The 55757-nt window shown below is 69.3% G+C and carries 56 protein-coding genes (2 of these 56 cut by a window edge); 38 read left to right on the top strand and 18 right to left on the bottom strand.

What is annotated here, in order from left to right:
* The 6 genes in view from fdh to WG922_RS01070 are tightly spaced (at most 20 nt apart) and all read left to right on the top strand, a layout consistent with a single transcriptional unit that may run on beyond the window.
* A protein-coding gene (gene fdh / locus WG922_RS01095) for a formate dehydrogenase (protein ID WP_340280479.1) crosses the window boundary here: on the top strand, positions 1-266 show its final stretch. It extends 2854 nt beyond the left edge of the window; only the last 266 of its 3120 coding nucleotides appear in the window; the start codon falls outside the window, past its left edge; the stop codon is at positions 264-266.
* Positions 263-1153 carry a 4Fe-4S dicluster domain-containing protein gene (locus WG922_RS01090; RefSeq protein ID WP_340280012.1) on the top strand — a complete coding sequence of 297 codons (891 nt, stop codon included), beginning with the start codon at positions 263-265 and terminating at the stop codon, positions 1151-1153. Before fdh ends, WG922_RS01090 begins: the two co-directional genes overlap by 4 nt.
* Complete coding sequence (nrfD, locus tag WG922_RS01085; protein WP_340280011.1) at positions 1150-2145, top strand: NrfD/PsrC family molybdoenzyme membrane anchor subunit; 996 nt, start codon at positions 1150-1152, stop codon at positions 2143-2145. Before WG922_RS01090 ends, nrfD begins: the two co-directional genes overlap by 4 nt.
* Positions 2126-2476, top strand: a complete 351-nt coding sequence (locus WG922_RS01080; protein ID WP_340280009.1) for a hypothetical protein — start codon at positions 2126-2128, stop codon at positions 2474-2476. The genes nrfD and WG922_RS01080 overlap by 20 nt, the downstream gene beginning before the upstream one ends.
* Before the next feature lie 20 nt (positions 2477-2496).
* Complete coding sequence (locus tag WG922_RS01075) at positions 2497-3408, top strand: aldo/keto reductase (RefSeq protein WP_340280008.1); 912 nt, start codon at positions 2497-2499, stop codon at positions 3406-3408.
* Entirely contained in the window at positions 3405-4007 is a 603-nt protein-coding gene (locus WG922_RS01070) for a DUF6064 family protein (protein ID WP_340280006.1), read from the top strand. The genes WG922_RS01075 and WG922_RS01070 overlap by 4 nt, the downstream gene beginning before the upstream one ends.
* Before the next feature lie 28 nt (positions 4008-4035).
* Here WG922_RS01070 and infA read toward each other — a convergent pair whose 3' ends face one another.
* Positions 4036-4299, bottom strand: coding sequence for a translation initiation factor IF-1 (infA, locus tag WG922_RS01065; protein ID WP_340280004.1), 264 nt, complete (start codon positions 4297-4299; stop codon positions 4036-4038).
* Positions 4300-4571: 272 nt separating this feature from the next.
* On the opposite strand from infA, the gene WG922_RS01060 reads away from it, so the two are divergent.
* Positions 4572-5324 carry a GDSL-type esterase/lipase family protein gene (locus WG922_RS01060; protein WP_340280003.1) on the top strand — a complete coding sequence of 251 codons (753 nt, stop codon included), beginning with the start codon at positions 4572-4574 and terminating at the stop codon, positions 5322-5324.
* A gap of 96 nt (positions 5325-5420) precedes the next feature.
* Here WG922_RS01060 and WG922_RS01055 read toward each other — a convergent pair whose 3' ends face one another.
* Positions 5421-5864: a DUF1653 domain-containing protein gene (locus tag WG922_RS01055; protein WP_340280002.1), complete on the bottom strand. Its 444-nt coding sequence runs from the start codon at positions 5862-5864 to the stop codon at positions 5421-5423.
* 332 nt (positions 5865-6196) lie between these two features.
* On the opposite strand from WG922_RS01055, the gene WG922_RS01050 reads away from it, so the two are divergent.
* The gene (locus tag WG922_RS01050; RefSeq protein WP_340280001.1) at positions 6197-6760 is read left to right on the top strand and encodes a DUF4334 domain-containing protein; all 564 of its coding nucleotides are present in this window, start codon (positions 6197-6199) and stop codon (positions 6758-6760) included.
* Between the two features lie 268 nt (positions 6761-7028).
* On the opposite strand, the gene WG922_RS01045 is transcribed toward WG922_RS01050, so the two are convergent.
* Positions 7029-7934 carry a LysR family transcriptional regulator gene (locus WG922_RS01045; RefSeq protein ID WP_340280000.1) on the bottom strand — a complete coding sequence of 302 codons (906 nt, stop codon included), beginning with the start codon at positions 7932-7934 and terminating at the stop codon, positions 7029-7031.
* A 120-nt stretch (positions 7935-8054) separates the two neighbouring features.
* Between WG922_RS01045 and WG922_RS01040 the strand changes: the two genes are divergently transcribed.
* Positions 8055-9035 carry a Tim44 domain-containing protein gene (locus tag WG922_RS01040; RefSeq protein ID WP_340279999.1) on the top strand — a complete coding sequence of 327 codons (981 nt, stop codon included), beginning with the start codon at positions 8055-8057 and terminating at the stop codon, positions 9033-9035.
* A 98-nt stretch (positions 9036-9133) separates the two neighbouring features.
* On the opposite strand, the gene WG922_RS01035 is transcribed toward WG922_RS01040, so the two are convergent.
* The 3 genes from WG922_RS01035 to WG922_RS01025 are packed head-to-tail and all read right to left on the bottom strand — an operon-like array spanning position 9134 to position 12754.
* A complete protein-coding gene (locus WG922_RS01035; RefSeq protein ID WP_340279998.1) occupies positions 9134-10195 on the bottom strand; it encodes an Ldh family oxidoreductase in 1062 nt (353 codons plus the stop codon).
* A gap of 7 nt (positions 10196-10202) precedes the next feature.
* Complete coding sequence (locus tag WG922_RS01030) at positions 10203-11768, bottom strand: UxaA family hydrolase (RefSeq protein ID WP_340279996.1); 1566 nt, start codon at positions 11766-11768, stop codon at positions 10203-10205.
* Positions 11765-12754, bottom strand: coding sequence for a Bug family tripartite tricarboxylate transporter substrate binding protein (locus WG922_RS01025; protein ID WP_340279994.1), 990 nt, complete (start codon positions 12752-12754; stop codon positions 11765-11767). The genes WG922_RS01030 and WG922_RS01025 overlap by 4 nt, the downstream gene beginning before the upstream one ends.
* A gap of 104 nt (positions 12755-12858) precedes the next feature.
* Here WG922_RS01025 and WG922_RS01020 point away from each other — a divergent pair, with 104 nt between their 5' ends.
* Positions 12859-14001 carry a mandelate racemase/muconate lactonizing enzyme family protein gene (locus WG922_RS01020; protein WP_340279992.1) on the top strand — a complete coding sequence of 381 codons (1143 nt, stop codon included), beginning with the start codon at positions 12859-12861 and terminating at the stop codon, positions 13999-14001.
* Positions 14002-14025: 24 nt separating this feature from the next.
* Here WG922_RS01020 and WG922_RS01015 read toward each other — a convergent pair whose 3' ends face one another.
* Entirely contained in the window at positions 14026-14949 is a 924-nt protein-coding gene (locus WG922_RS01015) for a 3-hydroxyacyl-CoA dehydrogenase NAD-binding domain-containing protein (RefSeq protein ID WP_340279990.1), read from the bottom strand.
* Between the two features lie 203 nt (positions 14950-15152).
* Here WG922_RS01015 and WG922_RS01010 point away from each other — a divergent pair, with 203 nt between their 5' ends.
* The 3 genes from WG922_RS01010 to WG922_RS01000 are packed head-to-tail and all read left to right on the top strand — an operon-like array spanning position 15153 to position 17875.
* On the top strand, positions 15153-16079 hold the full coding sequence (locus WG922_RS01010) for an SMP-30/gluconolactonase/LRE family protein (protein ID WP_340279989.1): 927 nt from the start codon (positions 15153-15155) through the stop codon (positions 16077-16079).
* Positions 16080-16087: 8 nt separating this feature from the next.
* Positions 16088-16837 carry a GntR family transcriptional regulator gene (locus WG922_RS01005; protein WP_340279987.1) on the top strand — a complete coding sequence of 250 codons (750 nt, stop codon included), beginning with the start codon at positions 16088-16090 and terminating at the stop codon, positions 16835-16837.
* A gap of 60 nt (positions 16838-16897) precedes the next feature.
* A complete protein-coding gene (locus WG922_RS01000; protein WP_340279986.1) occupies positions 16898-17875 on the top strand; it encodes a Bug family tripartite tricarboxylate transporter substrate binding protein in 978 nt (325 codons plus the stop codon).
* Between the two features lie 45 nt (positions 17876-17920).
* Here WG922_RS01000 and WG922_RS00995 read toward each other — a convergent pair whose 3' ends face one another.
* A complete protein-coding gene (locus WG922_RS00995) occupies positions 17921-18136 on the bottom strand; it encodes a hypothetical protein (RefSeq protein ID WP_340279985.1) in 216 nt (71 codons plus the stop codon).
* Between the two features lie 286 nt (positions 18137-18422).
* Between WG922_RS00995 and WG922_RS00990 the strand changes: the two genes are divergently transcribed.
* A complete protein-coding gene (locus tag WG922_RS00990; protein WP_340279984.1) occupies positions 18423-18704 on the top strand; it encodes a hypothetical protein in 282 nt (93 codons plus the stop codon).
* A 106-nt stretch (positions 18705-18810) separates the two neighbouring features.
* Here WG922_RS00990 and WG922_RS00985 read toward each other — a convergent pair whose 3' ends face one another.
* From WG922_RS00985 to WG922_RS00975, 3 genes are all read right to left on the bottom strand, one after another.
* A complete protein-coding gene (locus tag WG922_RS00985) occupies positions 18811-19275 on the bottom strand; it encodes a phasin family protein (RefSeq protein WP_340279983.1) in 465 nt (154 codons plus the stop codon).
* 158 nt (positions 19276-19433) lie between these two features.
* Entirely contained in the window at positions 19434-22307 is a 2874-nt protein-coding gene (gene ligD, locus WG922_RS00980) for a DNA ligase D (RefSeq protein ID WP_340279982.1), read from the bottom strand.
* Positions 22294-23853: a ferritin-like domain-containing protein gene (locus tag WG922_RS00975; RefSeq protein WP_340279981.1), complete on the bottom strand. Its 1560-nt coding sequence runs from the start codon at positions 23851-23853 to the stop codon at positions 22294-22296. Before WG922_RS00975 ends, ligD begins: the two co-directional genes overlap by 14 nt.
* Positions 23854-24106: 253 nt before the next feature.
* On the opposite strand from WG922_RS00975, the gene WG922_RS00970 reads away from it, so the two are divergent.
* Positions 24107-24544 (top strand): hypothetical protein, encoded by a 438-nt coding sequence (locus WG922_RS00970; protein WP_340279979.1) that lies wholly within the window; start codon positions 24107-24109, stop codon positions 24542-24544.
* Positions 24544-25449 (top strand): hypothetical protein, encoded by a 906-nt coding sequence (locus WG922_RS00965; RefSeq protein WP_340279978.1) that lies wholly within the window; start codon positions 24544-24546, stop codon positions 25447-25449. Before WG922_RS00970 ends, WG922_RS00965 begins: the two co-directional genes overlap by 1 nt.
* Before the next feature lie 90 nt (positions 25450-25539).
* Here WG922_RS00965 and metK read toward each other — a convergent pair whose 3' ends face one another.
* Complete coding sequence (gene metK, locus WG922_RS00960; protein ID WP_340279977.1) at positions 25540-26721, bottom strand: methionine adenosyltransferase; 1182 nt, start codon at positions 26719-26721, stop codon at positions 25540-25542.
* A 162-nt stretch (positions 26722-26883) separates the two neighbouring features.
* Between metK and WG922_RS00955 the strand changes: the two genes are divergently transcribed.
* Positions 26884-27729, top strand: a complete 846-nt coding sequence (locus tag WG922_RS00955) for a lysophospholipid acyltransferase family protein (RefSeq protein WP_340279976.1) — start codon at positions 26884-26886, stop codon at positions 27727-27729.
* Positions 27726-28622 (top strand): LpxL/LpxP family acyltransferase, encoded by an 897-nt coding sequence (locus WG922_RS00950; protein WP_340279975.1) that lies wholly within the window; start codon positions 27726-27728, stop codon positions 28620-28622. Before WG922_RS00955 ends, WG922_RS00950 begins: the two co-directional genes overlap by 4 nt.
* Positions 28623-28736: 114 nt before the next feature.
* Here WG922_RS00950 and WG922_RS00945 read toward each other — a convergent pair whose 3' ends face one another.
* Positions 28737-29630, bottom strand: coding sequence for an alpha/beta fold hydrolase (locus tag WG922_RS00945; RefSeq protein WP_340279974.1), 894 nt, complete (start codon positions 29628-29630; stop codon positions 28737-28739).
* A 4-nt stretch (positions 29631-29634) separates the two neighbouring features.
* Positions 29635-30384: a ribosome biogenesis GTP-binding protein YihA/YsxC gene (gene yihA, locus WG922_RS00940; RefSeq protein WP_445322776.1), complete on the bottom strand. Its 750-nt coding sequence runs from the start codon at positions 30382-30384 to the stop codon at positions 29635-29637.
* Positions 30385-30467: 83 nt separating this feature from the next.
* On the opposite strand from yihA, the gene WG922_RS00935 reads away from it, so the two are divergent.
* From WG922_RS00935 to WG922_RS00915, 5 genes are all read left to right on the top strand, one after another.
* Positions 30468-31175: a c-type cytochrome gene (locus WG922_RS00935; RefSeq protein ID WP_340279973.1), complete on the top strand. Its 708-nt coding sequence runs from the start codon at positions 30468-30470 to the stop codon at positions 31173-31175.
* Positions 31176-31262: 87 nt separating this feature from the next.
* Positions 31263-33401, top strand: a complete 2139-nt coding sequence (locus WG922_RS00930) for a cytochrome c biogenesis protein ResB (RefSeq protein ID WP_340279971.1) — start codon at positions 31263-31265, stop codon at positions 33399-33401.
* Positions 33398-34720, top strand: a complete 1323-nt coding sequence (gene ccsB, locus WG922_RS00925; RefSeq protein ID WP_340279970.1) for a c-type cytochrome biogenesis protein CcsB — start codon at positions 33398-33400, stop codon at positions 34718-34720. Before WG922_RS00930 ends, ccsB begins: the two co-directional genes overlap by 4 nt.
* A 71-nt stretch (positions 34721-34791) precedes the next feature.
* Complete coding sequence (msrP, locus tag WG922_RS00920) at positions 34792-35790, top strand: protein-methionine-sulfoxide reductase catalytic subunit MsrP (protein WP_340279969.1); 999 nt, start codon at positions 34792-34794, stop codon at positions 35788-35790.
* A 10-nt stretch (positions 35791-35800) separates the two neighbouring features.
* Entirely contained in the window at positions 35801-36487 is a 687-nt protein-coding gene (locus WG922_RS00915) for a protein-methionine-sulfoxide reductase heme-binding subunit MsrQ (protein WP_340279968.1), read from the top strand.
* Positions 36488-36511: 24 nt separating this feature from the next.
* Here the strand turns inward: WG922_RS00915 and lysA are convergent, their stop codons facing one another.
* Both lysA and lptM read right to left on the bottom strand, forming a co-directional pair.
* On the bottom strand, positions 36512-37786 hold the full coding sequence (gene lysA / locus WG922_RS00910; RefSeq protein ID WP_340279967.1) for a diaminopimelate decarboxylase: 1275 nt from the start codon (positions 37784-37786) through the stop codon (positions 36512-36514).
* The gene (gene lptM / locus WG922_RS00905) at positions 37783-38022 is read right to left on the bottom strand and encodes an LPS translocon maturation chaperone LptM (protein WP_340279966.1); all 240 of its coding nucleotides are present in this window, start codon (positions 38020-38022) and stop codon (positions 37783-37785) included. Before lptM ends, lysA begins: the two co-directional genes overlap by 4 nt.
* Positions 38023-38034: 12 nt before the next feature.
* Between lptM and cyaY the strand changes: the two genes are divergently transcribed.
* The gene (gene cyaY / locus WG922_RS00900; RefSeq protein ID WP_340279965.1) at positions 38035-38364 is read left to right on the top strand and encodes an iron donor protein CyaY; all 330 of its coding nucleotides are present in this window, start codon (positions 38035-38037) and stop codon (positions 38362-38364) included.
* Between the two features lie 52 nt (positions 38365-38416).
* Here the strand turns inward: cyaY and WG922_RS00895 are convergent, their stop codons facing one another.
* Entirely contained in the window at positions 38417-40942 is a 2526-nt protein-coding gene (locus WG922_RS00895; RefSeq protein WP_340279963.1) for a penicillin-binding protein 1A, read from the bottom strand.
* A gap of 262 nt (positions 40943-41204) precedes the next feature.
* Between WG922_RS00895 and WG922_RS00890 the strand changes: the two genes are divergently transcribed.
* From WG922_RS00890 to WG922_RS00835, 12 genes are all read left to right on the top strand, one after another.
* Positions 41205-42284, top strand: coding sequence for a pilus assembly protein PilM (locus WG922_RS00890; RefSeq protein ID WP_340279962.1), 1080 nt, complete (start codon positions 41205-41207; stop codon positions 42282-42284).
* Positions 42281-42895: a PilN domain-containing protein gene (locus WG922_RS00885; RefSeq protein ID WP_340279961.1), complete on the top strand. Its 615-nt coding sequence runs from the start codon at positions 42281-42283 to the stop codon at positions 42893-42895. The genes WG922_RS00890 and WG922_RS00885 overlap by 4 nt, the downstream gene beginning before the upstream one ends.
* 5 nt (positions 42896-42900) lie before the next feature.
* Positions 42901-43569 (top strand): type IV pilus inner membrane component PilO, encoded by a 669-nt coding sequence (locus WG922_RS00880; RefSeq protein WP_340279960.1) that lies wholly within the window; start codon positions 42901-42903, stop codon positions 43567-43569.
* The gene (locus WG922_RS00875) at positions 43566-44105 is read left to right on the top strand and encodes a pilus assembly protein PilP (protein WP_340279959.1); all 540 of its coding nucleotides are present in this window, start codon (positions 43566-43568) and stop codon (positions 44103-44105) included. The genes WG922_RS00880 and WG922_RS00875 overlap by 4 nt, the downstream gene beginning before the upstream one ends.
* Positions 44102-46240, top strand: coding sequence for a type IV pilus secretin PilQ (pilQ, locus tag WG922_RS00870; protein ID WP_340279958.1), 2139 nt, complete (start codon positions 44102-44104; stop codon positions 46238-46240). Before WG922_RS00875 ends, pilQ begins: the two co-directional genes overlap by 4 nt.
* Before the next feature lie 65 nt (positions 46241-46305).
* The gene (locus tag WG922_RS00865) at positions 46306-47934 is read left to right on the top strand and encodes an Ig-like domain-containing protein (protein ID WP_340279957.1); all 1629 of its coding nucleotides are present in this window, start codon (positions 46306-46308) and stop codon (positions 47932-47934) included.
* Positions 47935-47961: 27 nt separating this feature from the next.
* On the top strand, positions 47962-48483 hold the full coding sequence (locus WG922_RS00860) for a shikimate kinase (protein WP_340279955.1): 522 nt from the start codon (positions 47962-47964) through the stop codon (positions 48481-48483).
* Between the two features lie 32 nt (positions 48484-48515).
* Entirely contained in the window at positions 48516-49622 is a 1107-nt protein-coding gene (gene aroB, locus WG922_RS00855) for a 3-dehydroquinate synthase (RefSeq protein WP_340279953.1), read from the top strand.
* Between the two features lie 24 nt (positions 49623-49646).
* Entirely contained in the window at positions 49647-50780 is a 1134-nt protein-coding gene (locus WG922_RS00850; RefSeq protein ID WP_340279951.1) for a deoxyguanosinetriphosphate triphosphohydrolase, read from the top strand.
* Complete coding sequence (locus WG922_RS00845) at positions 50777-52192, top strand: MFS transporter (protein WP_340279949.1); 1416 nt, start codon at positions 50777-50779, stop codon at positions 52190-52192. The genes WG922_RS00850 and WG922_RS00845 overlap by 4 nt, the downstream gene beginning before the upstream one ends.
* 121 nt (positions 52193-52313) lie before the next feature.
* Entirely contained in the window at positions 52314-52862 is a 549-nt protein-coding gene (locus WG922_RS00840; protein ID WP_340279947.1) for a DUF1415 domain-containing protein, read from the top strand.
* Positions 52859-53749: a class I SAM-dependent methyltransferase gene (locus WG922_RS00835; protein ID WP_340279945.1), complete on the top strand. Its 891-nt coding sequence runs from the start codon at positions 52859-52861 to the stop codon at positions 53747-53749. The genes WG922_RS00840 and WG922_RS00835 overlap by 4 nt, the downstream gene beginning before the upstream one ends.
* Here WG922_RS00835 and WG922_RS00830 read toward each other — a convergent pair.
* Entirely contained in the window at positions 53746-53919 is a 174-nt protein-coding gene (locus WG922_RS00830; RefSeq protein ID WP_340279943.1) for a hypothetical protein, read from the bottom strand. The genes WG922_RS00835 and WG922_RS00830 overlap by 4 nt on opposite strands.
* 128 nt (positions 53920-54047) lie before the next feature.
* On the opposite strand from WG922_RS00830, the gene WG922_RS00825 reads away from it, so the two are divergent.
* Together WG922_RS00825 and WG922_RS00820 are read left to right on the top strand one after the other, a co-directional pair.
* Positions 54048-54740, top strand: coding sequence for a transposase (locus WG922_RS00825; RefSeq protein ID WP_340279942.1), 693 nt, complete (start codon positions 54048-54050; stop codon positions 54738-54740).
* 131 nt (positions 54741-54871) lie between these two features.
* Positions 54872-55757, top strand: partial view of a glutamate synthase-related protein gene (locus WG922_RS00820; RefSeq protein ID WP_340279941.1) — the 5' end (the start) only. It continues 3842 nt past the right edge of the window; only the first 886 of its 4728 coding nucleotides appear in the window; the start codon lies at positions 54872-54874; its stop codon lies off the right edge, out of view.

Below are 55757 nucleotides of genomic sequence, written 5' to 3'. Positions count from 1 at the left end.
ACTGGGTCGTGCTGTCCACAGCGCGCGGCGAGGTGGAGACGCGTGCACTGGTGACCGAGCGCCTGCCCACGCTGCAGATCGGCGGGCGGCGCATCCACCAGCTCGGCATGCCGTTCCACTTCGGCTGGCAGGGCCTGGCCCGCGGCGCGCCGGCCAATGCGCTGACCAGCGTGGTCGGCGAGCCCAACACCACCATCCACGAAGGCAAGGCCCTCACCTGCGCGTTGCGCAAGGGGCGGCTCGTGCCGAAGGAAGGAGCAGCATGAACGAACGTGCAGCGCAGCACCGGACGGCTTCGTTCCAGCAGGTGCAGGAGGCCGAGACGACCGCCGGAACGCGCATCGAGCCGGGGCGGCGCTATGGCTTTTTCACCGACACCACGCGCTGCATCGGCTGCAAGGCCTGCGAGGTGGCGTGCAAGGAGTGGAACGCGCTGCCGGCGGACGACCTGGGCACCATGTCCGGCATGAGCTACGACAACACGCGCGCACTCTCGGCCACCACCTGGCGGCACGTCACCTTCCTCGAGCGCATCGAGCGCGGCGAGGTGCCCACCGAGATGCCGGCCTACCAGAGCCACTGGCTGATGATGAGCGACGTGTGCAAGCACTGCGCCAACGCTGCCTGCCTGCAGGCCTGCCCGACCGGTGCGCTGTTTCGCACCGAGTTCGACACCGTCGTGGTGCAGCAGGACATCTGCAACGGCTGCGGCTACTGCGTGCCGGCCTGTCCCTTCGGGGTGGTCGCGCTCGACGAGGACGACGGCAAGGCGCACAAGTGCACCCTGTGCTACGACCGTCTCAAGGGCGGCCTGGAGCCCGCCTGCGCCAAGGTCTGCCCGACCGAGTCGATCCAGTTCGGCGAGCTGCCCGAGCTGCATCGCAAGGCCGAGGCGCGGGTGCAGCAGCTGCATGCGCTCGGCCGGGACGATGCGTACCTGTACGGAACGCCCGGTGCGCCGGGCGCCACCGGGGGCATCGGCGAGCTCAACGCCTTTTTCCTGCTGGCCGACCGGCCCGAACGCTACAACCTGCCGGCCGCGCCCACGCTTCCGGCGACCCGCGTGGGACCGTCGCTGGGCGCCGGTCTGGGCGTGATCGCCGGACTCGCCGCGCTCGCGGCGGCCCTGCTGGCGCCAGGAGGCACGCGATGACCGCGCCGCCGCCGAGCCTGCGCTACGAGGGGCCCACCTACCATGGCCAGCCCATGCTCAAGCCCAGCGTCTATGGCGCGCTGATCTGGGGCTACACCTGGCTCGCGGGCCTGGCAGGCTCGTCGCAGGTGCTGGCCACGGTCGCCGACCTGTCGGGGCGTGCGGGGCTGCGCAGCATGGTGTGGCAAGGGCGGACTCTCGCGGCCTTCCTGCCGGTCATCGGCGCCGGCCTGCTGGTGGCCGACCTGCACACCCCGCAGCGCTTCTACAACATGCTGCGGATCTTCCGCGCCACCTCGCCCATGTCGATAGGCAGCTATGTGCTCAGTGCCTTCGGCTTTGCCAGCGCGGTCACCGCATGGGCCGGATGGACCGGGCGTGAAGGACTGGCACGCGCCAGCGAGCTGCCGGCGGCCACCGCCGGCGCCGGGATGTCGGTCTACACCGCCGCGCTGCTGTCTGCCACCAGCACGCCGCTGTGGAGTGCGGCGCCGCGCGCGCTGGCCGGCCAGTTCGCGGCTTCGGCCTTTGCCACCGGAGCAGCGGCGCTTTCGATCGGGCAGATCCTGCGCGGCGATCACGCCACGGCGGCGCGCCTCGAGCAGCTCGCAGGCGCGGCCGCGCTGGTCGAGTTCGGCTTCGGACGCAGTGCGCAGCGCAGCTGGCGGCGCTGCGGCGTCGATGCCGTGCTGCATGAGCGCGGCATCCGCGCAAGTCGCCTAGGGGGGGATCTGCTCGGCGTGGCGCTGCCGCTCGCCTGCCTCGCGGCCAACACGGTGCGGGCGCGCCGCAGCCCCGTCCTCACCGTCGCAGGCGCCCTGGGCGTGCTGGCCGGCGGACTCGCCATGCGCGCGGCGGTGTTCGAGGCGGGCAACCGCTCGGCACAGCGGCCGCAGGATGCCTTCGCCATGGCGCGCGTGCCGCACGCCGACGGCCAATCCGATGCGCCTGGACGGCCGCAGGAGGCGGGGTATGCGGCCGGGCGCGCCTGAGGACGCCGGCACGGCGCTGCGCGAGGGCGCCGCGATCATCGAGCGCTGCCAGGGCTGCCCGCCCGAAGAGGCCAAGCGGCTGCTGCGGCAGGCCCTGCTGGGCGTGGTGCGGTTGCGCAATGCCTGCATCGGATCGCCGGCCGCACGCATCGGCGAGCTGACGGTGGACGATGCCGCGCGACTACGGCAGCGGCTGAATGCGCTGCTGAGCCTCATGGCCAGCGTCGAGTTTCCGCTGTCGGCCTTCAATCGTGATCGCATGGCGTGCGCGGCGCGCGAGATCCGGGCCATCGAGGAGGACATCGGCGCGCCGCGCCGCTCCGGCGCCTGATGCCCTGCTAGGCTGGCGCCATGCAACGCCGATCTTTCGTCGCCGCCGCCACGGCCGGTGCCGGGCTCGCTCTGGTGCCCGCGCCCGGCTGGGCGCAGGCGCCCGCATCCGCGCTGCCCACGCGCGCCATCCCGTCCACCGGTGAGCGGCTGCCCTTGGTAGGCCTGGGCACCTGGATCACGTTCAACGTCGGGCGCGATCCGCAGGGGCGGCGCCAAAGCACCGAGGTGATGCGCGCGTTCTTCGATGGGGGCGGGCGGCTGATCGATTCCTCTCCCATGTACGGCTCGGCACAGGAGGTGGTGGGCGAGGGCCTGCGCCAGCTCGGCTCACCGGCGGCGGTGTTCTCGGCTGACAAGGTCTGGACTTCCGGCGACGGCGCCGTGCAGGTGGAGCGCTCGCGCCAGCTCTGGGGCGTGGCGCGATTCGACCTGCTGCAGGTGCACAACCTGCTCGCCTGGGAGCGGCAGCTGCCGCTGCTGCTGGAGATGCGGGCGGCCGGCCGGCTGCGCCATGTCGGCATCACGACATCCGAGGGGCGGCGCCACGAGCTGTTCGAAAAGCTGATGCGCACCCAGCCGCTCGACTTCGTCCAGCTCAGCTACAACATCCTGGACACCGAAGCCGAGCAGCGGCTGCTGCCATTGGCCGCCGAGCGCGGTATCGCCGTCCTGGCCAACCGGCCCTTCCGCCAAGGCGATCTGCTGCGGCAGCTGCAGCGCCATCCGCTGCCCGGCTGGGCCGCGGAAATCGGCTGCACGAGCTGGGCGCAGGTGGCGCTCAAGTACATCGTCTCGCACCCTGTCGTGACCTGCGCGATCCCCGCGACCACGCAGGTTGCGCATGTGCGCGAGAACCTCGCCGCGGGCACCGGGCCGCTGCCGGACGCGGCGCTGCGCCGGCGCATGGCGGCCGAGCTGCGGGCGCTGTGAACGGCCTGCTCGCCCAGTGGTGGACCTACCGGCCCGCCGACTTCCTGATGTTCTCGGCGCGCAGCTACGAGCGGCTGCTCGCGCTCTACCACCAGGACCACTGGCCGGTGCAGCTGCCCGCACTGGCCGCCGGCGTGGCGCTGGTGTGGGCGGCGCGCTCGCCCGGCATCGGGGTGGCGCGCGCGGCGGCCTGGGGACTGGCGCTTGCGTGGCTGTGGGTGGGGTTCGGCTTCCATGCGCGCTACCACGCCCAGATCAACACGGCGGCGCCGGCGCTGGCGGTCGCCTCGGCGCTGCAGGCGCTCGTGCTCGCCTGGATGGCGCTGGGCGGCTGGGACGCGCGGCCGCGGCGTTGGCCGCGCCTCGCAGCCGCACTCGTCGCGCTGGCGGTGCTGGGCTGGCCGCTGTTCGGGCTGCTTTCGGGACGCGGGATCGCCTCGCTGGAGCTTTTCGGGATGAACCCGGAGCCGACCGCGCTGGCGACTCTGGGCTGGCTGTTCGCGACCGGGCTGCGCCACCGCGCCTGGGCAGCGGTGGTGCCGACGCTGTCCCTGCTGCTGGGCGCAGGAACGCTCTGGCTGCTCTACGCGCCGAGCTGAGCGGGGCGGCCGGCGAGCGTGCTGCCGCTCAGCGGCGGGGGCGGGCGGGCGGTGTGCCGGGCGGGCGGCGGTCGGGGAGGTGGCGGAACATGATGCGGCCCTTGTTCAGGTCATAGGGCGAGAGTTCGAGCGTCACGTCATCGCCTGCGATCACCCGGATGCGGTGCTTGCGCATCTTGCCGCCGCTGTAGGCCACGAGTTCGTGGCCGTTTTCGAGCACCACGCGAAACCGCGAATCGGGGAGCACTTCCGCGATGCGGCCGCGCATTTCAATGAGTTCTTCCTTGGCCAAACTGGTCCTTTCGAGTGCCGCCCCCGGGGACGGCAGGTCCCTCGCCTCGATGCGAGTGGACGGGGTGGGGGAAACAAAGGGCCGGCGCGGGAGCCGGGCGAACTGCAGGCCATGGGCGGTGCGCCGTGCGGCGCGGCCTGGGCGGCTGCGAGATGGATGTGCTTCCGGGAAGCAGGCATCGATTGTAGGCGCCCGCGCGACGCATCGACGGCCGGTGCGGCGATGCCCCCACCCACGGCGCGGCGCGGCGCGGCTACGATGCGCGCAGCCCCATGAACCCACGCCCTTCGATGCCGCTGTCGCGCCGCCGCCTGCCGATCCTTGCGGTCGTCGTCATGCTGCTGCTGGCCTTCGCCGTGGGCGCAGCGGTCGGCCAGCTCGGTGTGCCGGCGGCGCTGGTGCAGCGCGCGAAAGGGCTGCTTGCCGGAAGCGAGCGGCCGCTGCAGCCGCCCGATGCCGCGGCGTCCGAGTACCGGCGCCAGCGGCTCGCGCTGTTTCGCGCATCCGAGGCACGGGCCGACATCGTCATGCTGGGCGACTCCCACACGGCGGGGGGCTCCTGGTCCGAGCTCCTGGGGCGGCCGGCGCTGAACCGGGGCATCGGGTGGGACAGTTCGCAAGACGTGCTCGAGCGCCTGGACGAGGTGATCGGGCGCAAGCCCAAGGTCGTGTTCCTGCTGATCGGCATCGTCGATCTGCGCTACGGGATGGCTCCCGACCTGGTGGCGCACAACATCGAGGCCATCGCCGCCCGGCTGCGCGATGCGGGCATCCGCGTCGTGGTGCAGAGCGTGCTTCCCGTCGCGCCGCATCTGCGGGAGGCGACCAACGAGCGGGTGCAGGCGCTGAATGCGCGCTTGCGCACGCTGCCGGATTACCTGGACCTGCATCCGGCGCTGGTGCGCGACGGGGCACTCGATCCGGCTTTGACCCACGACGGCATTCACCTCTCGGGCCCCGCCTACCTGCGTTGGGCGCGGCTGGTCACGAACGCGCTGCAGGGGCGCACGCCACCGGCCGGCTGACCGTCGCAGACGCCGTCCGACCCCGCCCGCTCGCAGGGCGTGCAGCGACACGGGTGCGTTCGCCATCGTCGTGGCGCGGCGAGCGGGCGCCGTTCTTCAGCGGGCGGGATCGATGTGCTGGAAGCGCTGCTGCCGGCCGGACGGCGTGTCGATGAGGTCGAAGAACTCGCGCAGCGGCCGCATCCACGCGAGGGCCTCCTGTACAGGCGCTTCGGCCCCGGTCGCTTCGGCTGCCCGGTACAGCACGCCCGTCTCGCCGTTGGCCTCGATGCGGCAGGCGCCCACCACGCGGTAGCGGCCGCCCTTGTAGTGGCGCAGCAGGGTGCCCACGGCGAAGAGGGTGCCGGGGTGCCTGGCAGCCGCCGAGTCGGGTGTGCCGGGTACGCCGGTGGCGCCGATCGCGTCGGCGGCGGCGGTCGTTTCAGTGGGACTGGTCGTGATGGCAGCGCCAGGCAGGGTGGAGTTGGCAGCGGACGTGTCGCCACGCGTGCTGTGGCTGGCGCCGGCGCTGGCGCTTGCGGTGGTGCGGGTGCTGGACATGGGGCGCCATGCTAGCGCGCCAGTCGCGTCCTGTTCGGTCAGCGAACCGGTGCGCCGCCACGCCCATGCGGGTGCTACAACCTGCGGCCATGCCGTCGTACCCGGCATCGCACTTCCCACCTTGGAGGGCCGACGTGCCGACCACCGATTCACAGTCCGCCGATTTGCACGCTCGCTGGCTGCGGCTGGCCGACGCGATCCGCGGTCTGCCTGCGGCGCCCCCGGCGGGTCCGCCGCAAGGTCCTTCTCGACCGATCCGCGACCTTCCGCGCCCGGCGGGCCGACTGCGGATGCGCCGACGCCCGGCCTGAGCTCCATAGTCGGGTGGACGTGTGACGGACGCAGTGCCCTTGCCGGCGAGCGACTTCGCCCACGCTGTCTCGCGCGGGCACAGCAGCACCGCCGACGCCCTTTCCCTGTTCGACGCCCTGTCGGCGGTGCCACTGGAATCGATGCTGGGTCGCTGGAGCGGCGCAGGCTTTCCGACCGGACACTGGCTGGACGGCCTGCTCGAGGCCAGCGGCTGGAGCGGCAAGCGATTCGACTCGACCGAGCAGGTGCACCCCCTCGAATTCGCGACGGGAACACGCAACCCGCTGCGCCTGCGGGCCACCGGCGCACCGCTGGCGCTCTCGCTGCTGCGGCGTTTTCCGCGGCTGCGCGCGGCAGCGGCAGGCGGGCTCGGGCGCGCCGCGCTCCCGCTGCTGGCCACGACGCGCTCGCAGGCGCGCTTGCGCACGCTCGTATTCCGCGGGGTGCCGAGTGCCGCCATGCTGTACGACAGCGCTCCCATCATCGACGTGTTCCGCGGCGTCGATGCGGACACCGTGCTCGGTCTGATGGACATGAAGGGCATGGACCAGCCGTTCTTCTTCGTGCTCAGGCGCGCGGGCTGAGTGGCGCAGCGCGTCCGGCCGCAGGGCGGGCGCACCCGAAGAAGGCGCTTTACCCGACGACGGGAAGAGCCAAAAAAAGAAAAGCCCCTGCGAGCAGCAGCCGCAGGGGCATGAACGACCGGGATGGAGAACCTTGCGCATACTCCCGGCCAGTGCGGGCGATTGTAGCGCCCGCTGCAGCCCATGTTCCGGAGTTTGTAGCGACGACATCCCGGTCTCCCCTTCGGGCACAACGGCAGCCGATCGTCGCGCGGCTGCCGGCGCAGGCTCAGGGCGAGGTCGCCGGGGCTTCGCGCGCCTGCAGCAGGCGCTGCACCAGGGGGTGCTGGATGCGCCGCTGGGCCGAGATGAGAAAGAAATGCTCGACCAGCTCCGGCGAGTCGCCCAGCAGGCGCAGCCCGGGGTCTTGCATCAGGTAGTCGTGCGACCAGCGCGACGCCGGAAACGCGCCCATGCCGCTGCGCCCGAAGGTGGCCAGCAGCGCGCTGTCCTCGAATTCGCCGGCGATGCGCGGGCGCAGGCCCCGGCGCTCGAACCAGTGATCGAGCCGGGCGCGTACGGCGGCGTGGCCGGTGGGCAGCAGCACCGGCAGCGCCCCCAGGCACTGCGGAAAGTCCCCGGCGTGCCGGGCGGCCAGTTCCGCGGGGGCATACCAGGCGAGCGGCGCGTCACCGATCGCATGGCTGTACAGCCTGAGGTTGGGGTTCTGCGGCGCCGGCCGATCGGAGAGCACGACGTCCAGCCGGTGCAGCGCGAGCTCGGCCAGCAGGTCGTCGATCTGGGCTTCGTGGCACAGCAGCCGGACGCCGGAGCCCTCCAGCGCCGGTTGCAGCAGGTGGCGCACCACCAGTTTGGGCAGGCCGTCGGAAATGCCCACTGCCAGGCGCATGCCGGCGCTGCCCGCGGCCGCATCGCGCACCGCGTCGGGCAGCCGCTCCCCGAGCTGGAAGATCTGGTCCGCGTGGGCGAGGGCGGCCAGCCCCGCTTCGGTCAGCGCGATCCCGCGACCGGAAGGCTTGAACAGGGCATGGCCGAGCGCCTGCTCCAGCAGCCGCACCTGCGCACTCACGGTCTGGACGGCCATCCCGAGGCGGGCGGCGGCGCGGGCCATTCCGCCCTCATTGGCGACGACCCAGAAATAGTAGAGGTGGCGGTAGTTGAAAGGCAGGCTCATGGCGGGGTACGGCGAACTGCGGTTTTACCTGAACTATCTGCAGCAATCATCTTCTTTTTCAAGCCGAATCGACCGGGTAGCTTCGCGCGACAATTCGTGCGTTCTTGAAAGGAACCCCTCATGAAAAAAGTAGTGGCTCTGTGCGCCGTCCTCCTGTCGCTGGGGATGGTCACCGTGGATGCGGAGGCCGCGCGGCGGCTGGGTGGCGGAAAGTCCCTGGGCATGCAACGCCAGAATGTCTCTCCGCCGCCGAAGGCGCCCACACAGGGCGCCCAGGGAACCCAGGCTCCCGCCCAGGGCGCACCTGCGCAGGCCGCGCCCGCAGCCTCCACGGCAGCGGCCGCCGCCCCGGCTGCGGCTGCTGCGGCGGCGCCCCGGCGCAGCTGGATGGGCCCGGTTGCCGGCATCGCCGCGGGCCTCGGCATCGCGGCGCTGGCGTCGCACTTCGGCTTCGGTGAGGCGCTGGCAAATCTGCTCACCATCGGTCTGATCGCGATGGCGGTGATGCTGCTGGTGGGCTTCGTGCTGCGCAAGCGCGCCGCAGGCCAGGGACCGGCGCTCGCCGGAGCAGGCGCCGGGATGCGCGGTGCCGCGGGCGGCGCAGCGGCACCGCGGCAGGAGGCGACCCTGCGCTCGGCACACGACGTACGCGGCGGCTCGATGATCGGCTCGCGCCTGGGCGCCGGCACCGCGGCGGGCATGGCCCCGGCCGCTTCGGGCGTCGGCACCATCCCCGCGGACTTCGACGTGCCGGCGTTCGTGCGCAACGCCAAGGCGCATTTCACCGGGCTGCAGGCGGCGCACGATGCGCGTGACCTGGAGCGGCTGCGCACCTATCTCACTCCCGAGATGTTCGAGCTGGTGCGCGGCGAACTCGCCAGCCACGGCGAGGCGCCGGTGCGCACCGAGGTGTTCGGCCTCGAGGCGCAGGTGCTGGACGTGGCCGAGGTGGGCGGCGACTACGTGGTGAGCGTGCGCTTCACGGGAAGCGTGCGCGACGAGCCGGGCGTGGCGCCGGACGACCTGGACGAGACCTGGCACCTCACCAAGCCCCGCGCCGGGCAGGGCGGTTGGGTCGTGGCGGGCATCCAGCAGGCCTGATCACCCCGGACCACGGGCGCTGCGCCCGTGGTCCGCGGGCACGGGGCACGAAGCAGCGGGCTTCGACGCGGATTCAGGGCAGCGGTCCCTGGTGCGTCTCAGGCCAGCGGCTCGATACCCAGTTCGATGGCCAGCGACTGCAGCTCGGTCAGCAATGCAGCCGGCAGGGGAATGCCGGCTTCGGCGTTGCGCCGGCGGCGTTCATGGCTCTGCTCGCCCGGCAGCCAGATGCGTTCGACGCCCGGCAGGCGTTCACTGGCGCGAAGATCGCGCACCAGCTGATCCACCGCCGCGGTGAATGCCTCAGGGGGCCCGAACGCCGAGAGGTCGATGACCAGGATCGCCTGCCCGGTATTGGTGGGCGTCACGTGGTCGCGGTTGAAGTCGATGACCTCGCGTCCCATGGCCGCGCCGTTGAGCGTGCCGGCCAGCAGGCCGACGATCAGCGCCAGGCCGTAGCCCTTGTGGCCTCCGATCGGCAGCAGGAAACCTTCGTCGGCGCGCGTGGGGTCCAGCAGCGGCTTGCCCTGGCGGTCGATCATCCAGCCCTCGGGCAGCGGCTCGCCGCGCTTGGCCTTCGCCTTGACCTTCCCGTAGGCCGCGACCGTCGTCGCCATGTCGAGGACCACGGCGGGTTCGCTGCCGGCGGGAACGCCCACCGCGATCGGATTGGTCGAAAGCAGCATCTCCATGCCGCCCCAGGGCGGCAGGTGGTTGGCATTTCCGACCGCGAAATACAGCGCCACCATGCCCTGCTGGCTCGGCTTGCGCACATACAGCGAAGCAGGCCCCGCATGGTTGCTGGCACGCGTGCCGACCCAGGCCACGCCGGCGCTGCGCGCCTTGTCCATGGCGAGATCGACGGCGCGCGACATCACCAGATGGCCCATGCCGTTGTCGCCGTCGAGCAGGGCCATGGCCGCGCGTTCGTGCACCACGCGCACGGCGGGGCTGGTGTTGATGCCGCCGGCGCGGATGCGCTTGACGTACTGCGGCAGCCGGATCACGCCGTGTCCGTCGGAGCCTTGCAGGTCGGCTTCGGCCATCAGGCCGGCAACGATGCGCGCGTCGGCGGCCGGCAGACCGGCGCTGCCCAGCGCGCGCGCGATGAAGTCGGCGAGCCGGTCGCAGCCGACGCGCGGCAGGGTGTCTGCGCTCATCGGCCGGTCAGCTCATGATGCCGATCTGCCAGGGCACGAACTCGTGGTCGCCCAGCCCCAGCAGTTCGCTCTTGGACGGCTCGCCCGACGCCACGCGCAGGAACAGCTCGAAAATGCGCAGGCCCATCTCCTGCACGGTGGCGGTGCCGTCGAGGATCTCGCCGCAGTTGATGTCCATGTCCTCTTCGAGGCGCCGGTACATCGGCGTGTTCGTCGCGAGCTTCACGCAGGGCGCGGGCTTGGAGCCGAACATCGAGCCGCGCCCGGTGGTGAAGGCGATCAGGTTCGCGCCGCCCGCGATCTGGCCGGTGGCAGAGACCGGATCGAAGCCCGGCGTGTCCATGAACACGAAGCCCTTTTCGGTCACCGGCTCGGCATAGCGGTACACCGCCATCAGGGGCCCCGTGCCGCCCTTCATCGAGGAGCCGAGCGACTTCTCGAAGATGTTGGCGAGGCCGCCGACCTGGTTGCCGGGGCTGACCTGGCCGTTGATCTGCACGTCGCGCCCGACCGAGTACTCGTCCTTCCACCAGCGGATGCGCGCGATCAGCTGCTCGCCGACCTCGCGGCTGCGGGCACGGCGGGTCAGCGTGTGCTCGACGCCGTAGATCTCGGGCGTCTCGGACAGGATGCCGGTGCCACCGTGGCGCGCCAGCAGATCGACGGCCGCGCCCAGCGCCGGGTTGGCCGTGATCGAGGAAAAGCCGTCCGAGCCGCCGCACTGCAGGCCCACCGTGAGGTGGCTGGCCGACACCGTCTGGCGGCGCGCCTTGTTGGCCTCGGGCAGCAGGGCCTGCACCGCCGCGATGCCCGCCTCGATGGTCTTGCGCGTGCCGCCGGTCTCCTGCATCACGAAGGTGTGGAGGGTCGGGCTGGCGGCGAGCGATTCCTGCTCCATCAGCCCCTTGAGCTGGTTGCGCTCGCAGCCCAGGCCGATCACCAGGGCGGCGGCCAGGTTGGGGTGGCGCGCGTAGCCGGCCATCGTGCGGCGCAGCAGCTGCATGGGCTCGCCGGTCATTTCCATGCCGCAGCCGATCGAGTGGCTGAAGGCGACCACGCCGTCGATGTTGGGGTAGTCGGCCAGGCGCTCGGGCGTGAACCACTCGGCGATCTTGTTGACCACCGTCGCCGAGCAGTTGACGGTGGACAGGATGCCGATGAAGTTGCGCGTGCCCACGCTGCCGTTGGCGCGCACGTAGCCCTGGAAGGTCGCACGCTCGTGTTCGGGCAGCAGTTGCACCGGCTGGTACTGGCTCGCGTGCGCGTAGTCGCGGTCGAACTCGCGGAACTCGGTGTTGTGGCTGTGCACCATCGTGCCGGGCTCGATGTCCGCGTTCGCGAAGCCCACGGTCACGCTGTACTTGCGGATCGCCTCGCCCTTGGCGATCCTGCGCGCGGCGATCTTGTAGCCCGCGGGCACCTGGCTGCGCGCCGTGAACCCTTCGTCGGGCACGGGCGTGCCGATCGGCACGTCCACGCGCGCCACCACCACGTTGTCGTCCGGGTGCAGGCGGATGACGGGCCCCGTCATCCGCTTGGCACGGGGCGACTCCAGAACGGCATCCTGGCTCATTCGGCTTTCACTCCTGCTTCCTTCACGATCGGCGCCCACTTGGCGATCTCGTTGCGAATATAGGTTCCCAGTTGTTCCGGTGTGCTGGTGCGGACTTCGAAGCCCTGGGCCAGCAGCTTCTCGCGCAGGTCGGGCTCCTGCAGCGCCTTGTTGATCTCGCTGTTGAGCCGGGCCACCACGTCCTTGGGGGTGTTGGCCGGTGCGACGATGGCATAGACCAGCTCGACCTCGTAGCCCGGCACCGTCTCGGCGATGGTCGGCACGTCCGGGGCCAGCGTGGTGCGCTGCGCGCTCGTCACGCCGATGGGCGTGAGCTTGCCGCCCTTGATGTGCGCCAGCACCGACGGCGTGCCGACCATCGCGAACTGCACCTGGCCGCCCAGCACGTCCTGCAAGGCAGGATTGGCGCCTTTGTAGGGGACGTGGACGAGCTTGATGCCGGTGTTCTTGTTCAGGAGTTCGCCCCCCAGGTGCAGCGGCGTGCCCGCACCCGACGAGGCGAAGTTGTAGCGGCCGGGCTCGGCCTTGGCGAGCCGGACCACGTCCTTGAGGTGCTTCGCCGGCACCGAGGGGTGGGCCACCAGCATCAGCGACGACGAGGCCACCAGGCCTACCGGCGCGAAGTCGCGCACGGTGTCGTAACTCAGCTTGCTGTACATGGCCTCGTTGATCGCCTGCGTGCCCACCATCATCAGGAACAGCGTGTGCCCGTCGGGCGCCGCACGCGCGACGTGGTCGGCGGCGAGGTTGGTGCCCGCGCCCGGCTTGTTCTCGATGATGACCGGCTGCCCCAGCGACGGCGAGAGCTTCTGGCCGATGGCGCGGCCCAGCACGTCCGAGGGGCCGCCTGCGGCGAAGGGCACCACCAGCCGCACCGGTTTGTCGGGGTAGGCGGCGGCAGCGGTGCCGGGCAGCGCCGCGGCGGTCGCCAGGGCCGCGGCCGCCAGCAGCGAGGGAAGCGCCTTGAAGGATCGAACGAGTTGCATGCGTGTCTCCATTGCTTCGGTTGGTGGAAGGGTGAATGCGCGAACACGGAGCGGTGCGCGCAATATCATCGGCGCTCCTTGGACCGCCGATCAGGATGAATTCGATGCAGATCGCTTGCGTGCAGCTCTACCCGCTGGAGGTCCCGATGGACCGTCCGATCAGGATGGCGGGCGAGACCCTGACCCATGCCCACACGCTGCTCGCGCGCGTGATCGACGAGTCCGGCCGCGAAGGCTGGGGCGAGGCCAGCGCCGCACCACTCATGACGGGAGAGACGCTGGAGAGCATCGCCGCGAGCGCCCACTACCTGGCCGGGCGCATGGCGGGCCAGGACATCGCCGGCCCCGCCGACATCGCGCCGCGATTCGACGCCATCCTCTATGGCAATCCGTCGGCCCGCTCCTGCCTCGAAACTGCGCTGATGGACCTGCTGGCGCAGCGAGCCGGACTGCCGCTGCACCGCATGCTGCGCGCCGGCGAAACACGCGGGCGCGTCGAGCGCCTCGAGATGCTGCACATGCTCGCGTCGGGGGAGCTCGAAGGCGAGCTGGCCGAGGCGCAGCGGCTGCGCGCGCAGGGCTTTCGGCAGTGGAAGATCAAGGTGGGCGCCGGGGACCTGGCGTCCGACCTGCGGCGCGTCAAGGCGCTGAGCCAGGCCCTGGCCGGCGACGTGGTGTCGGCCGACGCGAACCAGATGCTGGCGTTCGACGCGGCGCTTGCGATTGCGCGCGAGGGCGGCGCCAGCGGCCTGGTGTTCCTCGAGCAGCCCCTGCGCGCCGGGCGCCTGGCCGACATGGCCGAACTCCATCGCCTCAGCGGCATGCCTTTGTGTGCGGACGAATCGATCCAGGACGCCGGGGACATCCAGGCGCACCACGCCGCGGGCGCAGCGCAGGGCGCCAGCCTGAAGCTCATCAAGTTGGGCGGCGTGCAGGCGCTGACCGAGGCCGGCCGGCTGTGCCTGGCCCAGGGCATGCGGGTCAACCTGGCGTGCAAGGTGGCCGAAACCACCATCTCGGCTGCCGCCACGGCGCATGTCGGCTTCGCGCTGGGCGAGGTGGCCTGGGGCTTCAGCATGTCCAACCGCTACCTGGCCGAGGACGTGTGCAGTGTGCCGCTCGCGCCGCGCGAAGGAGCTGTCTTCATCGACCAGGTGGAGCGACCGGGGCTCGGATTCGCACCGGACGCGCAGCGCCTGCGCGGCTTCGCGAGTGCGAGCCTGCCGGTGCGGGAGCTGCGGGGCTGACATCGCGCGGTTCCGGGGCGGCGCTCAGCCCTCGCCGTCCATCGTGAGCACTCCGAAGGCGGCCTTCAGGCGCTTCTCGTAGGCGGCGCGTTCGCTGGCGATCTCTTCCGGGCTCCAGCGGCGAAAGCCTTCGCCGGCCTTCATGCCGGTCTTGCCCGCGGCGATCTTCTCGGCGACGCAGCGCGCGAGCGTGGACGTGTTCGACAAGGAGGGATAGATCTCCTCGGCGGCGCGCGCCATGCTGTCCCAGCCCGAGAGCTCCTTTTGCAGCACCGGGCCGGCGGCGGCGTAGCGAAAGCCGAAGCTGTAGCGCACCGCTGCATCGACGTCTTCTGGCGAGGCGATGCCGCTGTCGATGAGCGAGAGCGCCTCACGCATGAGCGCGTGCTGGATGCGGTTGCCCAGGAAGCCCGGGATGTCCTTGCGCACCAGCACCGGCTTCTTGCCGATGCGCCGATAGAGCGCACACACCGCCTCGCCCAGCAAGGCGTCGGAGTCGGCGCCCAGCGCCACCTCGACCAGGGGCACCAGATGGGCGGGCATGAAGTAGTGCGCGTTGAACATGCGCGCGCGGGTGCGCAGGCCCTCGGCGATGCGGCTGATGGGAAAGCCCGAGCTGTTGGTGCCGATGGGGATGTGGTCGGGCACGCGTTCGTCGAGCGCGGCGAACAGGGCACGCTTGAGCTCGAAGTCCTCGGCCACGGTCTCCACCACCCACACGACGTTGCTCCAGTCGCGCCAGTGGTCGATGGTGCCGGTGGCGTGGTCCACCGGCCCGCGTGCGCCAACGACCGGCAGCGTTGCGGCGATGGCCTGGGCGCTCGCGAGCGAGGCCTGCGCCTTCGCCGCATCGCGCCCCAGGAATGCCACGGACAACCCCGCCGCCATGAAGCCCGCGCCGATGCCTGCGGCCATCGTGCCCGTTCCGATCACCACCACCCGTTCCATCGAAGCCCCTTGAAGAATTGCAATCCTCAGATCGCCGCAATAACTTGTATGGACAAGTCACTGTGCGCGAACGCGGCTTGCGCCGCCGAAGCTCGAATACTACACTCAACGCCAGCTGAAGGCCAAGGTGCCGTGGGCATGGGCTTCGGTTCTGCTTGTACGTATAAGTTAGAGAAGTTTGTTTTTCAACCTGGAGTTTGTTGGTGTTCAATCCCTTTCAGAAACTGGAACTGATCAAGGCCGAGGTGTTCAAGTCGCTGCCGGCCAAGTACCGCAAGAAGCAGCGCTCCGCGTGGGCCGATCCGAATCGCCAGGGCGCGGAAATCGAGTGCTTCCTGGAAGGGCCGTCGTTCGACCGCGAGGGCAACCTGTGGTTCGTGGACATTCCCTACGGCCGCATCTTCCGCATCTCGAAGTCCGGCGAATGGGACCTGGTGGCGCAGTACGACGGCTGGCCCAACGGGCTGAAGTTCCACAAGGACGGACGTGCCTTCATCACCTGCTACAAGCAGGGCCTGCTGGTGCTGGACACCAAGACCGGGCGCATCGAGAACGTGCTCGGCTCCATGTACAGCGAGAGCTTCAAGGGCCTGAACGACCTGCACTTCGCCTCCAACGGCGACCTGTATTTCACCGACCAGGGCCAGACCGGCATCGTCGATCCCACGGGCCGCGTCTTCCGCCTGCGGGCCAACGGCCAGCTGGACCGCCTTGCGATGAACGTGCCCAGCCCGAACGGCATCACGCTGAACACGCAGGAGAAGCACTGCTTCGTCGCCGTCACGCGCTCGCAACAGATCTGGCGGCTGCCGCTCATGGCCGACGGCAACGTGTCCAAGACCGGCGTGGCCATCCAGCTCTCCGGCGGCGCAGCCGGCCCGGACGGCATCGAGATGGACTCGGAGAACGGCCTGCTGGTGTGCCACCTCGGCGTGGGCATCTGGCGCTTCGACAGCAACATGCTGCCCACGCACCTGGTGTACTCGGAAGACAAGCACCACCACCACCTGGCCAACCTGTGCTTCGGCGGCGAGGACGGGCGCACCATCTACATCACCGAGTCCATGTCCGGCGACATCCTCACCGCCCGCATGCCGGTCGCCGGCAAGAAGATGTACGGCCTGAGCTGAGCGCGCCCGTGGCCACCACCGCCCGAGCCACCCTGCACGCCCGCGTCGCCGACGATCTGGTGCGGCGCATCCGGGCGGGCGAGTGGCCGGTCGGCTCGTCCCTGCCCTCGGAGATGGTCCTGTGCGAGCAGGCGGGCGTGAGCCGCCATACCCTGCGGCACGCCCTGCGCAACCTGCGCGACCGCGGTCTCATCGAGCTGCGCCAGGGCGCGGCCTCGAAGGTGATCTCGTGCACGCAGCCGCGCATCTACAGCCAGGACTTCAACACCCTGCGCGACGTGCTGCGCTATCCCAGCAACACGGTGCGCCACAACAAGCTGGAGCAGTACGTCGAGTGCGACGCACAACTTCAGCCGGTGCTCAAGGCGCCGGTCGGCTCCTCCTGGTATCGCATCGGGGCCGTGCGCTGCGACGAGCATTCGAAACTCCCGCTGGCCTGGACCGACATCTACATCCTGGGGCGCTTCGCCCGCGTGACCAAGCTCAAGAATCACCCGCACGAGATGGTGTTCGAGCAGATCGAGCGTCACTTCGGGGTAGCGATCCACCGCGCCGAGGTGGAGATCAAGGCGGGGGTGTTCTCGACCGAGCACGCGCAGCAGCTGCAGGTGCCGGCGGGCACGCCCTGCCTGGACATCGTGCGGCGCTACTTCGACAGCGCCGGCGACCCGTTCGAGGTGTCGGTTACGCGGCACATCGCCGAGCGCTTCACGTTCACCATGGAGCTGCGCAGCATCGGCCTGCCGGCGCCGCCCTGAGCCGGCCCGCTTACCGCCTGCACGCCCGTGGGCATTCGAATTTCAACAGGAGACAACGCAATGCAACTGAACAAACGCAATTTCATCAAGCTGGCCACCGCCGCCGGGCTGTCGCTGTCGGTCGGCATCGGTGCCGCCGCGACGTTCCCGGACAAGCCGGTCAAGATGGTCATCGGCTACGGCCCCGGCAGCTCCACCGACGTGATCGGTCGGATCGTCGCGCAGGGGCTGTCCGAGATGTGGAAGCAGCCCGTCGTGGTGGAGAACCGCCCCGGCGCGGCCGGCAACATCGCGGCCGACATCGTCGCCAAGAGCGCCCCCGACGGCTACACCATCCTGTTCGCGCAGAACGGCCTCGCCATCAGCGTCGCGGCCAACCCCAACCTGCCATTCAACGGCCAGAAGGACCTGCTGCCGCTGACCGGCGTCACCGGCACGCCGCACATCCTCGTGGTGCGGCCCGACGCGCCTTACAAGACGGTTGCCGAGCTGGTGGCGGCCGCCAAGAGCCAGCCGGGCAAGCTGAACTTCGGCTCTTCCGGCATCGGCAACTCCGACCACATGGCGGGCGAGCTCTTCAAGGCGCTGACCGGCGTACAGGCGACGCACATCCCCTACAAGAGCGGCTCGCTCGCCGCAAACGACCTGCTGGGCGGACAGCTCGACTACTACTTCGCGGGAATGCCGGTGGGTCTGCCGCAGCACAAGGGCGGACGTCTGCGGGCCCTGGCGGTCACTTCCGCGCAGCGCTTTCCTGGCGCGCCCGACATCCCCACCATGCAGGAAGCGGGCGTGCCCACCTTCGAGCACACCCTCTGGCAGGGCGTGTTCCTGCCCGGCAGCACCCCGGCGCCAGTGGCCGAGTCAGTCGGCTCGGGTGTGCTCAAGCTGCTGGAAGACCCGAAGATGCGTGAGCGCCTGACCAACGCGGGTGCGCAGATCGTGGTGCTGCCGCGCGAGCAGTTCGCCGAGATGTACAACAAGGACATCGAGCGCTGGAAGCGCGTGATCACCCAGCAGAACATCAAGCTGCAGTAAGGCCGCAGCGCACGGGCGGACTGCGCCGTGCGCCTTCAGCCGGGTTCAGCGTCCGGCAGCAGGCGCATCGCTGCTGCCGTCGCCGTCGCCCTCCTCGTCGCCGGCGTCGTCCTCGCGCACGATGCCGGCCTTGCGCACGCCTTGTTCGCGGCCGCCTTCCTGGTGCCGCGCCTGCGCACCGTCCTCGCTGCCGCCCTGCAGGGGCAGGTCGCGTTCGACTTCCGGCAGATGGACTTCACCGCTTTTCTTGTCACCTGGCATGTTGAATCTCCTTGTGTCGGCCCACTCTAGGGCGGCATGAGTGCCGGCCGCGTAGGAAGCGGCCGCTTGGGCGCCGGGCAGCGTGCCCGTAGCATTTCAAGGGCGGGACGCACTGCGGATGGCACATCCCAACGGATGAGCTAAACCGCCACGGTGCAAAGGGAGCAGAGCCTCGGCTGGCTGTGCAGGAGACGACGCCGGGCGCAGGCGCGACCATGGCCTACAGCCAAGCCGAGCCGAATGCGGATACTGGTCCGCATCGCATCACCTTCCCGATGGAGCAATCATGGTCTCGGTATCGCGCAGGAAACATGTCCTGGCCCCCAGCGCTTCACTGCGCCGGGAAGACGTCCGGGAGCCACCGCAGGACGGCACCCATCCCCAGGCCGAAGGCGCGGACGACTCGCGTCGCCGCGGCCGCAAGGACAAGCCGGTCCAGGAAAAGCCCGGCGCCGGCAAGTCCACCCCGCTGGGCCGCAAGGTGGAAAGCCCCGCCAGCATCAAGACGGCAGGCCCCAGCGGCCAACGCGGCGGCACGCAGCACCAGAAGCAGCACGCCAACAAGTAAGGGGCTCTGCACCGCGCGCCCGCTCTGCGCAGCGCCGTGCAGGGCGCTGCCAGCGCCGGCCGCGGCGCTGTTCCACGGGTTCGCGGAGAGCAGCGCTCCCGGCGTCTTAGTGCGGCCGGGCGGCGGCGCCGTTGAGGGGACCGCTGAACACCGCCTGCCACGCCTGGAACAGCGGCGTGGCGGAAGGGGGTACCGCGCTGGCGCCCTGCTGGCCCGTTTCGGTCGGGCGCATGAATTCGCTCTGTGCCTTGAGCGACGCCAGCATCAGCTCCTGGGTGTACTGAGCAAACTCGGTCATCCCGGACACCAGCATGGTCGACTGAATGCTCATCACCTCCGCCGGGGTGGTGGCGTTGCGAAGGCGCTCGGCCGTCTGCTCCTGCAGCAAGGCGGCACGTTGGATCATGTGCTGCTGCGCCTGCTGCAGCGTGTCGAATGCGCGAAGCATCGCCGACGTGGTGGAGGCGGTGCTGGCCATCTGCTGGCGAGTCATATCGGCCACCGCGGTTGCTCCTGCAGCGGTGTCGCTCTCGGGCGCCTGGGATTCGCGCGCGGTGTTTCTCGTGGGCATGGCATCTCCTTGAAAGTGGAAGCGGTCCGGGCTGGCCGTGGTGCCCGGACCCGGTCCCGATGCAAGGCTTGCATCCGGCCGGCGAGTCTAGGCGCTGTGTGCGGACCCGCATGCTCAGCAATCTCCTGTTGCGTGGGTCTCGCGCTCACGGCGCGGCGCTACGCGCGGGGCGAAAAGCCGAGCTTGCGCATGGGCTCGCGCAGGTCCGCTCGCTGCGCGTCGTAGCCGTCCCAGGGCGTGTTGCCCCGCGCGAGGCGCTGCTGCACCGTCCGCACGGTCCAGTGGGCGCCGCCGGTCAACTCCTGCAGTTCGTCCCAGCCCACCGGCACCGAGATGCCGAGGCCGGGCCGCGCGCGGGCCGACCACGCGGCCACCGTGGTTGCACCGAAGCCATTGCGCAGGTAGTCGATGAAGATGCGGCCGACCCGGTTTCGCGGCCCGCTCCTGGCGACGAAGCGCTCGGGCAGGGTGCGCGCGAGGTGCTGGACCACCGCCTGCGAAAACTCCTTGACCGCGCCCCAGTCGAAGCGCGGCGCAAGCGGAACCACCACGTGCAGGCCCTTGCCGCCGCTGGTCTTGAGGAAGGCGGGCAGCCCGAGCTCCTCGAGCAGCGCCCGCACCAGCAAGCCCGACTGCTGGATCTGCGACCAGGTGATGCCCTCGCCCGGGTCGATGTCGAAGGTCATGCGGTCAGGCTCGGCAATGCGCTGCGCCACCGCATTCCAGGTGTGGAACTCGACCACGTTCATCTGCGCCGCGTGCACCAGCCCTTCGGGCCGGGCCACCGTCAGCAGCGGCGGGTGTCCCGGGTCCAGAGCCCGGTCGAGGTCGTCGATGCCGGCGATGGTGTAGCGCTCGGAGTGCTTCTGGAAGAACAGCTCGCCGTCGATCCCGCCGGGTGCGCGCACCAGCGACACGGGGCGCCCGGCCAGGTGCGGCAGCATCAGGTCGGCGACCTGCGCGTAGTAGCGGACCAGGTCCATCTTGGTCACGCCGCTGGCCGTGTCCACCAGGCGCTCGGGGTGCGTCACGCGCAGCGACTGCAGCAGCGCGTCGGCCTGCGCTGGCGGCAGTGGCGTTGCCGGTGGCGCAGCGCCCTTGCCCCTGGCACTCGCATCGCGCGTCCGTCGCGCAGGGGCCTCGCGCGCGCCGGCCGCAGAGGACGACACCGCCTGCTCGCGAGTGATCGCCGCGGCCGGCTTGTCGCTGCGCAGTCCGTGGAAGACCCCGTGGCGCACGCGACCGTCCCGCGTCCACTCGCTGAACGCGACTTCTGCGATCAGTTCCGGGCGCACCCAGTGCGGGCGCCCGGCCGGGCGCCCGCCGCCGCTGAAGGGGCACTGGGACGTGACCAGTTCGTCGAGGCCTGTGCGCAGCTCGGCGAGGGTGTCCTGAGTGAACCCGGTGCCCACGTTGCCGGCGTAGTGCAGCGCGCCATCAGGGCCGTGCACCCCCAGCAGCAGCGCGCCCAGGCCGGTTCGCGATCCCTTGGGGTCGGTGAAGCCGCCGATCACGAACTCCTGGCGCAGTCCGCACTTGAGCTTGAGCCAGTCGGCGCTGCGCTCGTTGCTGTAGTGCGAGCCGCGGCGCTTGGCGATCACGCCCTCCAGCCCCAGCCGGCACGCCGATGCGACCACGTCCTGCGCCGGTGCGTCGAACTCCTCGGAGAAGCGCACCTGCGGCTGCGGCTTGCGCGCGACGATGCGCTGCAGCACCTCGCGACGCGCCTCGAGCGGCACGGCGCGCAGGTCGTGCCCCGCGCACCAGGGCAGGTCGAACATGTAGTACACGATGTCGCGCGCACGCTGCGAGTCGAAGGCGCCCTGCAGCGCCTGGAAGTCGGCGGGCGCATGGCTGCCGGGCAGGATGATTTCGCCGTCGTACCAGCCGTCCGGCAGGTCCATGGCCGCCAAGGCGGTGTGCAGCTGCGGCATGCGGTGCGTCCAGTCGTTGCCGTTGCGCGTGAACAGGCGCAGCTGCCCGCCTTCGGCGCGCGTGAGGATGCGGTAGCCGTCGAATTTGATTTCGTAGATCCATGTTCCGCTCGCATCCGGGGGCGGCGAATCGGCGAGCACCGCCAGCTGCGGCTTGAGGGTGGCGGGCAATGGCGCCCGCCGCGCGCCGGCAGGCGGGCCGCTTGCAGCGGCTGCGTCGGGCGCTGGCGCAGCCGATGCACGCGCACGCGTGCCGCGCGCTTCCCGCGCCGACGTGGCGCAGGCGCGTGCTTCCGGCGGACGCGTCTGCGCTGCCGGCGCCTCCGATCTGCTTGCGGCGGGAGCATGGCGCGCGCGCGCCGCGGCCCGCGGTGCCGCCTCGCGCGAGGGCGCCGCCGCCTGCGGCGGGTTGGCCGCGTTTTCGGCTGGCGGCGCCTGCGGCCGGTCCGGCAGGTGCGCAACGCTGTCGGGCAGGGCATCGGTGACGCTGTACTGCGCCGCCTGGCGGGCGTGCGCGTCGCGTTCCTTGATCAGCAGCCAGGGATCTTCGCGGTCCCCGCCGCGGCCTTTCATGCGCACCAGGTTCCAGGTGCCCTGCAGCTTGTGTCCGTGCAGCGCGAATTTGAGCTTGCCGGCACGCCAGGCCCGGCCCGGGTCCTCGTCCAAGGGAAGCCACACGCCCTTGTCCCAGATGATGACCTTGCCCGCGCCGTAGTTGCCCGCGGGAATCTCGCCTTCGAACCGGTTGTAGGCGATGGGATGGTCTTCGGTGGGCATGGCCATGCGCTTGTCGGCCGGATCGAGGCTGGGCCCCTTGGGGACGGCCCAGCTTTTCATCGTGCCTTCGAGCTCGAGGCGGAAGTCGTAGTGCAGGCGCCGCGCCCAGTGCTTCTGGATTACGAAGGCGCGCGCCGACTCGTCGGCGGCGCCGCCCTCGGCCGGCTCGGGCGTGCGTGCGAAATCGCGCTTGGCGCGGTAGGTCTGCAGCGCGGAATGCGCCGCCGCATCGCCCCGGTCGGAAGACGCGGTGGCGGTGCGGCGCGCGCCGCGCGGGCGCTCCCGCGCGGAGGTCTCGGTCTGGCGTTCAGCCCGCGGCACGCAACTGGTCGCGCAGCCGCTTGATCTGGTCGTGGTTGCGCTGAACGCCGTCGAGCTGGTGCTGCACGATCTGGCGGATGTGGTCCGGCAGCGGTTTCTGCAGCGCCTTGCGATAGCGCGCCAGCGCGTTGTCCTCCGACCGCTCCGCCTCTTCGAGGACCGCCTTGTCGTCGTTGCTGCTCAGCGCGGCGCGCGTCGCGGTCCACCCGCGTGCGACCGAACCCATCGCGCTGCCGTCGTCGTCGGGCCGCCCGCCCAGAGAGCGCACCTGCTCCTGCAACTGGCTCGCGCCGCGCCGGCAGTCTTCCACACGCTGGCGGAAGATGCTCTTGAGGTCCTCGCGCGAGGCATGGTCGGCACACTGCTGGAAGCCGTATTCGCCGTCCTTGCAGGTCTCGATCAGGTCGTTCAGCACCTTGATGGTGTCCTCGCGGTCGCCCGAATCCTTGCCGGCCTGCTGGGCCGAGCCGATCGTCGCGCCGATGCCGCTGGTGCCCGTGCCCCCCGCGCTGGACGTGCTGCGGCTCGCGTCGTCGGAGTGGGCGGCCGCCACGCGGCGGTCGGCTTGGGCCCCGGGGGAGCCCATCCCGCTGGCCGCGCCGCTTGCCGTGCCCATGTCGTGGCCGGTGGTGGTGCCCGCGGTGTAGCTGGCGTCCATGCCGGCGCTCGCGCCCAGGGTGCCGCCGGTCATGGTGCTGGTGGCGCCCATGCTGTCCCAGCCCATGGAGCCCGATCCGACGTTGCTCGAGCCCATGCCGCTGGACTGCATGTGCGTCGTTTCGTCGCGGCGCAGGCGGTCGCGGTCGAGATCGCGATCGGCGTCGCCGCGGTGGTCCGCGCTGCGCTCGTGCGTGTCACCCACGCCGGGGCCGCCGGTGCGCAGCGACGAATCGGTCGATGCCATGCCGGTGCCGTAGTGGTGCAGGTTGCCGTCGGGCGCCCCCGGGTCGGAAGCGCGCGTGCCCATGTCCGCGCCTACGTTGCCGCCGATCGGCGCCCCCATCAGGCGCCCGTCGGTACCGGCGGCCGCGCCGGACGCCGTGCCGCTGATGCTGCCCGCGCCGCTGAAGCCGCCGGTGTTGCCGCGGTAGTGCGGATCCACCCGGTCCCAGGCTGCGCGGCTGGCGGGCTGCGCGTCCTTCCAGCTCAGCGAGGAACCGCCCCGGGTGTTCTCCCACTCGGAGGCGAGGTACGGCTCGGCGGTGTCCCAGTCGTCGTAGCGCTGGCGCGCGTGAAGGCCGTGCCGGTAGGCCGGACCGTAGTCGTCGAAGCTGCGACCCGACGCGTAGTACGGCTCACGGCTGTAGTTCTCGCGCCAGTAGTCTTCTTCTTCGGTGGGGTTCACGGCCTCCGCCGCGGCACGGCCCGCGAGGCCGCCCACCAGCGCGCCCACCACGCCGCCCACGGCCATGCCTGCGGGACCGCCGATCACGCCGGCCGCGGCGCCCGCGAGCGCGCCGCCTGCCGCTCCGACGCCGGTGCCCACGGGGTGCGATCCGGGCTCGTCGCTCAGCGGATCACGGTTGAGATCCTTGTCTTCTGCCATGGCAATGCTCCTGTATGTGGAAGGGCGCGTGCGCCTGCGCCACGCAGCGCCTCGCAAACCCTTTTGCGAACGATGATCGCGCGCGCCGCAAACACGGCCGTCAGTCAAGCCGAAGACTGGCTGTAGGAAAAGGTCCGGCCAACCCGGTGGACGCGGCTTTCTGCCGCGCGGGACTATCGCGCCCACGGCCGCACAGGGCCTCGCTGCAGCGTCCTACACGCATGCGCTGGCCCATCGCGCACAGTCGCATGCCATGCGGTATTCCCTGCGGCGCACGACGGCCCACCTACACCTGACCTACGGCGGCGGCGATGCCAGCGAGGCGCTGATCGGCCGCCGCTTTGCGCTGGAAGTCGAAGGCAGTGCGCTCACGCTGCTGATCGATCTCACGCCCAACTTCCACACCCGCAACAAGACCGCCGCAAGCTATCTCGACGCGACGGCGCTGGTGCGCAATCACGACCGGCTGAAGGCTCTGCAATGCGACGACAACCTGGTGCGCACGCGCCTGGTGCGCACCTGGGAGGAAATGCGCGAGCCCAGCCTGCGCATGGTGCTGGACCTCGGCCCGCGCGGGCACTTCGTCTATGCGGTGCGGCCCCACCTGCTGTTCACGGGCGGCGTGCAGCTGGACGTGCTGAAGGTGCTGGACGCTTCGAGCTTCACGCCCGACCAGGCGGAGATGGCCTGATGGTTCGCCTGCCCCAGCCACGCCTCGGCCGCAGCGCGCTCACGCTACTGGCCTGCCTCGCGGCAGCCTGTGGCCTGCTGCTGCCGCTGGCTGCGCAGGCCGACCCGGCCGCGCTACGGGCCCGCTACGAGCAGCTCGCGCCGCAGCTGCGCAACAGCGATTACGGCCAGCCGCTGCACATCGCCTCGCGCGAGGACGGAGACACGCTGCACGGGGAGGTGCACGCGCTGCTGGAGCACCCGTTCGAGCGGGTGCGCGACGCGCTGCGCGATCCGACCAACTGGTGCGACATCCTGATCCTGCCGTTCAACATCAAGTACTGCCACGCGGTGCGCACGCCGGACGGGCCGGGGCTGCTGGTGCGCATCGGCCGGCGCTACGACCAGCCGCTGGACCAGAGCTACCGGCTGCTGTTCGACTTCCGCGGCGTCGCCGCGTCGCAGGACTACTTCGAAGCCCGCCTTGCGGCTCCCGACGGCCCGGTGGGCACGCGCGACTACCACATCGTCGTCTCCGCGATCCCCGTGTCGCAAGGCCGCAGCTTCCTGCGCCTGAACTACTCCTACGGCAGTGGTTTCGCGGGGCGCCTTGCGATGCAGGCCTATCTCGCCACGGCCGGCGCCGACAAGGTGGGGTTCACGCGCGAGCAGGACGCTGGCAACGGCGCCGCCCTGATCGGCGGCGTGCGCGGGGCCGTGGAGCGCAACGTGATGCGCTACTACCTCGCGATCGATGCGTTCCTCGATTCCCTGAGCGCGCCTCGTGGCGAGCGCGCGGAGCGCCGCATCCAGAGCTGGTTCAACGCCACCGAACGGTACCCGCGCCAGTTGCGCGAGATGGACCGAACCACGTATGTCGAGATGAAGCGCATGGAGCAGGAGCGCCAGCAGACGCTGCTGCAGTGAGCAGGGCGCGACGGCGGCTGCGGGTGCGGACAGGCCGTGCGCTCTGCGCAGCCGGGCCACGTGCCCGGAAGCCGCGGTGCGGCTTCGCTCTCAGCGCAGGCCCGCTGCGGCCCGCAGGATCTGCGCCTTGTCGGTGCGCTCCCAGGTGAACTCGGGCTCTTCGCGGCCGAAGTGTCCGTAGGCCGCGGTCTTGGCATAGATCGGGCGCAGCAGGTCGAGCATCTGGATGATGCCCTTGGGACGCAGGTCGAAATGTTCGCTGACCAGTGCGGCGATGCGCTCGTCGGGGATCACCCCGGTGCCTTCGGTGTAGACGGTCACGTTCATCGGGCGGGCCACGCCGATGGCATAGGCCACCTGCACCTGGCACTGACGGGCGAGCCCGGCGGCGACGACGTTCTTGGCCACGTAGCGCGCGGCGTAGGCGGCCGAACGGTCTACCTTGGACGGGTCCTTGCCCGAGAAGGCGCCGCCGCCGTGCGGGCAGGCGCCGCCGTAGGTGTCGACGATGATCTTGCGGCCGGTGAGGCCGCAGTCGCCCTGCGGGCCGCCGATGACGAAGCGGCCGGTGGGATTGATCAGGTAGCGCGTCTCCTTCAGCCACTCCTGCGGCAGCACCGGCTTGATGATCTCCTCGACGACGGCTTCGACGAACGACGCCTTCATCTTGTTGCCATCGCTCTGCTCGGGGCTGTGCTGCGTGGACAGCACGACGGTGTCGATGCTGTGCGGCTTGCCGTTCACGTAGCGCATGGTCACCTGGCTCTTGGCGTCGGGCCGCAGGAAGGGCAGCCGGCCGTCCTTGCGCAGCTGCGCCTGGCGCTCGACAAGCCGGTGCGCGTAGTGGATGGGGGCGGGCATCAGCTCGGGGGTCTCGTCGCAGGCATAACCGAACATCAGGCCCTGGTCGCCCGCGCCGGTGTTCAGGTGGTCGTCGCTCGCGTGATCGACGCCCTGTGCGATGTCGTTGGACTGCTTGTCGTAGCAGACCATCACGGCGCAACCCTTGTAGTCGATGCCGAACTCGGTGTTGTCGTAGCCGATGCGCTTGATGGTGTCGCGCGCGACCTGGATGTAATCGACGTGCGCGTTGGTGGTGATCTCGCCGGCCAGCACCACGAGGCCGGTGTTGGTGAGGGTCTCGGCCGCTACGCGGCTGCGCGGGTCCTGCTCGAAGATTGCGTCGAGGATCGCATCGGAGATCTGGTCGGCCACCTTGTCCGGGTGGCCCTCCGACACGGATTCGGAGGTGAAGAGGAAGTCGTTCGCCATTTGAGATACTCCATGAGTTGAAGGGGGCGTTGCCTTCGCTGGAGCTTCGGCGAACGCTTTAGCAGCCATTGTTTAACGTCGCCCTGCAAGTAGTTCAATAACTCAGCGACGCGCCCATTCTATCGCCGCTCCCGCGGCCTCCGGCTCCCCTCTACTCAACCGATGCTCGCCACGTTCCGCCTGCTGTCCCGGCTTCCGCTGCGCGTGCTGCACGCACTCGGTGCCGTGCTCGGCTGGGCCGTCTTTCTCGCCTCACCGACCTACCGCAGCCGGATGCGCGACAACGCGCGTCAGGCCGGCTACGACTTCGCCGCCGTGCGTCCGGCGGTGGCGCACATCGGGCGCATGGTCGGGGAGCTGCCCCGGCTCTGGCTGGGCCGGCCCGTGCCCGTGGCCTGGGAGAACGTCGAGTGCCTCGACGCGGCGTATGCGCGCGGGCGCGGTGTCTTGCTGCTCACGCCGCACATCGGCTGTTTCGAGGTGACCGCCCAGGGCATCGCCGAGCGCCAGTTGCACGCGCACGGCCCGCTCACCGTGTTGTTCCGTCCCGCGCGCAAGGACTGGCTTGCGCCCGTGGTGGCGGCTTCGCGCCAGCGGCCCGGGCTGGCTGCAGTGCCGACCACGCTGTCCGGCGTGCGCCAGATGATCAAGGCGTTGCGCCAGGGTCAGGGCGTCGGCCTCTTGCCCGACCAGGTGCCGCCGCAGGGCATGGGCGTGTGGGCGCCGTTCTTCGGCCGCCCGGCCTACACCATGACCCTGGCGGCGCGGCTGGCGCTGCAGACCGGTTGCGAGGTCCGCATGGTGTGGGGCGAGCGCCTGCCGGCCGGGCGCGGCTTCCTGCTGCATTGCCGCGAACTCGCGCGGCCGCTGGCGGCGGAACTGGAGAGCGCGGTCGCGCAGCTCAACGGGGAGATGGAAGGCCTGATCCGCGAATGCCCGCAACAGTACCTGTGGAGTTACGCGCGCTACAAGCAGCCGCGCACCACGGCAGGGGAGGGCGACGCGTGAAGGGTTTCTGGTCGCGCGTGGGCGGCTGGGCGCTGCTCGCGTTCCTCTGGCTCTTCCACTGGTTGCCCCTGCCGGTCCAGGCGGCCATCGGGCGATCGGTCGGCGGCGCGCTCTGGCTGCTGGCGGGCTCGCGCCGGCGCGTGACGCTGCGCAACCTGGCGCTGTGCCTGCCCGAGCGCAGCGAGGCCGAGCGCGAGCGGATCGGCCGCGAACTGTTCAAGTGGTTCAGCCGCAGCGTGCTCGAGCGCGGACTGCTCTGGTGGGGGTCGGCCGCGCGTCTGCGTCGCCTGATCCACGTCGAGGGCGATGTCGGTTTTGCCGACCGGCACCCGGGGCCGGTCATGTGGCTCGCGCCGCACTTCGTCGGGCTGGACGTCGCGGGTGCCGCCTGCCAGCTGTTCGTGCAGCGGCGCGGCGCCTCGATCTACCAGGCGCAGACCAACCCGGTGATCGACGCCGCCGTGCGCCGGGGCCGACTGCGCCACGGGCGCGCCGAGATCTTCTCGCGTGCCGAGACCGCCAAGCCGCTGGTGCGCGCTGTGCGCCGCGGCGCCGCGTTCTTCAACCTGCCCGACATGGACTTCGGCGCGCGCGACGCGGCTTTCGTGCCCTTCTTCGGCGTGCCCGCCGCCACGCTGCTCGCGCCTTCGCGCATGGCCCGCGCGCTGGACATGCGGGTGCAGCCGGTGGTCGCGCGCATGCTGCCGGGCGGCCAAGGCTATCGCGTGAGCTTCCAGCCGGTGTGGGAGGACTTTCCCAGCGACGATCCGCTGGCCGACACCGAGCGCATGAACCGGTGGATCGAGCAGGAGGTGCGGGCCTGCCCCGAGCAGTATTTCTGGGTCCACAAGCGCTTCAAGACGCGGCCCCAAGGCGAGCCGACGCTGTATTGAGCGGCGGTTGGTCTTGGCGTTCGTAGCCTCCGCGGCCCGGTGAACGGCGTAGGTCCGAGCCTCGCGACGAGGTGTTCGCCGCGAGCCGACGACGACCCCGCTCGCCACGCGCGCCTATGCGGGCGCCGCCACGAACTCCTCGATGCGCGCGGCCAGCCGCTGCGGCTGCTCGTGCACGATCCAGTGCGAGGCATCCTCGATGCGCTCCACCTGGAGCTGCGGTACCCAGGCGGGCAGGCCGTCCAGCAGCTCGGGCAGCAAGGCCGTGTCCCGCATGCCCCAGATCACCAGCGTGGGCACCCGCACGGCAAGCATGGATTCCGGAAGATCGAGGCCGGCGGCACCCGGGTCCTGGGGGCTGGGCGGACGCAGCGGAGACGCCTGGTAGTAGTTGCAACCGCCGACCAGACCAGCGCCGCCCCGCCAGGCCTGCCGATATCGATCCTTGGCGGGAGCGTCCAGCCAGTCGGCCGGCCCCATGGCCGTGAACACCGGCCACAGCCGCCGGAAATCGTCTTCGGCGAGCAGGGCGGCCGCGTCGGGCCGGGCGAGGAACAGCATGTAGCTGCTGGCGGCCTGCTGTCGTGGGTTGTGGCGCAACTCGCGGGCAAAGGCGCCCGGGTGCGGCGCGTTCACGATCACCAGCCGCCGCAGCAGCTCGGGCCGCTGGTTGGCCACGGACCAGGCCAGCGCACCGCCCCAGTCGTGCGCCACCAGCGCCTCGATGGGCCCGCCCTGCGCTGCCAGCAGGGCCGTGATGTCCTGCACGAGCAGGCGTGCGCGGTACTGCTCGGGATCGACCGGGGACGAGGAGCCGGCATAGCCGCGCAGGTTGGGAGCGATGCAGCGGAAGCCCCGTGCGGCGAAATGCGTGAGCATGTCGTCCCACACGAAGGCCGCCTCCGGGAAGCCGTGCAGAAAAACCAGCACGGGCGCTCCGGGCGCACCGGCCGCGCGGCATTCGAGCTCGATGCCGTGGGGCAGGGCTTGCACGAAGCGCTCGATCATGGCGTCAGTCCTCGGGTTCGGGTTCGGGCTCGGATTGCGGCGGCACGTCCGCTTCGCCCGGGAGATGCGCCCAGTGCCACAGCAGGTGCGCGGTGTCCTCCACGCCTTGCTTCTTGAGGGCGGAGAACAGTTTCACTTCGCCGCCTCCCGCCTGCAGCCGCATGATCGACAGTGCCTTGTTCGCCTCGGCGCGATTGAGCTTGTCGGCCTTGGTCAACAGCACCAGGAAGCGCAGCCCCTGCTCGACGCGCGGGCGGATCACCTCCAGCAGCACCTCGTCGAGTTCGGTCAGGCCGTGCCGCGGATCGCACAGCAGCACCACGCCACGCAGGTTCTCGCGCGTGACCAGGTAGTTGGCCATCACCTGCTGCCAGCGCAGCTTGTCCTGCTTCGGAACGGCCGCGTAGCCATAGCCGGGCAAATCCGCCAGCACCGCGTCGGTGATGCCCTGGCGTCCCAGCGAGAACAGGTTGATGCTCTGCGTGCGCCCCGGCGTCTTGGATGCGAAGGCCAGGCGCTTTTGCTGGGTGAGCGTGTTGATGCAGGTGGACTTGCCGGCGTTGGAGCGGCCGACGAACGCGATCTCGGGATAGGCGTGCGGCGGCAGGAACTCGAGGCGGGGCGCGGTGGTGAGAAACCGCGCGGTGTGCATCCAGCCCAGCGCCTGGGCAGGCGTGACCTCGCCGGGAGGGCCGGCGTGCAAGGCCGAAGCGTTGGGGGATGTGGGAGCGGGCGTACCCGGGGGATGCGTCATGGGAAAGGGTTCCTGCGGCCGGGCAGGCCAGGGACGCCATTGTAGAATCTCGCGGTTTTGCGCCTTCCAACCCAGACATCCCTATGAAGTTGCCTGCTTCCTTGCTGTTGGCCGCCGTGTTCGCGGCGCCCGTGCTGACCTCGGCCCAGCAGTCGCCCCAGGCCGCGCCCGCGGGCCAGGCTGCTCCCGCCGACGGCGCCGCAGCACCCGCCGCCCCCGCCCCCGCCGCAGCCGCGAAGCCCCAGCAGCCCGCCAAGCCGGACCTGGCCCAGGGCGAGCAGCGCTACACGGCGGTGTGCGCCTCCTGCCACGGCCCGGGCGGCAACTCCGGCACCCCGGCCAACCCCAAGCTGGCACAGCAGCACCCCGAGTACCTGGTCAAGCAGCTCATGGAGTTCAAGTCCGGCAAGCGCCCCAGTCCCATCATGCAAGGCTTCGCCGCACAACTGAGCGAGCAGGAGATGCGCAACGTGTCGTACTGGCTGGCGGCGCAGCAGGCCAAGCCCGGCTTCGCGCGTGACAAGGAACTGGTCGCCCTGGGCGAGCGCGTCTGGCGCGGCGGCATTCCCGATCGCAACATCGCCGCCTGTGCCGGCTGCCACAGCCCGAACGGCGCGGGCATCCCGGCGGTCTATCCGCGGCTGGCCGGGCAGCACGCCGACTACACCGCCGAGGAACTGATCGCCTTCCGTGGCGGCCAGCGCCCCAACGCCGTCATGCAATCGGTCGCCGCCAAGATGAACGATCGCGAGATCCGCGCCGTGTCCGACTACATCGCGGGTCTGCGGTGACCTCTGCGGGAACCAAGCCCGCGTCGCACCACACATAACAGGCGGGGCTTCCATGGCTCCCGCCTTTTTTCTTTTCTCCCCAACTCCATGACCGCCACCACCCACGGACTGAGGCTGCGCTCGGGCTCGCACGCGCTGCGCGCCGGGGTCGAGTTGCTGTCGTCGATGCGCTTCGCGATCGCGCTGCTCACCGTGATCTGCATCGCGTCGGTGATCGGCACCGTGCTCAAGCAGCACGAGCCGGCCGTGAACTACGTGAACCAGTTCGGGCCGTTCTGGGCGGGCGTGTTCGGCGCGCTGAACCTGAACGCGGTCTACAGCGCCTGGTGGTTCCTGTTGATCCTGGGCTTCCTGGTCCTGAGCACCTCGCTGTGCATCGCGCGCAATACGCCCAAGATCCTGAGCGACCTGAAGGCGTACAAGGAGAACATCCGCGAGCAGAGCCTGCAGGCCTTCGCCCACCGCGCGCAGGGTGAGTTGGGCGACGCGCCCGAGCAGGCCGCCCACCGCCTGGGTGGGGCGCTGGCGAAGGCGGGTTGGCGCGTCAAGCTGCAGCGCCGCGAGGGCGCTCAGGGGACTGGCTGGATGGTGGCCGCTCGAGCGGGCGCGGCCAACAAGATCGGCTACCTTGCCGCGCACAGCGCCATCGTGCTGGTGTGCGTGGGCGGCTTGCTCGATGGCGACCTGATCGTGCGGGCGCAGATGTGGTGGGGCGGCAAGACGCCTTACCAAGGCGGTGGCCTGATCGCCGACGTCAAGCCCGAGCACCGACTGCCGGCGACCAACCCGACCTTTCGTGGCAACCTGCTGGTGGCAGAGGGTACGCAGTCGGGCACGGCCATCCTGAACCAGAGCGACGGCATCCTGCTGCAGGAGCTGCCGTTCTCGATCGAACTCAAGAAGTTCATCGTCGAGCACTACTCGACCGGCATGCCCAAGCTGTTCGCCAGCGAGATCGTGATCCACGACCGCGAAACCGGCGAGCGCATTCCGGCGCGCGTCGAGGTCAACCATCCGGCGCGGCACCGGGGCATCGAGATCTACCAGTCCAGCTTCGACGACGGCGGCTCGACCGTGCGCCTGAAGTCGGTGCCGCTGAACGGCAACAGCAAGCCCTTCGAGATCGAGGGCGTGATCGGCGGCAGCTCGCAGCTCACGCGCGGGCAGGGCGCCGGAGCCGACACCCTCACCCTCGAGTACACGGGGCTGCGGGTCATCAACGTGGAGAACTTTACCGGCGACGCCGCGGGCAGCGGCACCGACGTGCGCAGCGTCGATCTGCGCCAATCGATCGAAGCGCGCCTGGGCGCGGGCAACAAGACCGTGACCCCCCGCGAGCTGCGCAACGTCGGGCCGAGCGTGACCTACAAGCTGCGCGACGCGGCGGGCCAGGCGCGCGAGTTCCACAACTACATGCTGCCGGTGCAGCTCGGCGAGGGCGGCACTCCGGTGTTCCTGCTGGGCCTGCGCGACACGCCGGCCGAGACTTTCCGCTACCTGCGAATTCCCGCGGACGAGAAGGGCGAGCTCGACGGCTTCCTGCTGCTGCGCGACGCGCTGGCCGACCCGGCCGCACGCAGCGAGGCGGTGCGCCGTTTTGCGGCGCAAGCGACCGATGCAGCCCGCCCGGAGCTGGCCGAGCAGCTGGCGGCCTCGGCCGGCCGCGCCCTGGAGCTGTTCGCGGGGGCGGGCAGTGGCGAGACAGCCGACGGCCGTGCCGTCGGAGGGCTGCAGGCCCTGTCGCAGTTCATGGAGGCCAACGTTCCCGAAGCCGAGCGCGCCCGCGCCGGCGAGGTCGTGGTGCGCATCCTCAACGGCTCGCTGTTCGAGCTTGCCCAGATCGCGCGGCAGCGCGCCGGCCTGCCGCCGCTGGATTCCAGTGAAGCCACGCAGTCGTTCATGAATCAGGCCGTGATCGCACTGAGCGACATGCACCTGTATCCCGCCCCGATGGCCTTCCGGCTCATGGACTTCACGCAGGTGCAGGCGAGTGTGTTCCAGGTGGCGCGTGCCCCTGGGCGCAACATTGTCTACCTGGGCTGCGCATTGCTGATCGTCGGCATTTTCGCCATGCTCTACGTCCGCGACCGGCGCCTGTGGATCTGGCTGGCACCGCAGGGTGCGGGCAGCCGCGCCAGCATGGCCCTGTCGTCGAACCGCAAGACACTGGACACCGACCGCGAGTTCGACCATCTGCGCACCCATCTCCTGGAATCTTCACGATGACCTCGGCCACCACGACGCTGACCCTCCACGAGGGCTTTCTCTCCCGGCGCAACGTCTTCGACTGGGTGTTCGCCGCCCTGGTGGCGGCCGGCGGTCTGTTCGCGCTGCAGCGCTACGGCGCCTACATGGATGTCTACGAGAAGGCGATCCTGCTCGGCTCCATTCCCTCGGCCATCTGGCTCGGCTGGTTCTGGCGGCCCCTGCGGGTGCTCATGCTGGTGGTCGCGGCGCTGTCGCTGTTGGCGATCGGCGCCTACCAGGGCAGTCTCGAGCGGGCCGAGAGTGTCTTCTGGCTGAAGTACTTTCTGTCGAGCCAGTCCGCAATCCTCTGGATGAGCATGCTCTTTTTCATGAGCACGATCTTCTACTGGCTCGGCATGTTTTCCCGCTCGCAGGCGGACGCCATGGAGCGCATCGGCTCCGGCATTGCCTGGGTGGCGATCACGATGGCACTGATCGGCACGATGGTGCGCTGGTACGAGAGCTACCTGATCGGTCCGGACATCGGTCACATCCCGGTGAGCAACCTCTACGAGGTGTTCGTGCTGTTCTGCTGGATGACGGCCGCCTTCTACCTGTACTTCGAGCAGCAGTACAACACGCGCGCGCTCGGCGCCTTCGTCATGCTGGTGGTGAGCGCCGCGGTCGGTTTCCTGCTCTGGTACACGGTGGTGCGCGAGGCGCACGAGATCCAGCCGTTGGTGCCGGCGCTCAAGAGCTGGTGGATGAAGCTGCACGTGCCGGCCAACTTCATCGGCTACGGCACCTTTGCCCTGGCGGCGATGGTGGCCTTCGCCTACCTCATCAAGATGCAGGCTGCGGAGACCCGGTGGTGGCGCCTGGCGCCGCTGTGGGGGCTGGGCGTCGTCCTGTGCTTCGAGCCCATCGTGTTCCGGCAATCGGCCGAAGGCGGCATGAGCGACTACTGGGCCGTGTACTTCGGGGTGGCCGCGCTGATCACCGGCGGCATCGTTGCGATGCGCGGGCGCATCGCGCAGCGGCTGCCCTCCTTCGAGGTGCTCGATGATGTGATGTACAAGGCCATCGCGGTCGGCTTCGCGTTCTTCACCATCGCCACCGTCCTGGGTGCCCTCTGGGCGGCCGAGGCCTGGGGCGGCTACTGGAGCTGGGATCCGAAGGAGACCTGGGCGCTGATCGTGTGGCTGAACTATGCCGCCTGGCTGCACATGCGGCTGATGAAAGGCCTGCGCGGCGCGCTGTCGGCCTGGTGGGCCCTGATCGGGCTGGCGGTCACGACCTTCGCGTTCCTGGGCGTCAACATGTTCCTGTCGGGCCTGCACAGCTACGGCAACCTCTGAACGCGCAGCGTCGAGCACCGTTATCGTCGGCGCCGGACAATGCACCGGCCGCCAACCTTCCGAGGACCGCCATGCTCATCAGAACCGGACGCGATGGATTCCAGCATCCGCTCGCCAGCGAGATCACTCCGCCGGCCGTCTACGAAAGCCGGCGGCGCCTGATGCGCCTCTGGGCGGCCGGTGCGGCGGGCGCCGCGCTGGCGGGCTGGGCCCAGCGCGAGGCGCTCGGGCAGCAGGCACCCCGACCGGGCAAGCTGGCGCCACTGCCTGCGGCCACCTCGCAGATCCCCGGCGCCGTCACCATGGAGAAGGTGACCGACTACCAGGACGCGACCAGCTACAACAACTTCTACGAGTTCGGCACCGACAAGAGCGATCCGGCGGCGCAGGCGCACCGCCTGGTGACCCGCCCCTGGTCGGTAGAAGTCGATGGCCTGGTGCGCAAGCCGGCGCGGTTCGGCATCGAAGACCTGCTGGCGCTGGCCCCGCAGGAGGAGCGCGTCTACCGTCTGCGCTGCGTGGAAGGCTGGTCGATGGTCATCCCCTGGGTCGGCTACTCGCTGTCCAGGCTGATCGATCGCGTCGAGCCGCTCGGCAGCGCGAAGTATGTCGAGTTCGTCACCCAGGCCGACCCCAAGACCATGCCTGGGCTGCGCTCGAGCGTCCTCGAGTGGCCGTATGTCGAGGGCTTGCGCCTGGACGAAGCCCGGCACCCGCTGACGCTGCTCGCCTTCGGCATGTACGGCGAAGTCCTGCCCAACCAGAACGGTGCGCCGCTTCGCCTGGTGGTGCCCTGGAAGTACGGCTTCAAGAGCGGCAAGTCGCTGGTGCGCATCCGCTTCACCGAAACCGAGCCGCGCACGGCCTGGCACAAGGCGGCGCCGGCCGAGTACGGCTTCTATTCCAACGTCAACCCGGCCGTGGACCATCCGCGCTGGTCGCAGGCCACCGAGCGGCGCATCGGCGAGGGTGGCTTGTTCGCGAAAAGGCGCAAGACCCTGATGTTCAACGGCTACGAGGCCCAGGTCGGGCAGCTGTACGCTGGCATGGACCTGCGCAAGCAGTTCTAGGCGCCCGCACATGGCAACGAGCGCGCGGCGCCCTGCAGGTGCCTGGCTGCTGCACCCTGTAGTCAAGCCTGCGGTCTTCCTCGCGTGCCTGGTCCCGTTCGCCTGGCTGTTCTGGGGTGCCCTGGCGGACACCCTGGGCGCCAACCCGGCCGAAGCGCTGATCCGGGCAACCGGAGACTGGACCTTGCGCTTTCTCTGCCTCACGCTGGCCATCACGCCCGCTCGGGTGGTGTTCGGGCTGCCGCCGCTCGCGCGCCTGCGGCGCATGGTGGGGGTGTTCACCTGGTTCTACGCCCTGCTGCACCTGCTGGCGTACGCCTTGTTCGACATGGGCTTCGAGGCTGGCGAGATCGCACGGGACATCGCCAAGCGGCCCTTCATCCTGGTGGGCTTCACGGCCTTCGTGCTGCTTACGCTCATGGCGGCGACCTCGTTCAACCGCGCGATCCGGACGCTCGGTGCCCGACGCTGGCAGCAGCTGCACCGCGTCGTCTATGCAGTGGCCGGGCTGGCGCTGCTGCATTTTTTCTGGATGCGCTCGGGCAAGAACGACTACGCCGAGGTGCTGGTGTATGCGTCCGTCGTCGGCGTGCTGCTCGGATGGCGCGCCTGGCGGCACCTGTCCGCACGGCGCGCCGAACGGGGCGTGCTCAGCGCGCGAACCGGAAAGCCTGGCGAGGGTGCGCTCGGGCGCTGAGCGGCCGTTGGCACGTGCCGGTGGTCAGTCGAGGAGGCGCTCGCCGCGGATCTGGTCGGCGATGCTTTCGCGTTGCCGGATGAGGCTGGCTGTGTCGCCATCGACCAGCACCTCCGCGGCACGGCCACGGCTGTTGTAGTTGCTGGCCATGCTCATGCAATAGGCCCCGGCGGACAGCACGGCCAGCAGGTCGCCGGGGCGCGCTGCGAGCTCGCGGTCGCGGCCGATCCAGTCGCCGCTTTCGCACACGGGCCCGACGACGTCATAGCGGGCGCTCGGGGCATCGGCGGTTCGGTGCAGCGGCACGATGGCATGGAAGGCCTGGTACATCGCGGGGCGGGGGAGGTCGTTCATGGCGGCATCGACGATGCAGAACGCCTTGTGCTCGCCGGGCTTGAGATACAGCACCTCGGTCAGGCAGACGCCTGCGTTGCCCACGAGGGAGCGACCGGGTTCGACCATGAAGTGGCGGTCGCCGAAGCCGCGCGCGTCGAGCTTCTCGAACAGCTGCTTCCACAGTGCGTCGGCCGCGGGTGGCTGGTCGCCGTTGTAGTCGATGCCCAGCCCGCCGCCGAAATCGATGTGGTCCAGGTGGATGCCGTGTGATTCCAGGGCTTCGACCAGTTCGAGCACGCGGTCCATGGCATCCAGGTACGGCGCGCCGTCGGTGATCTGCGAGCCGATGTGGCAGTCGATGCCGGCCACGCGCAGCGCCGGCAGGGCGGCGGCGCGCTGGTAGGTCGCCAGGGTGCGCTCGTGCGCGATGCCGAACTTGTTGCCCTTGAGGCCGGTGGAGATGTAGGGGTGGGTGCGTGCATCGACGTTGGGGTTCACGCGGATGCTGACCGGCGCGACCTTCTTGCATGCGCTGGCGACCTCGTTGAGCACCTCGAGTTCGGCTTCGCTCTCCACGTTGAAGCAGCCGATGCCCACGTCGAGCGCGCGCAGCATCTCGGCGCGGGTCTTGCCCACGCCGGAGAAGATCACCTTGGCGGGATCGGCACCGGCTCTCAGCACGCGTTCGAGCTCGCCGCCCGAGACGATGTCGAAGCCGCACCCGGCGCGGGCGAACACCTGCAGCACTGCCAAGGACGAATTGGCCTTCATGGCGTAGCAGATGGTCGCCTTGCGCCCCGTGAAACCGCGCTGGTAGGCGGCCAGCGCCGACAGCATGGCGGCCTTGGAATAGACGAAAAGCGGGGTGCCGTGCGAACGCGCCAGCTCGGCGAGGCAGACGCCTTCCATCCAGAGCGCGTCGCCCTCCCAGTGCACGTGGGGGTGTCCGGGCAGGTGGTTCATCGCAGTGTCCCGACGCCGGGCGCGGGAGAGGCAGCGGGCGACGCACTGGTGTCGGCCGGACTGCGAAGGGGCCCCGGCCGCAAGGTCTGCGGCAGGGTGGCCCGGCCGACCGCCTCGGCGCCGGTGGGCAGGTAGAGCGGACCCTTCTGGCCGCAGCCGCCGAGGGCTGCCGCCGCGGCCATCGCACCGCCGGCGCGCAAGGCGGTGACTAGAATCGATTTCGACAACGCGAACATCGACGGATTGTAATGACCGACCTCGAATACCTGGACCGGGCCGAAGCCTTGCTGCGCAGCGTGGAAAGCGCCTGCGACCGCATCAACGACGAGACCGAGGCCGACCTGGACAGCCAGCGTGTGGGGGGCATGATCACGATCAGCTTCAGCAACGGCAGCCAGATCGTGGTGAACCTTCAGAAGCCGCTGCACGAAGTCTGGCTCGCCGCCCGAGCAGGCGGTTTCCACTACCGCTTCGACGGACAGCAGTGGGTCGATACCAAGGGACAGGGCGAGTTCTTCGATAACCTCAGCCGCCAGGCGGCAGCCCAGGCCGGCTTGCCGCTGGCTTTCCGGCCCTAGAGCCAGACAACCGCGACCGCGCGACTGCGGCCCGTCGCTCGCACAGCACGTCTCAGCGGAACAGATCGAGGATGCTGCGGCGCGGCTCCTCGTTTCCGGAGGGCGCCGGCGGCGGAGGCCGGCCGTCCGAATTGAGCAGGCTGCGATCCCGCATATGGTCGCCGGGTGTTCCCTCGCCGCGGCTGCCACCGCCCATGCCCATGCCGGTGCTCGGCGTGAGCGGCACGAGCGGCCCCGTGGGCACGTCGGACATCGGCACCACCCCGGCGGCCGGCGCCGTGGGCGTGATGCCCAGGGTCATGACGCCACCGCCGCGGCTGTATTCCTCGTAGTACCACTCGCCGGCCACGTTCACCACACCCGCGGGCGGAGTGGGCTCGACCACGGGCACGCCGCGCAGTGCCGTTTCCATGAAGTTGATCCAGATCGGCAAGCTCAGCCCGCCGCCCGTTTCGCGATCGCCGAGCGAGCGCGGCGTGTCGTACCCCATCCAGACCACCGCCACCACGTTGGGCTGGTATCCGGCAAACCAGGTGTCGATCGCGTCGTTGGTGGTGCCGGTCTTGCCGTACAGGTCCGGACGCTTGAGGGTGGCATAGGCCTTGGCTGCAGTCCCCGAGCGGGCGATCTCCTGCAGCAGGCGGTTCATCATGAAGGCGTTGCGCGGATCGATGGCGCGCATGGCCTCGTTGCGCAGGGGCGGCTGGGTCTCCACCAGGGTCTTGCCCCGGTGGTCGGTGATCTTCCCGATCATCCACGGGTTCACGCGAAAGCCGCCGTTGGCGAACACCGCATACCCCGTGGCCATCTGCATGGGCGTCACCGTGCCCGCACCCAGGGCCATGGTCAGGTACGGCGGGTGCCGGTCCATGTCGAAGCCGAAGCGCCCGACCCAGTCCTGTGCCTTGTGCGGACCCACGGCCTGCAGGATGCGGATCGACACCATGTTCTTGGACTTGGCCAGTGCGGTGTGCAGTGGCATCGGGCCGTCGAAGCGTCCGTCGAAGTTCTTGGGCTCCCAGGGCTGCCCCCCGGTAACGCTCGAATCGAAGAACAGCGGACCGTCCTGGATCATCGTGGTGGCCGTGAAGCCGTGCTCGAGGGCGGCCGAGTAGATGAAGGGCTTGAAGGACGAGCCCGGCTGACGCCAGGCCTGCGTCACGTGGTTGAACTTGTTCTTGTTGAAGTCGAAGCCGCCCACCATGGCGAGCACGGAGCCGTCGCGCGGATCGAGTGCGACAAAGGCGCCTTCCACTTCGGGCAGCTGCGTGATCTCCCAGCCCTTGGCCGCCTTGGTCACACGGATCACCGCGCCCGGGCGGATCTTGACCTTGGGAGGCGCCTTCTCGGTCAGCCCCGACTGGGCCGGGCGCAGGCCCTCGCCGGTGATCTCGAAGCGATCGCCGTTCTGCCGCACCGCGACCACCCGGCGCGCACTCGCCTCCAGCACCACCGCCGACATCAGGTCGCCGTTGTCGGGATGGTCGTCCAGCACGTCGTCTACTGCCTCGTCCAGCTGCTGCGGGTTGTTCGGCAGGTCGATGAACTGCTCGGGGCCACGGTAGATCTGGCGCCGCTCGTAGTCCATGATGCCGCGCCGAAGCGCCCGGTATGCGGCGTCCTGCTGGTCCGAGCGGATGGTGGTATGCACGTTCAGTCCGCGCGTGTAGGTCTCGTCGCCGTACTGCGCGTGCACCAGCTGCCGCACGGTCTCGGCGACGAACTCGCCGTGCACGCGAACCGGCTCCACGCTTGCGCGCAGCTGCAGCGGCTGCTGCTTGGCGGCATCGGCCTGCGCCTGCGTGATGAAGCCGTTCTCCTCCATGCGCTCGATGATGTAGAGCTGACGCGCGCGCGCGCGTTTCGGGTTGACGATCGGGTTGTACGCGGACGGGGCCTTGGGCAGGCCGGCCAGCATCGCGGCCTCGGCGATGGTGAGGTCCTTCATCGGCTTGCCGAAGTAGGTCTCGGAGGCGGCCGCGAAACCGTAGGCGCGGTTGCCCAGGAAGATCTGGTTCATGTAGATCTCCAGGATGCGATCCTTGGAGAGCTGGTGCTCCAGCTTGAACGTCAGCAGCACCTCGTACAGCTTGCGCGTGAAGGTTTTCTCGGACGACAGGTAGACGTTGCGCGCCACCTGCATCGTGATGGTGGAGGCGCCCTGGCTCTTGGCGCGTCCGAGGTTGGCGAGCGCCGCGCGGGCCAGCCCGCGGTAATCGACGCCACGGTGCTGGTAGAAGCGCGCATCCTCGATCGCGAGCACCGCATCCTTCATGACCTTGGGCACTTCGGAGATCGGGGTCAGGTTGCGCCGCTCCTCGCCGAACTCGCCGATCAGCACCCCGTCGGCCGTGTACACGCGCAGCGGCAGCTTGGGCCGGTAGTCGGCCAGGTCGGAGATGTCGGGCAGGTTGGGATAGGCGACCGACAACGCCACCGCGACGATGATCACAAGGCTGACGCCTGCCGCCAACACCGTCGCCACGCCGATCAACAGGAGCCGCGCTAGCGTGGTGCCCCAGCTGGACGAGCTGGGAGCAGGGCGTCTGGGCGGGCGGGAGGCGGATTCAGGAGGCATAAATTTCCACGGGAACGGGCCCTTCCGATTATGGGCATCGGCACGGCCGAGTTAGAGTCTCGGCTGAGTAGGCGCAACCCGCCTTCGAGCCAGCAACCCGCGTGGTAGTTCGCAGTATGGCAGGCGAACTCGTCGGTTTTTGGCAACGCCGCGCTCTGATGCAAACTGAAAAGTCCTTTTCCGACAAGGATGTTGCTGCTAGCATTGAAGTGAATTCTTAAGTTTGTTACGACTCACTTACAGTCGTTCCTGGAGGCCTCCATTGATCTCGCTGGGCTCTCTGTTTAGCCGCCAGACCGCGCCCCTGCTCGGGCTGGACATCAGTTCTTCCAGCGTCAAGCTGGTGGAGCTCGGGCGTGATGCTGACGGTCGGTATGTCCTGGAACGCTGCGCCATCGAGATGCTCGAGCGCGGCTGGATCACCGACGGCAACATCGAAAAGTTCGATGAAGTGGCCGAGGCCATGCGCCGGCTCGTGAAAAAGAGCGGCACGCGCACCCGCAACGTCGCCATGGCGCTGCCTGCTTCAGCTGTCATCACCAAGAAGATCATCCTTCCTGGAGGGCTCTCCGAGCAGGAGCTCGAAGTCCAGGTCGAGGCCGAAGCCAACCAGTACATCCCCTTCTCGCTCGACGAGGTCAGCCTCGATTTCTGCGTCGTTGGCCCGAGCAACAGTTCGGCCGGCGATGTCGAGGTGCTCATCGCCGCCTCGCGCAAGGAGAAGGTGCAGGACAGGCAAGGTCTGGCCGAAGCCGCGGGCTTGAAGCCGGTCATCCTCGATGTGGAGTCCTATGCGTCGCGCATGGCGGCGGGGCGGCTTATTCAGGGCTTGCCGAACGGCGGCGTCGATTCCATGGTGGCGCTGTTCGAAGTCGGGGCCTTCACCACCAGCATGCAGGTGATCCGCAACGGCGACGTGCTCTACGACCGCGACCAGGCTTTCGGAGGTGCGCAGCTCACCCAGCTCATCGTGCGCCAGTACGGCTTCACGCCTGAAGAGGCCGAGACGAAAAAGCGCAGCGGCGACCTGCCGGAGGACTACGCGGCCGGCGTGCTCAAGCCCTTCGTCGACAGCATGGCCCAGGAGATCGCCCGGGCCCTGCAGTTCTTCTTCACCAGCACCCCGCACAACCGCGTAGATCACGTGCTGATCGGTGGCGGCTCGGCGGCCCTTCCCGGCCTGACCGAAACCGTCACGGCGCACACCTCCTTCAGCTGTGGCCTGGCCGACCCCTTCGACGGGATGCAGATCGGCACCACCATCCGCGAGAAGAAGATGCGGCGTGAAGCGCCCTCGTACCTCACCTCGTGCGGCCTGGCCCTTCGGAGGTTTGCCCAGTGATCCTGATCAACCTGCTGCCGCATCGCGAGGCCGCCCGCAAGCGCCGACGCGAGCACTTCTATGCCAGCCTCGCCGGCGCCGCCGTGGTCGGCCTGCTCGCTTCCGGTGGCATCTACGGCTGGTACGCCGCCCAGATCGCCGACCAGCAGGCCCGCAACGGCGTGCTGCAGGCCGAAATCCAGCGCCTCGAAGTCCAGATCAAGGACATCGCCAACCTGCAAAAGGAAATCGCCGGACTGCGCGCACGGCAACAGGCGGTGGAAGACCTGCAGGCCGATCGCAACATGCCGGTGCACCTGCTCAACGAGCTCGTGCGCCAACTGCCCGATGGCGTCTACCTCACCTCCGTGCGTCAGGAGAACCAGATCGTCAGCATCGCCGGCACCGCGCAGTCCAACGAGCGCGTCTCGGAGCTGCTGCGGAATCTGGGCAACAACAGCCCCTGGCTGACCCGGCCCGACCTGGTGGAGATCGTGGCGAGCACCACGGCCGTCAGCGCGCGCGAGCAGCGTCGCGTGGCGAACTTCAACATCAAGGTGCGCGTGCTGCGGGCGAGCGAGGTGCAGCCGCCCGCCGCCGCGGGCGCCAATCCCGCTGCCGCCAAGACTTGACCGCCATGCCCAAGAAACCGCGCAAACAACTGAACCTGCAGGCGAACTGGGCACGGTTCGCCGGCCAGTTCAAGAACCTCAACACCCAGGATCCCGCCGGCTGGCCGATGGCGCCTCGCGTGAGCCTGTGCGTGTCCGTGGCCATCGGCATCGTCGTCGCGCTCTGGGTCGTCATGCTCAGCACCTACGACGAGGAACTGCAGGCCGAGGTGGCCCGCGAGGACACCCTCAAGGCGGACTACGGCCGCAAGCTGGCGCAGGCAGTCAATCTCGATGCCCTGCGCAAGCAGCGCGAACAGGTCACCCAGTACGTCACGCAGCTGGAGAAGCAGCTTCCCGGCAAAGCCGAGATGGACGCGCTGCTCTCCGACATCAACCAGGCGGGCCTGGGGCGCAGCCTGTACTTTGAGCTCTTCCGGCCGGGCCAGGTGAGCGTGCGCGAGTACTACGCCGAACTGCCGATCTCGGTGCGCGTCACCGGCCGCTACCACGACATCGGCTCCTTCGCCTCCGATATCGCCAACCTTTCGCGCATCGTGACGCTGAACAACCTGGCGATCCTGCCGGGCCGCGAAGGCACCCTGACCATGGAGGCGACGGCCAAGACCTTCCGCTATCTCGATCCCGAAGAGGTGGCCGCGCAGCGCAAGGCCGCCGGAGGTGCGAAGAAATGACAAGGACGACTCTGGCCCTGATCGCCACCGGCGCGCTGCTCGCGGGGTGCGGCGAGCAGCAGGGCGACGAGCTGCAGCAATGGATGGCCCAGCAACGTGCCACGACCGTCGCCAAGATCGAGGTGGTGCCCGAGCCCAAGAAGTACGCCCCGCAGGCCTACAGCGAGGAGAACGCATCGGACCCCTTCAGCCGCGACAAGCTCACGCAGGCCCTGCGCCGCGAAGCGGGGCAGGCGACCTCCAACACCACGCTGGTGGCGCCCGAGCTGGCTCGGCGCAAGGAGCCGCTCGAAAGCGTGCCACTGGACAACATGGCCATGGTCGGCAGCCTGCTCCAGCAGGGCAGGCCGGTCGCCCTGATCAAGGTCGACAACCTGCTCTATCAGGTGCGCACCGGTCAGTACCTGGGCCAGAACTACGGACGGATCACGAAGGTGGGGGAAGCCGAGGTCGTGCTGCGCGAGATCGTGCAGGACCCCTCCGGTGACTGGGTGGAGAGGGCTGCCACGCTGCAGCTGCAAGAGAGGGCGAAATGAAGACACATATCGGGGCAGCCAGCCTGCCGTTCCTGGCCCTGTGGTGGGCACTGGTGGCGCTGGTCGTTCCTCCAGCCGTCCGGGCGCAGGGCGCACCGCTAGCCGTGGAGTCCGTGAGCAGCTCGATCCAGGGCGGCGTCGAGGTCGTGCGCATCGACTTCTCGCAGCCGCTCACGGCCGTGCCGCGCGGCTTCACCATCCAGGCGCCGGCGCGCATCGCGCTCGACATTCCGGGTGCCGCCAACGCACTGGGCCGCAACACGGTCGAGATCAACCAGGGCAACGTGCGGTCGGTCAACGTCGTGCAGGCCGGCGAGCGCACCCGGCTCGTCGTCAACCTCAAGGCCCCTTCCGCCTACAAGGCGCAGATCGACGGCAAGTCGCTGCTCGTCGCGCTGGAGGGCACGACCGCGGTGGCTGCCGCCCCGGCAGCGGCGTCTACGGCAACGTTTTCCGAAAACCGCAACCGCGACACCCAGCCGATCAAGGACGTCGATTTCCGCCGCGGCGCCGACAGCGCCGGGCGCGTGATCGTCGATCTGCCGAACAACCAGGTCGGCGTCGATCTGCGCCAGCAGGGACAGAACCTGGTGGTGGAATTCATGCGCTCCTCGCTTCCCGAGGGGCTGCGCCGTCGCATCGACGTGACCGATTTCGGCACGCCGGTGCAGACCGTCACCACCACGCAGACCGGTGATCGGGTGCGCATGGTGATCGAGCCCAAGGGGCAGTGGGAGCACAGCGCCTACCAGAGCGACAACCAGTTCGTGGTCGAAGTGCGCCAGCAGCGCGTCGATCCGACCAAGCTGTCGCAGGGGCCGGGGTACACCGGCGAAAAGCTTTCGCTCAATTTCCAGAACATCGAGGTTCGCTCGCTGTTGCAGGTGATCGCCGACTTCACCAACTTCAACGTCGTCACCTCCGACTCGGTCACGGGTGCCGTGACGCTGCGGCTCAAGGACGTGCCCTGGGACCAGGCGCTCGACATCATTCTGCAGGCCAAGGGCCTGGGCATGCGCAAGAGCGGCAACGTGCTGTGGATCGCGCCCAAGGACGAAATCGCGGCCAAGGAAAAGCTCGACCTCGAGAGCCGCGCCGCCATCCAGGGGCTGGAGCCGCTGCGCACGCAGGCATTCCAGCTGAACTACACCAAGGCGGCCGACGTCGCCGTCCAACTGCAGGCCGGCCCGGTGGCCAACCGGATCGTGAGCAGCCGCGGCAGCGTGATCGCCGAGGCCCGTACCAACCAGCTGTTCGTCACCGACATCGCGTCGCGCCTTGAGCAGGTGCAGGAGATGATCAGCAAGCTGGACGTGCCGGTGCGCCAGGTCCTGATCGAGGCCCGCATCGTCGAGGCGGCCGACACCTTCGGCAAGTCGCTCGGGGTGCGTCTGGGCGGCAGCGACCTGCGCGGCCTGCGCGGCGGCGATCCGGGCTATTCGCTGGTCGGCAACAACCGCGTCGCCTTCGGCGGCACCTACGACGCCGTGAGCGGTACGACCGGCGAGGGCGCCATCACGCTCGACACCATCAACACCAACTTCGTCAACCTGCCGGCCGTGGGCGTCGGCGGCTTCGAGGCGCCGACCTTCGCGCTGTCGCTGTTCAGCTCGGCCGCGAACCGATTCCTGAACCTCGAGCTGTCGGCCCTCGAAGCCGACGGCAAGGGCAAGCTGGTGTCCAGCCCGCGCATCGTGACGGCGGACCAGACCAAGGCACTGATCGAGCAGGGCACCGAGTTCCCCTACCAGCAGGCCACCGCCAGCGGCGCCACCGCCGTGGCGTTCCGCCGCGCCACCCTGAAGCTGGAAGTGACCCCGCAGATCACGCCCGAGGGCAACATCATCCTCGACCTCGACATCAACAAGGACAGCCGTGGCGAGACGACGGCGGCCGGTATCGCCATCAACACCAAGCACATCCGAACGCAGGTGCTGGTCGAGAACGGCGGCACCGTCGTCATCGGCGGCATCTTCGAGCTGACCGAAACCGAAAACGAAGCGCGCGTGCCGCTGCTCGGCGAACTGCCCGGCGTCGGCAATCTCTTCAAGAACCGCCAGCGCACGGCGAACAAGCAGGAAATGCTGGTGTTCATCACGCCGAAGATGATTTCGGATAGGACCGCGGCGCGGTAATTTCAAGCAACTAGACAACTTAGACGGACGCGGGCCGCAATGGGGTCCGTTAGAGGGGAATTCACATGTTCATGTTCAGGCCCATCGTCACGGCGCTCGTTGTCACGGCGCTCGTTGCCTGCGGGGGTGGTGGTGGCAGCCCCGGGCTCACGCCGTCGTCCGGAGGCGGCGGGACAGTTGGCGGCGGTGGCTCGACGCCCACCGCGGGAGAGCCCGCGACCGCGAAGTTCATTTACGAACTCTCCAACACCGCTTTGAGCTCCTCCGGCGCGGAGAAGACCCTTCTCACCGTGACCGCGCTCGATGCCAACAACAACCCGGTGAGCGGCGCCAGCGTTCGTGTGGCGGTGGATTCGGGTGTCTATACGCCGGTTACGTCCACCACCGGTGCGGACGGCAAGGCTTCGGGCAACATCACTATCGGTTCGGACAAGGCTAACCGGAACATCACGGCGACCATGTCTGTGGGCGCTCAGACCGGTAAGACCAGCATTGCGGTGACCGGCAGTCAGGTCGCGTTGACGCCCGTGCCGGCCAGCCCTGCACCCGGTCAGCCTACGCGCGTGGACTTCAAGGTGACGGACGCCAACGGTACCGGCATCGGGAACGTTCCGGTGCAGCTCAGCGGAACTTTGGGTCTGATCGGCAGCGTGACCACCGACAGCTCCGGCAACGCGAGCGCGACCCTTGACGCGGCACCGGCGGCTTCGGGAACCTACACGGTCGTTGCGACCGCGGTCGGAGTGAAGGCGACCCGGTCAGTGCAGGTCATCGCGGCCGGCGGTGGGGGTATTCCTGATGTAACCGAAACCATCAGCTCGGCAAGCCTGGCTATCGTCCCGAATACGCTTTCGCCCAATGCGGCAGGCTCCAATACCAGCCGGGCCAGCCTCCGGGCGAAGTTCCTGAACGCGAGCAACACGGCGGTGCAGAACGTGCGCGTACGCTTCGACATCCTATCCTCGAGTCTGGGCGCGGAGGAGGGCATCAGCACTGGAACGGCTGTTGTTTATAGCGACGCAAACGGCGACGCAGTTGCCGAATATATCGCCGGCACCCGCTCGAGCCCGACGGACGGAGTCGAAATTCGTGCGTGCTACGGTTTAACTGATGCATCGATTGCCGGTACGGCTTGCCCGTCCTCAGTCACGAAGAAGCTGACCGTCGCGAGCCAGCCAGTTTCGATCACTCTGGGTGACAACAACCTCCTGAGCAAGGGCACCGGTTCGCTTACTTACATCAAACAGTTCGATGTCGCGGTTGCAGATTCGGCTGGCAACGCCGTTTCCAACGCGGTGGTTTCGGCCAGCGTCGATGTGGCTGGCTACTACAAAGGCGTTTGGAAGGGGGCGACTACCTGGTGTGAAAACGAGGACACCAACCGCAACGGGTTCCTTGACGTGGGTGAGGACCGCAACACCAACGGAACGATCGAGCCCAGGAAGGCGGATGTGCTTCTTTCCTTCGTGAACGGAAAGGTGACTGGCGCCAACGGACGGCTTTCCATTCAGGTGGAGTACCCGCAGAACGTCGCTACCTGGCTGCAGTACACCGTGAAGGTCACCACCAGCGTGGCGGGCTCGGAGGGAACGGTTATCCGCAGCTACACGACGGACTTCGTGGAAGGTGACGACAAGAACGGTTCGTTCCTGACCGCCCCGTACGGCAGCGGGACCTGCGCCAGCCCCAACTGAGGGGGGCTTGAGACGTGGGAGGGTTCCGTGGATCCGATCGCCCTCATCGGCCTCCCCGGCGCCGGCAAGACCACCGTCGGCAAGCTTCTCGCGCGCCGGCTGGGCCTTGCCTTCATCGATAGCGATGCCGCGATCGAGCAGCAACTGGGCTGCTCGATTCGCGCGTTCTTCGAGGCGCAGGGAGAGGCCGCTTTCCGCGATGTCGAGTCGCAGGTCCTGCACCGCCTGACCGAGGGCGAGGCCTGCGTGCTGTCCACGGGTGGCGGCATCGTGCTGCGCTCGGAGAATCGCGACCGTCTACGTGCCACGTGCCGCGTGGGCTATCTCGACGCGTCACCCGAAGACCTCTTCAGGCGCCTGCGGCACGACGGCAAGCGGCCGCTGCTGCAGGTGGACGACCCGCTCGCGCGGCTGCGCGCCCTGCATGCCGAGCGTGCGCCGCTATACCGCGAGACGGCCCACATCACCGTCGAGGCGGGCCGTGCGAGAGCGGCCGAAGTGGTCGAGCGCCTGTGCGCACAGCTTGCGGCGGGGCCCGGATCGCCCTGAACCCTGCAAGGGGCTGGCCTTAAACTCGCCCGATGCCCGCACCCGCCTCGCCGCTTCCTTCGACGCAGCAGCTTCGCATCGACCTGGGAGAGCGCAGCTACCCCATCCTGATCGGTGAGGGCCTGCTGGCACAGATGGCGCAGCTGCCGCTTCCCGCGGCGCACGCCGCCCTGGTGGTCACCAACACCACCGTCGAGCCGCTGTACGCCCAGACGTTGCGCACGGCGCTCGCTGCACGCTACCGACATGTCGGCGTGCTGGCGCTCCCCGACGGCGAGGAGCACAAGCACTGGCAGACCCTCCAGCAGATCTTCGACACCTTGATCGAGCAGGGAAGCGACCGCAAGACCGTGCTGTACGCGCTCGGTGGCGGGGTGGTCGGCGACATCACCGGATTTGCAGCCGCGTGCTACATGCGCGGTGTGCCCTTCGTGCAGGTGCCCACCACGCTCCTGGCGCAGGTCGATTCGTCGGTCGGCGGCAAGACGGCGATCAACCATCCGCGCGGCAAGAACATGATCGGCGCTTTCTACCAGCCGCATCTGGTGGTGTGCGACCTCGATACATTGCGGACCCTCCCCATGCGCGAGCTGAGCGCCGGCCTGGCCGAGGTGATCAAGTACGGGCCCATCGCCGACATGGCCTTCTTCGATTGGATCGAGGAGCACCTGCCGTCATTGCTCGCGCGTGATCCGGCGGCCCTGGCGCACGCGGTGCGCCGCAGCTGCGAGATCAAGGGCGAGGTGGTCGGCCAGGACGAGCGCGAAGGCGGCCTGCGCGCCATCCTCAACTTCGGCCACACCTTCGGCCACGCGATCGAGGCCGGGCTCGGCTTCGGCAACTGGCTGCACGGCGAGGCGGTGGGCTGCGGCATGGTGATGGCGCTGCACCTGTCGCGTGAGCTCGGCTTCATCGACGACGCCCTGGTCGAGCGCTGCACCGCGCTCATTGCCCGCGCGGGCCTGCCCACGCGCGGGCCGGACCTGGGTACGCACCGCTACCTGGAGCTGATGCGCCTGGACAAGAAGGCCGAGGCCGGAGAGATCCGCTTCGTCGTGGTGCGCGAGCCCGGACGCGCCGAGATCGTTGCCGCGCCCGACGCAACCGTCGCGCGCGTCATCGAACGCTGCTGCCGCTGAGGCGGCGTACACGGCGGCACCGCCATGACGCTCGCGTCCTTTGCCAGCGATCCCGCCCGCTCCCGCGGGCGTCGCCATCCCGAGCCGCCGACGCCGCACCGCAGCGCCTTCCAGCGCGATCGGGACCGCATCGTGCACTCCACCGCGTTCCGCCGCCTGGTCTACAAGACGCAGGTGTTCCTCAACCACGAGGGCGACCTGTTTCGCACGCGCCTCACGCATTCCATCGAGGTGGCCCAGCTCGGACGCTCCATCGCGCGGCCCCTCGGCCTCGCCGAGGACCTGGTGGAGGCGATCGCGCTGGCGCACGACCTGGGGCACACGCCGTTCGGACACGCCGGACAGGACGCGCTCAACGAGTGCATGGCCGCGCACGGCGGTTTCGAGCACAACCTGCAGAGCCTGCGCGTGGTCGATCGCCTCGAGGAGCGCTATCCGCGCTATGACGGGCTGAACCTGTGCTTCGAGACGCGCGAGGGCATCCTCAAGCATTGTTCGCGCGCCAATGCCCTGCACCTGGAGCAGGCAGAGCCCGGCGGGGTGGGGCGCCGCTTCCTCGATCGCACGCAGCCCAGCCTGGAAGCGCAGCTGTGCAACCTGGCCGACGAGATCGCCTACAACGCACACGACATCGACGACGGTGTGCGCTCAGGCCTTATTTCCATCGAGCAGCTGGCGCAGGTCGCGCTGTTCGAGCAGTACAGGCACCACGCCGCGCAGGCGCACCCGCATCTCGCGGGGCGACGCCTGCTGTACGAAACCATCCGGCTCATGTTGAGCGCGCAGGTACACGACGTCATCGACGCGACGGCGCAGGCGCTGCAGGCGGCCGGCGTGCGCAGCGCCGATGAAGCGCGATGCACGTCCGCACTGGTGTGCTTCAGCGAGCCCATGCAGCAGCGCTCGGCCGAGCTCAAGCGCTTCCTGCTGCACAACCTCTACCGCCATCCGCAGGTCTGCGAAACCACCAGCCGTGCACGGGAGGTCGTGCGCGGGCTCTTTGCCGCCTATGCCGCGCAACCGGCCGAAATGCCGGCGTCCTTCGCCGAGCGGCCCGACACGCCGCGCGCCATCGCCGACTACATCGCCGGCATGACCGACCGCTTCGCCGTTCGCGAGCACGAGCGCCTCACCGGGCAACGGCTGTTGCCGGCATGAGCCGCGCACGCATCGATCCCTCCGTGCTGGTGATCGCGGCGGGCGTGTCGGCCGCCGTTCATGTGGGCAAGCTGCCGCCGGCGCTGCCGGCCCTGCGCGACGCACTCGATGTCACGCTGGTGCAGGCGGGCTTCCTCATCTCGCTGGTGCAGCTGGCCGGCATGGCGCTCGGGCTCATGGTGGGGCTGGCGGCCGACAGTGTCGGCCTGCGCCGCACCATGGTGGCCGGCCTTGCCGTGCTCACGGCCTCCAGCTTGCTCGCCGCCACCGCGACGGCGCCGTGGATGCTGCTCACGCTGCGCGGCTTTGAAGGGCTCGGGTTCCTGCTGGCGTCCATGCCCGCTCCCGGGCTGGTGCGCCGGCTGGTACCTCCCGAGCGCCTGGCGCCACGGCTGGGGTTATGGGGGTGCTACATGCCCTTGGGGACTGCCCTGGCTCTGCTGCTCGGTCCGGTGTGGGTGTCCGCGTGGGGCTGGGAGTCGTGGTGGTGCGCGGCCGCGCTCCTGTCGGGCGCCATGGCGGCCGCGGTGCTGGCGCGCGTGCCGCCGGACGGGGAGGGTCGGGCGCAGGCGCGCGCCGCGGCCGGCTCGGCATCGGGGCCTGTTTCGCCACCGGCGCCCGCACACGCACCGGTATCGGAATCGGGAGTGCGAGTGGAAGTGGGGGCGGCACCGGCACCGGCATCGGCATCGGCATCGGCATCGGCATCGGCATCGGCACCTGAGCCTCAGTTTTCGTCTCCGTCCGGGACCATGCCTGCTCGCGTAAGCGAAGCCCCCTGGGGGAAACGGCTGGGGCAGACCCTGCGCGCTCCCGGGCCGTGGCTGATAGCTGCCGCCTTTGCCGTGTACTCGGCGCAGTGGCTTTCCGTCATCGGCTTCCTGCCGAGTGTCTACGCCCAGGCCGGACTGGCTCCGTCCGTCGCGGGCGTCGCCACTGCCCTCGTGGCGGCGGTCAACATGCTGGGCAACCTGGCCTCTGGGCGCCTGCTGCAGCGCGGTGTGGCGCCGCAGGGCCCGTTGCAGCTTGCCTTCGGCACCATGGCCATCGGCGGGCTGCTGGCGTTCGCCCCGCTCGGCTTCCTCGGCACCGGGCTCGCCACGGGTGTGGCCTACGCTGCGGTGCTGTGCTTCTCGGCCGTGGGCGGCTTGATACCGGGCACGCTGTTCTCCCTCGCGGTGCGCTTCGCCCCAGATGCGGGTACCGTCTCGACCACCGTGGGCTGGATGCACCAGTGGTCGGCCCTGGGCCAGTTCGCCGGTCCACCGGTGGTGGCCTGGGTGGCGACGCGCAGCGGTGGTTGGGGCAGCAGCGGCCTCGTCACGGCAAGCTGCGCGGTGGCAGGCCTGCTGCTGGCCGCACGGATCGGCCGCCTCGACAGACGCCAGCGCAGCGGTGAAGCCGCCGCCTAGGCCCTGAACCGGAGCCATGCGAGGCCGAGCCGAAGCCGGCAGCCTCCTTGGCCGCAGCCCTCAGCCCAGCGGCGGTGCCGGGCATAAAATCCGCCGCTTGCCCGAAGACTCTCCACCCTCGATGCCGTCCGATTGCGAGCAGGCGCTGGCCGACACGCGCCGCTGGCTCGAGCGTGCCGTCGTCGGACTGAACCTGTGTCCCTTCGCCAAGTCTGTGCTCGTGCGACAACAGGTTCACTTCGCGTGGTGCGATGGGGAAGGCTGGGACGGCGTGCTGGAGGCCCTGGAGCGGGAAGCCGGTGAGCTCACCGCACTGCAGCCGCAGCAGCGCGACACCACGCTGCTGGTGCTGCGGGGGCCGGCCGATTTCATCGAGTTCACCGGCCTGGTGGCGCAGGGTGAACGCCGCCTGCGCAGCCTGGGGCTGCAAGGCGTGCTGCAGCTGGCGAGCTTCCACCCGGAATTCCAGTTCGCCGGCACCGACGTCGACGACATCTCCAACTGCACCAACCGCGCACCCTGGCCCACGCTGCACCTGCTGCGCGAGGCCAGTCTCGACCGCGCGGTGCAGGCCTTCCCGGATGCGGCGGCCATCTACGAAACCAACATCGCCACCCTGCAGCGGCTCGGCGCCCTGGGCTGGGCGCAACTGGGCGTGGCACGGTCATGACCCGCAGCGTCGTGCGCGCCAGTGCGATGGACCCGGACATCCGCCCCGGCCAATCGACGGAGTTGCTCAAGGAGCTGCACATCCTCACGCGCGAGGGCAAGCTCAACCAGGACTCGCGCCGCAAGCTCAAGCAGGTGCTGCACCTCTACCAGTTTATCGAAAAGCTCCTGCTCGAGCTGCCCGCGGACGACCCCGGACGGCCGGTGCTGGTGGATCACGGCGCCGGCAAGTCCTACCTCGGCTTCATCCTCTACGACCTGTTCCTCAAGCCGCGCGCGCACGGGCAGGTGATCGGGGTGGAAAGCCGGCCGGAGCTGGTGGAGCACTCGCGCTCCTTGGCGCAGCGGCTCGGCTTCGACCGCATGCACTTCCTCAACCTGCGTGCCGCCGAGGCCCTCGATTGCGCCGACATTCCGGTGACGGTCGATATGGTCACGGCGCTCCATGCCTGCGACACAGCGACCGACGACGCCATCGACTTCGGCCTGGCCCGGCAGGCGCGCTTCATGGTGCTGGTGCCCTGCTGTCAGGCCGAGGTGGCGGGCTGCCTGCGGCAGAACAAGGCGCTCTCACTGGCGCGGACCCCGCTCGCGGAGCTCTGGCGCCATCCCCTGCACACGCGTGAGATGGGCAGCCAGCTCACGAATGTGCTGCGCTGCCTCTACCTGGAGGCGTGCGGGTGGCAGGTCACGGTCACGGAGCTGGTCGGCTGGGAGCACAGCATGAAGAACGAGCTGATCCTGGCGCGGCGCACCGGCCAGCGCAAGCGCAGCGCGGCGGAGCGGCTGCGGGCGCTGCTGCAGGAGTTCGGTCTCGAGTCACTCGAGGCGAGCCGCTTCGCGCGCCTGCCCGGCGCACCGGCTGAAACCGCCGGCGCTGCAGCCTAGCGCTGCCGCCGGCGTGCCCGCTTGAAGGCGACCGCCGCGGCTATCACGCCCAGCGCGACAAAGGCGAACACCACCAGCCCGATGTAGGGCTGGGGCACGCCGAGCACGACGGCCACCCAGACCATGGCCGCCATCGCCAGTAGAAAGCCGATCATCCACGCCGTGAACATTGCGAAGGCCCTGCTCGAAACGCCTCCAGTGTCGCGAAGCGCCATCGCGGCGCATGTACGCCGTTGTCCTGCACCGACGTCGGATGGCGCCCGCGTCGCGGAAAATCGGGGACACACTGCAGCACGCCATGGCTCGACTTCCCCGCCTCTCGCTTCCCGAACTACCGCACCACGTGGTTCAGCGCGGCCACAACCGGCAGCCCATCTTCCTCGAGCCCGGCGATTACGCGGACTTCCACCGCCTGCTGCACGAGCAGTCGCGCCAGCATGCGGTGGCGGTGCATGCCTACGTGCTGATGCCCAATCACGTCCACCTGCTGGTCACGCCGACGCGGCCCGATGCGCTCGGCCGGATGATGCAGGGCGTGGGCCGCAGCTACGTGCGCGGCTTCAATGCCCGCAACGGGCGCAGCGGCACCTTGTGGGAGGGGCGCTTTCGCAGTTCGCTGCTGCAGCCCGAAACCCATCTGCTGGCCTGCATGGCCTACCAGGACCTCAACCCCGTGCGGGCAGCGCTGGTGGAGGAGGCTTCAGCCTGGGAGTGGTCGAGCCACCGGCACTACATCGGCCGCCACGTCGATCGGCTCGTCACCCCGCATCCGCTGTTCTGGCAGATCGGCAACACCCCCTTCGCCCGCGAGCATGCCTATGCGCAACTCGTGGCGGCCGGGCTGGGCCCCGCCATGGTGCAGGCCTTGACCGATGCGGCGCTGCACGGATGGGCCCTCGGCGACGCAGCCTTCCTGGCCGACGTGCAGGCGCGCACGCAGCGCCGCGTCATCCGAGGCAATCCAGGGCGTCCGCGCACCAAGACGAGTTGATCTGTCCCTGATTTGACGTGCTGTTCGTGCGCCCCTGAAAAACGCTCATCTGACCCCGTTTAATTCACTTGGTCAGGTTGCTGCGCTGCACTATGCTTCCCGATCCCGCGAAGTCTCCAAGGAAAACCCCTATGGCCACGCCCGCCGAAATCAGCCACCTCCAGGAACACGGCCTTTATCAGTCCGGCAACGAACATGACGCCTGCGGGGTCGGTTTCGTCGCCCACATCAAGGGCGTCAAGAGCCACGCCATCGTGCAGCAGGGCCTCAAGATCCTGGAAAACCTCGACCACCGCGGCGCCGTGGGCGCCGACAAGCTGATGGGCGACGGAGCCGGCATCCTGATCCAGTTGCCGGACCTGCTGTACCGCGAGGAAATGGCCCGGCAGGGCGTCACCCTGCCGCCGCCGGGCGAGTACGGGGTGGGCATGATCTTCCTGCCCAAGGAACACGCCTCGCGGCTGGCCTGCGAGCAGGAAATGGAGCGCGCGATCAAGGCCGAGGGGCAGGTGCTGCTGGGCTGGCGCGACGTACCGGTCAATCGCGACATGCCGATGTCGCCCGCCGTGCGCGAGAAAGAGCCGGTGCTGCGCCAGGTCTTCATCGGCCGCGGCAGCGACGTCATCGTGCAGGACGCGCTGGAGCGCAAGCTGTACGTGATCCGCAAGACCGCCAGCGCCGCCATCCAGAACCTGCACCTCAAGCACAGCAAGGAGTACTACGTCCCCAGCATGTCCAGCCGGACGGTGGTCTACAAGGGCCTGCTGCTGGCGGACCAGGTCGGCACCTATTACCGCGACCTGCAGGACGAGCGCTGCGTCTCGGCCCTGGGCCTGGTGCACCAGCGCTTCTCGACCAACACCTTCCCCGAGTGGCCCCTGGCGCACCCTTACCGCTACGTCGCGCACAACGGCGAGATCAATACCGTCAAGGGCAACTACAACTGGATGAAGGCGCGCGAGGGCGTGATGTCCTCTCCGGTGCTCGGCGCCGACCTGCGCAAGCTCTATCCGATCA

Origin of the sequence: Ramlibacter sp. AN1015, assembly GCF_037726105.1 — a bacterium.
Lineage (GTDB): Bacteria > Pseudomonadota > Gammaproteobacteria > Burkholderiales > Burkholderiaceae_C > Ramlibacter.
Note: the sequence above shows the minus strand (reverse complement) of the source record. Positions and strands in the feature narration are given on the sequence as shown.

Coding starts and splice junctions, on each gene's coding strand:
- WG922_RS01090 (WP_340280012.1), top strand. CDS start 263: ATGAACGAACGTGCAGCGCAGCACCGGACGGCTTCGTTCCAGCAGGTG.
- nrfD (WP_340280011.1), top strand. CDS start 1,150: ATGACCGCGCCGCCGCCGAGCCTGCGCTACGAGGGGCCCACCTACCAT.
- WG922_RS01080 (WP_340280009.1), top strand. CDS start 2,126: ATGCGGCCGGGCGCGCCTGAGGACGCCGGCACGGCGCTGCGCGAGGGC.
- WG922_RS01075 (WP_340280008.1), top strand. CDS start 2,497: ATGCAACGCCGATCTTTCGTCGCCGCCGCCACGGCCGGTGCCGGGCTC.
- WG922_RS01060 (WP_340280003.1), top strand. CDS start 4,572: ATGAACCCACGCCCTTCGATGCCGCTGTCGCGCCGCCGCCTGCCGATC.
- WG922_RS01055 (WP_340280002.1), bottom strand. CDS start 5,864: ATGTCCAGCACCCGCACCACCGCAAGCGCCAGCGCCGGCGCCAGCCAC.
- WG922_RS01045 (WP_340280000.1), bottom strand. CDS start 7,934: ATGAGCCTGCCTTTCAACTACCGCCACCTCTACTATTTCTGGGTCGTC.
- WG922_RS01040 (WP_340279999.1), top strand. CDS start 8,055: ATGAAAAAAGTAGTGGCTCTGTGCGCCGTCCTCCTGTCGCTGGGGATG.
- WG922_RS01035 (WP_340279998.1), bottom strand. CDS start 10,195: ATGAGCGCAGACACCCTGCCGCGCGTCGGCTGCGACCGGCTCGCCGAC.
- WG922_RS01030 (WP_340279996.1), bottom strand. CDS start 11,768: ATGAGCCAGGATGCCGTTCTGGAGTCGCCCCGTGCCAAGCGGATGACG.
- WG922_RS01025 (WP_340279994.1), bottom strand. CDS start 12,754: ATGCAACTCGTTCGATCCTTCAAGGCGCTTCCCTCGCTGCTGGCGGCC.
- WG922_RS01020 (WP_340279992.1), top strand. CDS start 12,859: ATGCAGATCGCTTGCGTGCAGCTCTACCCGCTGGAGGTCCCGATGGAC.
- WG922_RS01015 (WP_340279990.1), bottom strand. CDS start 14,949: ATGGAACGGGTGGTGGTGATCGGAACGGGCACGATGGCCGCAGGCATC.
- WG922_RS01000 (WP_340279986.1), top strand. CDS start 16,898: ATGCAACTGAACAAACGCAATTTCATCAAGCTGGCCACCGCCGCCGGG.
- WG922_RS00995 (WP_340279985.1), bottom strand. CDS start 18,136: ATGCCAGGTGACAAGAAAAGCGGTGAAGTCCATCTGCCGGAAGTCGAA.
- WG922_RS00990 (WP_340279984.1), top strand. CDS start 18,423: ATGGTCTCGGTATCGCGCAGGAAACATGTCCTGGCCCCCAGCGCTTCA.
- WG922_RS00985 (WP_340279983.1), bottom strand. CDS start 19,275: ATGCCCACGAGAAACACCGCGCGCGAATCCCAGGCGCCCGAGAGCGAC.
- WG922_RS00975 (WP_340279981.1), bottom strand. CDS start 23,853: ATGGCAGAAGACAAGGATCTCAACCGTGATCCGCTGAGCGACGAGCCC.
- WG922_RS00970 (WP_340279979.1), top strand. CDS start 24,107: ATGCGGTATTCCCTGCGGCGCACGACGGCCCACCTACACCTGACCTAC.
- WG922_RS00965 (WP_340279978.1), top strand. CDS start 24,544: ATGGTTCGCCTGCCCCAGCCACGCCTCGGCCGCAGCGCGCTCACGCTA.
- metK (WP_340279977.1), bottom strand. CDS start 26,721: ATGGCGAACGACTTCCTCTTCACCTCCGAATCCGTGTCGGAGGGCCAC.
- WG922_RS00955 (WP_340279976.1), top strand. CDS start 26,884: ATGCTCGCCACGTTCCGCCTGCTGTCCCGGCTTCCGCTGCGCGTGCTG.
- WG922_RS00945 (WP_340279974.1), bottom strand. CDS start 29,630: ATGATCGAGCGCTTCGTGCAAGCCCTGCCCCACGGCATCGAGCTCGAA.
- yihA (WP_445322776.1), bottom strand. CDS start 30,384: ATGACGCATCCCCCGGGTACGCCCGCTCCCACATCCCCCAACGCTTCG.
- WG922_RS00935 (WP_340279973.1), top strand. CDS start 30,468: ATGAAGTTGCCTGCTTCCTTGCTGTTGGCCGCCGTGTTCGCGGCGCCC.
- WG922_RS00930 (WP_340279971.1), top strand. CDS start 31,263: ATGACCGCCACCACCCACGGACTGAGGCTGCGCTCGGGCTCGCACGCG.
- ccsB (WP_340279970.1), top strand. CDS start 33,398: ATGACCTCGGCCACCACGACGCTGACCCTCCACGAGGGCTTTCTCTCC.
- msrP (WP_340279969.1), top strand. CDS start 34,792: ATGCTCATCAGAACCGGACGCGATGGATTCCAGCATCCGCTCGCCAGC.
- WG922_RS00915 (WP_340279968.1), top strand. CDS start 35,801: ATGGCAACGAGCGCGCGGCGCCCTGCAGGTGCCTGGCTGCTGCACCCT.
- lysA (WP_340279967.1), bottom strand. CDS start 37,786: ATGAACCACCTGCCCGGACACCCCCACGTGCACTGGGAGGGCGACGCG.
- lptM (WP_340279966.1), bottom strand. CDS start 38,022: ATGTTCGCGTTGTCGAAATCGATTCTAGTCACCGCCTTGCGCGCCGGC.
- cyaY (WP_340279965.1), top strand. CDS start 38,035: ATGACCGACCTCGAATACCTGGACCGGGCCGAAGCCTTGCTGCGCAGC.
- WG922_RS00895 (WP_340279963.1), bottom strand. CDS start 40,942: ATGCCTCCTGAATCCGCCTCCCGCCCGCCCAGACGCCCTGCTCCCAGC.
- WG922_RS00880 (WP_340279960.1), top strand. CDS start 42,901: ATGCCCAAGAAACCGCGCAAACAACTGAACCTGCAGGCGAACTGGGCA.
- WG922_RS00875 (WP_340279959.1), top strand. CDS start 43,566: ATGACAAGGACGACTCTGGCCCTGATCGCCACCGGCGCGCTGCTCGCG.
- pilQ (WP_340279958.1), top strand. CDS start 44,102: ATGAAGACACATATCGGGGCAGCCAGCCTGCCGTTCCTGGCCCTGTGG.
- WG922_RS00865 (WP_340279957.1), top strand. CDS start 46,306: ATGTTCATGTTCAGGCCCATCGTCACGGCGCTCGTTGTCACGGCGCTC.
- aroB (WP_340279953.1), top strand. CDS start 48,516: ATGCCCGCACCCGCCTCGCCGCTTCCTTCGACGCAGCAGCTTCGCATC.
- WG922_RS00850 (WP_340279951.1), top strand. CDS start 49,647: ATGACGCTCGCGTCCTTTGCCAGCGATCCCGCCCGCTCCCGCGGGCGT.
- WG922_RS00845 (WP_340279949.1), top strand. CDS start 50,777: ATGAGCCGCGCACGCATCGATCCCTCCGTGCTGGTGATCGCGGCGGGC.
- WG922_RS00840 (WP_340279947.1), top strand. CDS start 52,314: ATGCCGTCCGATTGCGAGCAGGCGCTGGCCGACACGCGCCGCTGGCTC.
- WG922_RS00835 (WP_340279945.1), top strand. CDS start 52,859: ATGACCCGCAGCGTCGTGCGCGCCAGTGCGATGGACCCGGACATCCGC.
- WG922_RS00830 (WP_340279943.1), bottom strand. CDS start 53,919: ATGTTCACGGCGTGGATGATCGGCTTTCTACTGGCGATGGCGGCCATG.
- WG922_RS00825 (WP_340279942.1), top strand. CDS start 54,048: ATGGCTCGACTTCCCCGCCTCTCGCTTCCCGAACTACCGCACCACGTG.